The following is a 55,772-nucleotide window of genomic DNA, read 5'->3' on the forward strand; positions in this document are numbered from 1 at the left end:
ACGCGCGCCGGAATGTCCGCGATTACGAGACCCGTCCCGAGCACTCCGAAGCGATGCTCACGCTCATGCCCCGCCGGATTACCCGACCGCTCATCCACCCAACAGCCGCACCTCCCCGCCCCGCTTCGGTAGTGCAGGCAGTGTGATCACACGCCGTCCGCCCACTCGTCCCCCGGCAAGGGGGCCCGCGGCGATGAGAGGTACTCGGGGTCTGCTTCCAGGCCGGCTGGAGGCCAGTCGACGGGGTCTTCGGTCCAGACGAGCGTCCCAGGGAAATCCGGGTGCCTGTCGGTTACTTCCCACTCGTCGTCGCCCGGCAGTATCGCGATCCAAGGAGGCGGTGAGGCCAGCAGGTTCCCGACGAAGTCCAGGGCACTAGTGAAGGAGCACCAGAGGGGATCACGCTCCCAGAAGAAGCCCTGCTCGATGTCCCACCAGCCAATACGGCCTGTCCTGATGTCGACCAGGAGCTGGATCACACTCAACGCCGCGAACGGGACGAGGAAGGGCTTGTCTCCTTCTGCCAGGTTGCAGTCATCCGGTGCCGCGTACTTCAGCCAGGTCGCACGCTTCTCAAGGACGTCCTCAACGCTCAGGAGCGTGAACCCGGGCGGAAGAATCACGGTCAGGCCCGAGCCGTTGTGCCGTAGCAGTGAGCGTTCGACATCATCCGGCAGTCGCCCTCCGAGGGACTCGTACAAGGCATCCAGGTCTGCGCGAGTACACGGAGGCGGCAATGGGTCTTCCTCCGGCGCATGCTGGACTATCCAGCGTTCGATCTTGCCCCACGACTCCTCGACACTCACGCGCCCTCCTCCACCCAGCCGGAGGCCAAGGATCCCAACTCATCAACGGCGAGGACACCCACCGAAGTTCAAAGATGGTTTCTCAGAGTTTGCCTTCCATGAGGACCGTGCGATGCCCCCCGAGCGCGCGTGAGAGACCTTCGAGGAAGCCGGGGCTGAAGTCGGGCCAGTCCCAGAACTCGAAACCGAGATACCCGAAGGCGAAGTAGTCATCCGACCAGGTCCATGCAGTCAGGTCACCAGGGCGCCGACAATGCGGGCAGGCGACTGCCGCGCTGCCTGTGTCGCTCCAGGCGCTGATGGCCTCACTGAAGGGTTCCCACACACCCTCAATCTCCTCCAGCCGGTCAGTGTAGAAATCCGCCCGACCGGCACAATGGGGGCACACCACGAACCTGGGTTCGCCCTGGCCGCAGTTGAATACGGTGCGGCCGGTCTCGACCCTGAGTCCGTCGCTGGGCTCCCAGTCCTCCTGACCGACCGCCTTGGCCCAGGAGGGACCGGGCGGATGCCCCGACGGCGCCCCGAGAACACAATCGGTGAGCTCGGCCCGAACTATCCCCTCCCTGACCAGCCAGTCGAGTCCGCTGTCTGCCAGGGTCCGGGCGTCCGCATGCGTGGCGTCGAGATCGACGACGGTCTGAAAATAGTTTCCCATGGGGCAACAGTAGAAGCAGCCACCGACAGCCCCTCACTCGCGACTTCGACACCTTGGCTTTATTCACGAGTAGTGGGATCAGGCACGAATTCCGTGAGAGCGCGGTGCGTGGGGCCACTCTGGTCCGCAGACTGAAGTCATGCGAGTAGAGAGCGTTGTGGGGAGTCTTGCTGTCCGGTTCGGTGTGACGATCGGGGCGGTTGCTGCGGCACCGTTCTTGCTGGCCGCCGGGGGCTCCAGTGCGCTACCGCCTGCTGCGTCATCTCTGCCGCGAGGACGGGCCAGGGCTTGTGGACAAAGAAGGTTGCTGGGTCAGTCCGTGGTACTTCGTGGTCAACAACACACGTGTCCTGGCGCTCTGTTGGCCGTCGGGCTGGGTCCTGCAGCGAGCGTCATCCCGCTTGAGCGGGCCCGTTATCGGGCGGCGGTGAGGAGGACACGCTTGCGCAAGAGGGAGAGGCCGGCACGTCCGAACATCTGACGCTTGATCATCTTGATGTGGTTGACCCTGCCTTCGACCGGGCCGGAGTTCCAGCGTGTGGTCAGTCCTTGGAGCACGGCTTCCCAGTCCTATTCCAGGCCGTGCGCGAAGGTGCTGAGTCCGGGGAGGTCCTCAACATTGGTGGCGATGATCCAGTCCTTGAGGTGCTGGCCGGAGCGGGTGGTGAGGATCTCGGCGAATGCACGGACATGCCTGTTGAGGGCGGTCAGCTCGGGGCAGCGGGCAAGGAGGGCGGTGAGCTGGCGGCGCTCTTCGATCCCCAGGTGCTCGGGGTGCCGCATCATCCAGCCGGTGACCTGCCGGACACCCGGCGGTGCGGGAGCCACCACGCGAATTCGACGACGGCGTCTCGGCCGCAGGTAGTCACTGATCGGCTGGTAGCCACCCTGGTAGCCGAAGGCCTGAAGCTCGGCGTGCAGATGGACCGCGTTGGTGAAGCCCTGTGCCCAAAGTTGGTCCAAGTGGGCCTTATAGGGGTCGAGTTGGCTGCGGCGAGGCTGGTGTCGCCCGCTCAGTAGTTCTTCAGGAGCTGCGGCGCGGGCTGTGCGGTGGACGGTGTTCCCGCCCATGTGTAGTTCCCGGGCGATCTCACGGATGCCGTGCCCCTGAGCCAAGAGACGGTGGATGGTTGCGTGGCGCTCGCGGATGCGGGCCTCGATCGGAGACATGAACTGCTCGACTTCTGCAGCGCCGGTCTCGTTCACCAGGCCGTCAGCGCTGGTGCCAGCCGCCTTGAGGCAGTGGCTGTGGCGGCGCACGCTGCGTTCGACGGCGGTGCCGAGGTTCTGCCACAGGTGAAAGCGGTCGGCCACCTGGACTGCGTTCGGCGCACCGGCGCGGGCACCTTCAGCGTAGGCGCCGGCTCGGTCACGGCAGGTGACCTCGGAACCGGGATGCTCTCGCAGCCAAGTGGCCAGTGTCGCGGCGTCACGGCCGGGCAGCAGGTCGAGGGGCCGGCGGGTTTCGCAGTCGATGAGACTGTGCCGTAGTGCTGCCCGCGCCTGGTAGCGAAGTCGTCGACTCCGAGGACCCTCGGGACATTCCAGGCTGGATCAGGGACGTTCATGACTGCGCGCAACATCGTCATCCGGCTCACTCGGGTGTTCAGGACGATCGCGAGCCGGCTTCCGGACCGACCAGCGAGGGCGATGGCCACAGCTTCCAGAACCCGCTGGGCGGCAGGCGTTCGGCGGCCATAGCGCACGGTCAACCCTCTGACTTGCTCAGCGAACGTACGGCGAGCGCAACCGGCGTTCTCGCAGTACAACCGCCGGACGGTCAGGTCGATCCGTACCGCCTGGCCACCCACCGGTCCATCGGCAAGGTGCCGTTCGTAGGTGCTGTGTACCCGTCCGGATGCTGTCGTGCAGTCTGGACACACCACGTCGAGCCCCCGGGTTCTCGCCTCGACGTGAACCACCTCGTTCACCCGGAAGACCGATTCCACCAACACGGCGTCGAGATAAGGGAACAGCAGGCCGACCAGCTCATCACACCGCACCACGGTCCCAGACAACGTCATGTCACCAAGGCCGAACCGCTCCGATCGTCCTCACGGAATTCGTGCCTGATCCGGGAGCCGACACCGCTTGTCGCTCAGAGCGGGGAACGCCCGGTTTCGCCGGAGGTCGATGTCTGTGAGTTCTGGCAACACCGGGGGCCTTGCGGTGGGAGCCTGGGGGTGCTCTGCGGGATGAGGGCGCGATGGCGCCCCCGAAGTCCAAGGTCGATCTGTACGCGGCGATCCGCCGCGATGCCCGGGCAGGGATGCCCTACCGGGCCTTGATGCGCGAGCACGGTGTTGGATTCCGCACGGTCAAAACGGCGTTGGAGTCGGTGTGGCCGGAGCCCCGGAAGAGACCGCGGCCCCGGGGGACGCGCTGGATGCCTACAGGCCGTTGATCGACCAGATGCTGAGGGTTGACCTGGACGCCCCGCGCAAGCAGCGGCACACCGTCAAGCGGATCTTCGACCGGCTGCTTGATGAGCATGCGGCGGAGGGGGTGACCTATCCGATGGTCCGGGCCTATGTCGCCGACAGACGCCCGCAGATCAAGGTCGAGGCGGGCCGCGGACCGGTCAACGCGTTCATTCCGCAGACCCAGCGGCCGAGAGCGGAGGCGGGCAGGACGCTGCCACGAGCTGACCCCGGACGCCACAGAGGAGGAGTTACGTCGGCCCAGTCCTCCCCGCGCGCAACGGTCTTCACTCGGGCCCCTCGGTCACGGCATGGACCGCAGGGGCGGGTGCCGTGTCGTTATCCCTGAGGGCTGGAGCAGTGGCGGAGGTTCGGGGCCGGGATCCTCGGTGACGACGACGCCGGCGGCCGCATGGTCGAAACCGGCCGGCCAGCGAGTGTGCTCGCTGGCCACCGCGCCGGTCAGACGTGCCTGGAGCAGGTCGGCCGTGCTCAAGTCGGAGCCGCGCAAGTCGGTCAGGCGCAGGTCGGCGCGGCGGAAGACAGCGCCGCCTGCGTCGGCCTTGCGCAGGTTCGCCTCGCGCAGGTCGGCCTCGGTGAAGTCCGCGTCACGCAGGTCCGTTTCGACCAGCCGGGCGCCCCGCAGGTCCGCCAGAACGCAGCGGGCCCGGCGCAGGGTCGCCGTCTGGAGGTCGGCATGCCGCAGGTTGGCCGATACGAGAGACGCCTGCGTCAGGTTGGCGTGGTACAGGCCCGCCGCCTCCATGCAGGACCGGTCGAGGTTGACCTCGTGCAGCCACAGCCCGTCGCAGTCGGCCCGGCGCAGGTCCGTGACGCTGAGGTTGACCCAGGACTGCTCCCGGGGTTGCAGCAACAACACGCCGAGCCCGGTCAGCGCCACCTGGGCGTCGGCGGCACGTACCTCCAGCGGCGCGACCTCGTTGACAGGCGCGTCCGTCGCTGGGGCTTCCGGTCCGGCGGGCGGCCAGGGCAGGTGTGTGCGCAGGTACGCGGCCTGGATGGAGATGACGGCCTCGCGGTCGCGGGCGGAGTGCTCGGCGATGCGCCACAGCGCGTGGAGTCCGCCGATGCGTGTTTCCAGCTTGTCGCTGCCGAGCTGGTCGACGGCCGTGCTGAACCGGTCGGTGACATAGCCCTCCTGGGTGGCGCGCAAGCCCGCCTGGCTGACTTGCAGTTGCCTCCAGGTGGCGTACGCGCCGAACAGCACGACCGTGCCGCCCACGGCCTGCAGAAGTGTCGTACGGACGTCGTTCACCGCTTTCAGCCGGTCCTGCGCGGCGACGCTCGCCCCGGCAAGATCGTGGTCGACCACCACACCCGGTAGGACGACGAGCACCGCGCCCAGAACGGCCAGCCCTGCTGCCCCGGCCAGCAGGGCCGCGATCGCACGATGCTTGACCAGCCGGTCGCGCCACTGCCTGCGACCGCGGCCCGGCTCCCCCATGTCCATGAGCATGGGAGCCTAGGCGCCGCTCAAAAAACGATCAAGATGCACGACTTCGAGCAGCGGCGCTCAACTGCCAGTGGCCCGACGGGCAATCACCGGACGACGGCAGAGCGTTGCCAGTTCTCATCGACATTTTCGAGCCCTGTGATCGCTAAGTGCTGCCCGAAACCGTCGATAAACGTTGCCCACTCTCGCCTACAGAACCAGTCAGCACCTGGAAGAGGAGTCCAGCGCCCGGCGCACCGTCCGCCGCGCCACCCCGCACTTGCGTTCCAACGCATGCCCCGACATACAGGCTCGGTGGTCCCGGCGGATCGCCGCGTACAACTCGACCTTGGTAGCCGAAATGCACTGCCGGGGCCTCAGCGGCAGAAGCACAACAACCGTCCCACGACAAGGCTTCAACTGCCTTCCAAAACTGGCCGACATCACCCCTCACAGCGCGAAGCCACCTCCCGAGCCCACCAACAGACGCCGTCGCCGCTTACCTACACAGCCACCAGACGGGGAACCCACGGGACGCGGACGGCACCGGATGTCCTGTGGCAGCGAACCTTGAGCGTGTGCCATTGGAGATTGAGCGGCACGGAGTCACTGACTCACGATCAAGGTTCAAGCGGCAGCCATGACGATTCCCGACGCGTGCGCGCGGACGGTCTATCGCACGGGGATCATGGCCGCGTCGTACCGGTGCGGATGCCGTGCGTGCGGGCCTCGCACGTGGCCCGCCGGGCGCAACGGGTGCCAGGGCTGCACGGCGCAGGCACCGTGACAGGATGCTCTGCCCCCGTCAACGAGCCCAGCCAGGAGGAGACACCGGTGTATTGATGGACACCAGGAGCCCAAGGCGCCAACGAGCCAACCGCCTACCTTTCACCCTGGGGCAACGCTGGGACTCCGGCGCCTCTAGCCTGCTACTGCTGATCCTCCTCAGACTGCTCGCTCGACGCGTCCTCATCGTTGAAGCCAAGAATGTCCTCTGGATCGAGATCGAGCTGGAGGGCGTTGAGTACATCTTGGACGTTCACGGCGAGGATGTTGACGGCAAGGTTCTCCACGTTGACAGGGACGGGCACGTCACTGAGCACGTGGGAGACGTCTCCACTGACCAGGCCGGGGTCGTCTTCGTCGGCATGGGCGGTGCCGGTGCTTCCGAGCATCGTTCCGGTGGCGAGGGCGAGGGCGGCAAACGCGGTGCGTGCCCGCATGAAGGTCTCCCTGGTGTCGGCGGCCGATCAGCGTCTCCCCTGCCGTGAACCTAGGCCGGGGAAGACGCAGCTGCACCTGGGGGCGTCTGTTGGGGCGACCGCTGAGCGACATGACCGTCCGTGGACGGCCGCGATTCGCGCGAGAGCGAGCGAGCAGTGAGCTGCGGACCCACCACGGCCCACGCCCGCTGAGTACCTGCTCACGATGGCTTCGTGAGCAGACACTCACGGCGCTTGCGGCCGGATCAGCAGGTGGAGCTGCGGACCTTGGCGAAGGCGTGGTTTTCGACCTTGACGTAGATGGTCTTCTTGTCCTTGCGGTTGTACTTCCTCGAGAAGTCGCTGCCCGGGTTGAGCTCGAAGTCGACCTTGAAGCAGCGTCCCTTCTTCACCTGGAAGACGTCCCAGTCCCGATTGCCGTTGGTCCGCTCCCCGGGGGAGAGCCAGGTCTCCTTCTGGTTGTTGCAGGTCGGCTTCTTAGTGGTGTGACTGCCGGTGCTCCCAGTGCTCTTGCACCAGTTCTGCCGAGCGTAGAAGCCCTTCCCGCTGTCGTTCCAGGTCTGAGAGCACAGGCCCGGACGGCACGAACCGCCCGCGCTCGCAGTGGGCGCCGGGCCCGCCAGGGTGGCGGTGGTCGCGATGGCCACCACAGTGGCCGCGGTCCTGGCATGCTTGAGTACGGGTTTTGTGGACACGGTCACGTTCTTCCCCCTTGTACGGTGGCCGGCCCTCATGGACTGGCAGGCGCGACGTTAAGGCGGTCGCGGGGGCCGTCACCAGACCTTTCGGGCAGGGCCGAAACTCAGTCGGCCGCCAGGCCGAGCTCCCGGTTCGGCCGCAGGCCGCTGCTGCTGTTCTGGTCACGCAGGACCAGGCGCGCCGTGCCCTGTACGAGCGGGTGGATGCGTGCCCGCATTGTCGGCCGGACACGGTACTCGGCGTCCTAGATTGGCTGTGGTGTTTCGGGCAGGGCCGAAAGGTGTGGCGTCCGCCCTGCGGGCGGTTCAGGCTCGTGTGGATCCGTTCGCGAGTCGATGGGGGAAGCATGACGATCAAGAAGTTGGTGGCGCGCGCTACCGCGGTGGCACTCCTGGCTACGGGGGGCCTTGCCGTCGGCACCGGCGCCGCAACAGCAGGCGGCAGCCACGGCGCGCCCGGCGCTGGCGTGGCTCCGATGGGCGACGGCAGCGGCTCGCCTGGTGGCGGTCTCGCCCCGATGGGACCCGGCGGCGCCTCCGGCGGCGGGTTCGCTCCTGCCGATCACGAGTGGGGGGTGGCGCCCGCTGTTTCGCAGGGTGCGGAGAACATGTCTGAGGGCCACGAGTCTCCGCCTGTGGACGACTGGGGCATCGCCCGGACGACAGAGAACGATGGCTCTCCCGGTGGGGGCATCGCCCCGATGGGCCAGAACGACGGCTCTCCTGGCGGAGGCCTCGCAGCGCAGGAGAACGGCGGCTCACCCGGCGCTGGTGTTGCGCCCGCGATGACCGGCCTGGCACCGATGGGCGACAACGCTGGATCGCCCGGCGGGGGGCTGGTTGCGATGGGCGACAACCACGGCGCTCCTGGCGGCGGTGCCGCGCCGATGGGTGACGGCCACGGCTCTCCTGGCGGTTCGGGGGTGGCCCCCAGGATGGACGATGTCGGCATGCTCCTCGACGCGCCTCGGCACCACTCCGACGGCCACGGGGACAGGGCGGTGCCGCTGGGTGACAACTCTGGTGCGCCCGGTGGTGGGTTCGCTCCCGCCGAGCATGACTGGGGCGTGGCACCCATGGAGAACGGCAGCGGTTCCCCGGGGGGCGGCCTCGCGGCGCAAGAGAGCAACGGCGCTCCCGGCGACGGGCTTGCCTCCAAGCAGATCAACAGTGTGGGGGACGCGTAACAAGGCAGGAGACGAGGTCGAAGCCGCTACGGACGCCGACGCGTCATCGACTAGAACGCGCCCGCCTCGCTGCGCCGTAGCACCCTGGATCTATGAGCGCGCCGATAGTCGTCCACCCTCCCGCCGGTTCTGGTGACCGGCGGGTGACGGTGCGCGGGCAGATCCTCGGCCTCGCGCACTCCGATGCCGACGTAATCGAGTTCCTGCGCCGTGCCGGGCTGCCGGACGCGGAGGGGCTGCTCGACGATCCGGCGTGGGTGATGTGGCGGGGCGGGCGGGCGCACCACTACGAGGCGGCGTAGGCACCAGCAACGACGAAGAGGGCCCGCACCCGCACTGAGTTCATGATCGATGCCTGGTCGTGGGTGAACTACAAGCCGGTCATGGCAGATGCCGACCGCCCGGGGAGCCAGGCATTCCCTGAGCTCGCCTCGACGTGGCTGCCGCCTCACGAGCTGCGTCGTCTGGCTGCGTACAAGGTGCTGGCGTCGTACGACGCGCGCGATCAGGAATCGTGCGCGGAGATGACGAGCTTCCAGCCGCTGGTGGTGCAGCCCTCGTTCGGCGGCGGAAAGCGGTGGCCGCGCACATCGGCGCTGTAGCGGTGGTGCTCTCCGCACTCGCACTCATAGATCCCCGACTCGGGGACGATCTCGCCGGGGCGGTAGACCTGCTCTTCGCTGTCGCTCATACGTCCGGTCTAAGGGGCCGCGTACCCTCGCGCGACTCGACCCGCCCTGCGGCGTGGGCACACGGCAGCAGATTCGAACTCCGTTCGAAGACAGGCCGCGACAAGCACGTACGACGTCTCTCCGCGCCCACGTACAACCCTTCGGCCCCACCACCGGTCTCCTGCTCGCCAACCCCACGCGTCACCTGGGACAACTTCCGGTGAACGGCGCGGCGCACCCACGCACCACCTGGCCACGCACCCCGCTTCGGCGCCCAGATCGCCGACTCCCTCCCGCCCCTCCACTCTCGCTACCTCCTCGGCTCACAAGGAACCCCAACACTCATGCGCATCCCCACTACGTCCACGCTCGCCACCTTCCTGATGGCGGGCCTCATCCCCCTCGCCCTGCCCGCCGCGGCAGCGAGCGCCGTGCCCGCGAAGCACGGCGACGACTTCAACGGTGACGGCTACCGCGACTACGCGTATTCGAGCTTCAGCGCCAGAGGGGGCGGCGGCGTCACCGTGGTCTTCGGGACCGCCACCGGGCCCGGCTCCAGACAGCAGCGCATCACCCAGGCGAGCTCCGGCGTGCCCGGCACCGACGAGGCCGACGACATGTTCGGCGAAGTACGGGCCGCCGCGGACTTCGACGGCGACGGAAACGGCGACCTCGCGGTCGCGGCGACTGGCGAGAACGGCTCCCACGGCGCCGACCAGGGCGCCGTCACGATCCTGTGGGGCGCCGCCTCCGGCCTGTCCAAGGGCACGACTCTCCCGAACAAGAACCCGGGCCGCAACAACTACATGGGCAAGGACCTGGCGACCGGCGACTTCAACGGGGACGGCAAGCAGGACCTGGCCGTCATCAACGAATCCATGACCTACGTCTACCGCGGCCCGCTCAAGCGCTCCGGCACCACCGGCACCGTGACCAAGCTCGACAAGACGACATCCTTCTACGCGTCGGCCCTGATCTCCGGCAAGGTCAACGGAGGCAAGAAGGCCGACCTCGCGATCATCGGCGACGTGGTCGGCTCCCAATCCATCGCGTCCGACGCCTGGTTCATCAAGGGGGGCGCGAGCTCGCTCACCCCAGGCAAGAGCCTGCGCCTGGAGTCCCAGTCCGGCAACGGCGGGAGCTCCGAGCGCGGCGGCGACGGTGTCATCGCCGACTTCGACAAGGACGGCTACGGCGACATCGCCATTGGCACCTCCCTCTACTCGAAGCACAAGGGCCGCGTCAGCGTCTGGTACGGCGCCTCCGGCGGCGCGTCCCGGAGCACCCGCCTCACCCAGTCGGCGAGTGGCGTCGCCGGATCGTCGGAGAACTACGACGAGTTCGGCTCATCCGTCTCGGCCGGCGACGTCAACGGCGACGGCTACGCGGATCTCGCGGTCGGCGTGCGGGGCGAGAAGATCGACGGCCAGGACTACGCAGGCGGCGTGCACATCTTCAAGGGGCGGGCGAGCGGCCTGTCCGGTGCCGGTTCACAGTGGTTCGCCCGCAACACCCCTGGCGTGCCCGGTCCGCTGACGGCCGACGACCAGTTCGGTGACCTGGTCCGACTGCGCGACACGAACGGCGACGGAAAAGCCGACCTGCATGTGAGCGCCTTCGACTCTCTGCGGCTGCCCGGCTCAGCCAGCGGTATCACCACGACGGGCGCGACGGAATACGACGCGGCGCCCATCGACAGCTTCTTGTACTAACTCCCCTAGACGAATGGTGCCTGTCTGTCTTTTGAACCCCGTCGTTCGCGCGGTGCGCGGTCGCCCCGGGTGTTGTGATATCAGCGCGTTGGTGATGCTCGCTGCCGCCGTGACGCCCGAGAGCTGGTGCTGGAGATCGGCTAGCGGGCGAGCTGGATCTTGACCTGTACGTTCGCGCAGCGGGTGGCGTTCTCGGCGAGGGCGTCTTCCTCGCTCGGGTCGACGGACAGGCCCCACCGGGTTTTCACGGCCACCCACTGCGCGATGTAGGTGCACCGGTCACCCTCGGCCGGCGGCATCCACTTCGAGGGGTCCTGGTCGCTCTTGCTGCGGTTCGACTTCGCAGACACCGCGATCAACGCCCGCTCGTCACCCAGATCGTTGGCGAGTCCTGCCGCTCGGCCGGGGTCCATTCCTTGGCGCTGTCCCAGGCCTCGGCGAACGGGACGCGGTGGTCGATGTCGAGTCCGGAGGGGCCGTCGATGTACTGGTCGTCGTACTCGGAGTACCAGCGGCCCCCGGTCAGCTTGCACTTCGGGCCTTGCTCGGGCGCGGTGAGCGCTTCGGCGAGCAGGACTTCGTTGCGGGTCGAGCAGCTGTCCTTGTCGCTGTCCACCCAGTGCTTGAAGGCCGTGCGCTCGTAGCCGGTGCGGTCCTCGTCCTTGACGGTGAGCGCCTTCAGCGCAATTTGGAGGGGCTGGGCGACGGTCTCCCCGGTCTCCGGTGCGGTGGGGGCGGCGTGGGCCGCGGCCGGGAGGGTGAGAGTGGCGATGGCGGTGAGTAGGACGGCAGTGCGGGCGATGGCGGGCACGAGGCTCCTCGAAGATCGCGAACTGGTTGTGATCTTCGTAGCGAGTGGGGCCTGCCAACGTGCCGAAGATGGCTGTGGTGTCACCCGCGAGAGCGGTAAGTCAGGTCGTCGGGGGGAGCTTTGCAGCGGCACTTCGCCTACGGGGGCCGAGCTGAGCGCTCGCGCCTAGGCGAGGGCCGCTGCGGCGGTGCTGTCAGCGCCGCCGCCCGCCACCTCGTCAGATGACTGAGGGTGTAGCTACATAAGCGAAAATTTGGAAATGTCGTAAATCCTTGAGTGCGACCCTCAGATCCGACTCAATTCCTCGCGGGAAGCCTTGACCGTAAATGAACGACGCACCTAGGTTCGTGATCACGAACCTCTCCGTGACCAGGAGGGGGAACTGAAATGGGGGAATTCTGTGAATCATGGATCGAAGTTCGGAATCCTGGCCGGTGTACTCACTCTGAGTGCGCTTGCGGCAAGTCCTGCGATCGCCGCAGCAGAAACTGAAAATGCCGACGGAAGCGCAATGTCCGTCGGCACGTCCGGCGACGACGCTCCGGAGGGGTACTTCACCCCCGGCCCCGACACGATCGTGAAGCGGAACGCGGCACCGCAGCCCGCACCTGCGGATTCGGGCATCTCAACCAGGGGCACCACCTACAAGGTGACGGCCGGGGCATCCTCGGAGAGCTGCGGGACCACGAAGATCCAGAAGACGAGCGGGGCAGGAAAGACGACGCTGGTCCTCACAGTGGAAGAGTCCGTCGAGACCGAGGTGTCGACCGAAATAAAGGTGGATGCCGAAGTGGTGTCGGCCGGCGTCGGCTTTTCCACCACACGCAAGTACGGCGTCTCGGATCAGACACGCTATGAAGTCCCCAAGGGAAAGCACGGGACGATTGAGGCATACCCGCTCTACGACAATTATCCCATCAAGATTTACAAGGATGGGAAGAAGGCCGGATCGGGCACTGTGCTGAAGCCGGTGGGTGTGTGCTTCAATCAGTGGTCTGAGTAGCATCGCGCAATATGAGGAGTCCCGCAGTGAGCCGTCCGGTCCGATTGATCCCTGTCGGCATCGCGCTCGTCTTCTCATGCGCGGCGTGCGCGGGTGGGGAGGGCGCGACAAGTGCCCCCTCGTCCGCGGCGCCATCGCCGGACCAGGTCTCCCGTTTGCAGAAGGCGCCTGAGATCAGTGTGAGCGGCGACCCGTTCTCTGCCCTTGACGCCGCGCGCCCCAGCGCCGATCGGAGGGCCGTCGGGGAGCTCCGCAGGGGCGCGGACCGGCTCATCGCCTATACCGAGGGCCACCGGTGCGGCCTCCAGGTGATTCGCTCCGACGGCGAGAAGCACCCGGTGCTCTCTCTCGACACGGCTATGCCCAAGAACGACGATCAGGGCAGCAACCGGTTTGCTGCCGGTCCATACCTGAAGTCCACGGCAACCGGCTCCGGAACCTCCAAGCCGTGGGCCTCGATGTCCTGCGGCAGGAACGCCATGGTCATCGAGTACTCGTCGCAGGACACCGCAACCCCTTCAAAGCCCCGAGGTTCCGTCTCAGCCATCGAAGGGCCAAAAGGAAACAAGACCCTCTATGTGGCCGTCGGGGATGACAAAGCCAGGAAGAAGATCCTCGCTTCCCTTCCCCGACGCCCCTGAGCCGTGAGGCGATGATCTCGCTGTCAACGCTGTCTCCGCCATCAGGTTCGGCGGCGGCGATGCTGCCGATCTGACAAGAGCAGCCAGCTGGAACGTCTCATCGCGCTGGAAGTCAGCGGCAGAGCCCCACGATGATGTCGTCGAAGTCGGGGAATTCCGCGGCGGCTTGCTCGATCACGGTGGTGGCCGACTGGCGCAGGTCCGGCGCGAAGGGCTCCGCAACGGCTGTCATCTGCTGGTTGGGGCGCGGACTCCAGCCCGGCTGACAGGAGGTGGCTGCCTCCAGAGGACCGAAGCCCGCCGGCCAGCAGCCACAGAAAGGCGCCCAGGTCACGAGCCACGACACCGGTCTCCCCTTCGGACCCGAGGAAGACGACGGGTTGGCCGGACGCGGGCAGTCCGGGGCGGACCAGCCAGAAAGCGGCGTATCCGCCCGAGCCGTCCTGGCCGAACGGCAAAAGGTCGACTCCATGTGGTTCACCGTTGCCGGTCCAGGCACGGAACCAGTCGGTGGTCTCCTCGGCGGACAGGAAAGCCGTGAAGGGCTCGAACTCGACCCCGGCACCGGCGGCGTAGTCGAACGGTATGGCCATCGACGCGGCAAGCGCGGCCGGAAACGGTCGATCATCGGTGGCATTCACGCTCACAAGTTAGCGGTGTGGTCAGACCCAGCGGCAGACGGGCAAAGCGTCGGATCCCTCGGTTACGGAGCGCTGTGGGACTACCCGCACCCGCGGTGCTGCCCGCAATCTTCAAGCCGCGCTGGACCAGTGAACGCCGTGACGCACGCTAAGCTTGTTCTTTATCTAGGGGTGCGGGCCAGTACCGAGCGCGGCCGGTCGATATTGGGTTGCTGGGCAGTCCGGCGATCGGGAGACTCCCGCTCATGCCTACGACCGCACGTGATCTGACGCTGGAACACTTCCGATGGGTCGGCGGGCACGCCGATGTGTGGGCGATCTTCCGGGACGCCAAGGCGCTGGCCGCAGTGGTCGCAGGTCTGGTGGAACCGTTCCGGGACGAGAGGGTCACAGCAGTCTGCGGGATCGAGTCGCGGGGATTCCTCCTGGGCGGTGCCGCAGCGGTCGAGCTCGGCTTCGGATTCGTTCCTGTTCGGAAGGGTGAAGGCCTCTTCCCGGGCGACAAAGTGGTGCGCCAGTCGGCTCCCGATTACCGGCGCATTCGACACACGCTGCGCCTCCAACGGTCCGCGCTGGGGCCGGCGGACCGGGTCCTCTTGATCGATGACTGGATCGAGACCGGAAACCAGGCTGCGGCAGTCAGGAGCATGGCCGAGGAATGTGGGGCCACCTGGGTGGGATGCAGCGTCATCGTTGATCAGCTCACCAAGTTGCCGAAGAGCGCACTCGGCACTGTTCGAGGGCTGCTGGATGCGCAGGAACTCCCGCCGTCCGAGACCTGAGTTCAGTCTCGCACTTCGAACAAGTCCGAACTTGAGGAAACCTTGCGCAGTTCAATGGTGATGGATGGTACGTCTGCTGGCTGATGCTGTCCGGTGGAGGCGTTCGCGAACGCCTCAGGATTCCGCAGAGAGTTCTACGCGTGTCTGACCGCCCGTCGGGACGAACTGTTCGAACTGGCTGACGCGGTGCTGTGCGTCGACGGGCCGGTGGTCTCGCCAGTGGATCTGACGCTGGTGCCCGAACATCGGCGTGGGCACGGCGCGTTGTACGGAGCTCTCAACCACGGCCGAATCGACGTCGAGCGGTTGCGTACCGTGCTGGCCGGGCTGCCGTTGCCCCGTTTCGAGGGCGGGCGCCTGGTGCTGGCGGCGACGTGCCACCGTGGTTGCGTTCGGGCGCCCCGTGCTCGGCGGAGCGGCTCTTCTGTCATGTCTACGGGCTGGCGAAGTCCGCGTCGCAGTTCATCCCGGGCTGGCCGTACTCGTTCGTCACCGCGCTGGAGCCCGGCGCCACCTCATGGACTGGAATCCTTGACGTTGTTCGGCTCGGTCCCGAAGACGACCCGACCGCGGTCACCGCCGACCAGCTGCGGGCCGTGGTCGAGCGGCTTGTAGCGGCTGGCCAATGGACGCCCGCAGACCCAGACATCACGATCGTCATGGACGCTGGCTACGACGTCACCCGGCTGGCCTGGGACTTGCGCGATCTGCCCGTTGAACTGGTCGGGCGCATCCGCAGCGACCGGGTGTTGCGTCTGCCCAAGCCGCCCCGCATCTACGATTCCAAGGGCGGCCGACCGCCCAAGCACGGCTCCGAGTTCCGCTTCGCCAAGCCCGATACCTGGCCCGAACCCGCTCTCACCACGGCCACCGACACGGTGAACTACGGCAAGGCCGAAGCCCGGGCGTGGGACCGGGTCCACCCGCGGCTGACCCACCGCTCGGCCTGGCTGGAGCACGACGGCGAACTCCCCATCGTCGAAGGCGCCCTGGTCCGCCTCAAGGTCGAGTACCTGTCGAAAGACCGCGAGGCCCCGCCGGTGTGGTTGTGGTCCTCGAAGACCGGCGCCGCCCCGGCGGACGTGGACTTGTGGTGGCAGGTGTTCTTCAGAAGGTTCGATCTGGAGCACACTTTCCGGTTCGGAAAGCAGACGCTCGGCTGGACCACACCGAAGATCCGTACTCCCGAGGCGGCGGACCGCTGGACCTCGCTGCTGGCCGTCGCGCACACCCAGCTCCGCCTCACCCCAGCCCGGGTCCGCCGGGGGTTCAGGAACATCCGCCCCTACTTGCTCTGCCCCGGCCCGTTTTCCACAACCGACCGGAACCGGGCCCGGACGTCCCCTCGGTTCAAAAAACCGGCATCCCGCCGCCCGCTACGACGTCGGCAAAACCGTCAAACGCCCCGAGACCCTCAAAACCATCGGCAGGCCAGGAAGATCTTGGTAGATAAAGAACAAGCTTAGTTCGGCCTCGGGGAACATCGGTACAGCGGTTGGCGCTGAGATTGATCATGGTCGGTTAGCACGGGTTCATCTGGGCCGAGATTCTCGACCGCTGGCTCTGAGAGAGCGGTATGTGACGCGATGTCACTGTGGATGTCACCGGAACGTGTGCGGCCGCCGCGCAGGCCGATCCGCGCCTGACGCAGAAATCGACGAGACTGCCGGCGGCCGGTACGCCAGGATCTGGGAATGGAGATGTCCAACGTTACGCGTGCGAAGGCGGCTGCGACTGCGGTCGCCGTATCGCTCGGCCTGCCCGTCAGCGACGCAGTCGTGCTCCACAACTCGAACAAGCTGGCCCTGCGGCTGACGCCATGCGACGTTTTTGCCCGGGTCGCCCCTGTGGGACAAGAGGTTGCACAGTTCGAAGTCGAGCTCGCTCGGCGGCTCACCGAGGTCGGAAGCCCGGTGTGTCCCCTGGAGCCCCGGGCGGACCCGGTCGTGTACACCCGCGATGGCTTCGCCGTGACGCTGTGGACCTACTACGAGCCCGTGACACCTCACCTCTCACCAGTCGGCTACGCCAAGGCGCTGGAGCGGCTGCACGCCGGCATGCGCGAGGCCGAGGTGCCCAGCCAACGGTTCACCAGCCGCATCACGGAGGCAGAAGACGTCGTTGCCGACCCGGAACGTTCGCCGGAACTCGCCGACACAGAGCGCGTCTTCCTCAGCAGCAGACTCGCAAGCCTGCGCAAGGCGATCGAGGAGCGCGGCGCCGTGGAGCAACTGCTCCACGGCGAGCCGCATCCAGGCAATGTGCTTAGCACGGCAAACGGCCCGTTGTTCATCGACTTTGAGACGTGCTGCCGTGGACCCGTCGAGTTCGACCTCGCCCATGCTCCCGAGATGGTCTGCGGGCACTATCCGAACCTCGACCAAGGGCTGCTGGACGAGTGCCGCCAGCTCGTCCTCGCGATGGTCGCAGCCTGGCGTTGGGAGCTGGGCGACGAGTTTCCGAACGGGAGGCTCAACAGAGAAGCGTTCCTGCGCGCACTGCACGACGGACCTCCCTGGCCGACACTCGACGCGATGAACAAGCGACTGGGCGCCCAGTAGAAATCACCCAAGGCCACTCGAAGGCGACAAGGAACCGAACGGCGAGGCTCCAAGATCCTTCAGAGGGAGCGGGCGGGCCGCGGCGGTGGCGGACGGCTATGGCCGGGGCTGTAGACCGCACCGGGATCCCCTGGCGCTACCTGCCCCACGACTTCCCGCCCTGGGCCACGGTCTACGGCTACAACGGATCATCGGCCGCAAGCGCCACCTGGGCTGCGACACCCTCGGCCTGCTGCTGACCGTCCTGGTCACCGCCGCCAGCATCTCCGACACCGCGGCCGGCGTGACCCTGCTGTCCCGCATCGCCGCCGCCCAGCCCCGCGTGACCAAGGCGTGGGTCGACGCCGGCTACCGCACCACCGCCATCAACCACGGCGCCCGCCTCGGCATAGACGTCCACCCCGTCCAGCGCGCCCCCGGCACCAAAGGATTCAAAATCATTCCAAGACGGTGGACCATCGAGCGCAGCATCGGCCGGCTCATGCACCACCGCAGACTCGCCCGCGACTACGAGCGACACCCGCACCGCTCCGAGGCAATGATCCACCTCGCGATGATCGACCTCATGTCTCGCAGACTCACCGGCGAAACCACCCTGAACTGGCGAGGGACCTGACGCGGGACCAAACACCAATCAACGGACCAAACGCTCAGTCAGCAGAGCCGCACCCAAAGCCGATTAATGCCAGCAAGCCGGAATCAAAACACCCAGTTATTCCTTCTGGTCGTCCCATGACGTCCGATACCAGCCCCTGAATGACGTCAGCAGCGCCGCGAGCGCGGCGCCGACCCGGGGATCAAGGCCTGGGCCACGGAGCAGTACCGCGTTGGACGACGGTTTGTGCTCCATAGCTATCTGGCCGTCCGCACGCCATCTCACGCGCCGTGGCGCGCGCGGGAGGTCGCCGTTATCCAGCACGGCGGCAACGAGGGCGAAAGGAAGCAGAGGAGACAGCAGCCAGCAGAAGGCCCACCAGAACAGCCGTCCCTTGTAGCCCACGGCGTCCGGCACACCGGCCTGCGACACCGTCCAGCGGACACGCAACCCGCCGCCCCTGAACGCCTTCCGCCGCGTAATGGTGCCGATGATCTGCCCGTAGGCGTCAAGTACCTGATAGGTCACACGGTGCCCCTCGTTGGACTGCGTGACCAGCCGGGCCAGCTTCTGCGCACGTCCATCGTCGGCCCACAGGAGGAAGGATCGGGTCCCCCTCTTGCGGTCGCCGCGGTACGCGGGGATGCCGCCGGGCGGAAGTTCGCGCTCCACGTGCGCCAGGACATGGGGCTGTACTCCCGGACCCGCGATGTGGACGGGATGCAGAGGCGGCACCAGGAGCCCGGTGGCTTGCGCGCTCCTGCGGGGTCGCGGGGTGTCGTACATGGTGAGACTGACGGTCATGCGCCCTGCTTCCCATCGGTGGTACGGCCGGGTGAAATCGGCGGCGTCCGGGCGGCGGCGTGAGCGGTGGTGTCCAGCGCCGCTGGATCCGGCGAGGGGCTCCGCTCAGCAGTCGCGTCGCGCCTGGAATTCCAACAGGACTGTAGTTCATCCTCGGAGGGCGCCTGACGTGGTAGGGCTGCGACCACCTCCCCTGGCGGCATGAGGCCTGCCCCCCTCGGCCGCGGTGACTTTGCCCGTCGTCGGCCTCTTCGAGCGTCCTCGGCCCGCCATGCGCCGGCGATGTCGAGCCGGTCGGCGATCGGATACCGGTTCCATCACCGGCGCCCGCTGGGGACTCCACGGGCTGCTGCGCGGCATGCATCTGCACCAGCGCACGGACCTGTGGGAACGAGTTGGAGTACGTCGGCTGGTTGCGCCGCGCCGACCATGTCCGCAGGTTGGGCGACGACAAGCAGGCGTTGCTGTACCGAGGAACCTGCGGGCTGCGCCGGTGTGACGACCTGACATTCCAGGTCCAGCTGGTCACTGCACGGGTCGGAGACGGATTCTGTCCTGACTGCCGAAGTCCCATCCCTCTCATGACACCGTGGGGGCAGGCCGCTCACCGAAAGGGCCTCGAGCGCGTCGGTGGTCGCTGCCAGCAGGGCGGCCGGTCCCGCCGAAGAGTGCATGGCTTTCAGAGTGCGTGCGCGATGGCGGACGAGGGGTGCCCGCCCGCCCTTGTTCTTGCCTGTCAGGCACCTAGCCACACAGGCACTCGCGCGGCGCGTCCACCGGCCTAGCTTTCGTTGGACGATTTCCGGGCCACGCCCGGGTCCTGGGCGGGCAACTTGGCTCCGGCACCCGCTCGTTGGCCGTCACAGCCTGCCTGCAGGGCCACGCCACGACGAGTGCAGACCCCGGAGAGACGAGCGACGTCAACACCCTCGGCGTGACCGTCGAAGACCTTTCGCCTGCGCCCCCGTGGAGTCAGGCCGCGCCGTTCCGGACGATGTCGCTGTCGTGGGCTTCGACGACACCTGCGTCTCCGCTGCCGCCGACCCTCCGCTCACATCGATCCACCGGCCCCTCGGCGACATGGGCGCGAGGCTGCGCTCCTACTCCTGGCCCGGCTGCGGCAGGACGCTGTTCCGGAGCCGAACGTGCTCTTCGCGCCGCGTCTGGTGGTGCGCGAGTCGGCCTGAGACGTCATCTCCATTGGATCGCCGGTCTGTCGGTCGTGGCGGCGATCGTGTGGCGGCTGGTGCCGGATGTGTTGGAGGAACGTTCCAGCGGGTGGTGCCCGAGGCGCCTTCGCGACCACAGGGCGGTGGTCGGCGTCGACATGGCGATCGGGAGGTGCTGGCTTTGCAACCGCAGACTGGTGCCAGCGGCCAGTTCGGAATCCCCACGTACGGCCAGTTGTGATGTCACTCTTGGTTACGCCCGGGCTCGACGTCTGACCCGACCGGTCACATGCAGATGGACGCGACCGGTTGTCGGGCCACGTCAGTGCCAGGCACAGGCGATCAGCTGTCCGCGGAGTGGGCGTCGGCAAGGGCCTCGCCGAAGAGCCGTCCGGCGAGTTCCACGCAGCGCATCCGGGCAGGAGAGAAGTCGTAAGGCATCTTGGTGATCGCTGCGGCGGCACTCAACTCTGTGCCCTCCTCCCCTTTCAGATCGGCGTCGTAGATCTCGAAGATCTTCTCCTCGGCCGCGTCGAGACCAGCTGCCTCGATGGCCTGATTCAGGGCCACTTGGTGAGCGCATCGCTGTACGGCGAGCTCTTCGACGCGCGGGTCGTCGGGTTCGACACCGTCGTCGAGGGCGGCTTCGGCCGCCTCAAGACGGTCCTCCTCGGCCCGCAGGTCGGGGTGGGTGGCCAGCACGATGAATGTGCCGGCCTGGATGGCGGCGCCCAGCGGCCCGAAGATCCGTTCCGTGAGTAGCAGGGCGTCCAGATCGTAGGGGCGCAACGCGCCCGGGGGCAGGTGGCTGAGCCGGTCCGTGACCAGTTCGGAGAGCAGCCCCAGCGGGCTGCCCACCGCCTGCAGGCGCTGGACAGCCGCGCGCCGACGTTTGATGGCGGCCTCCTGCACCGCCAAGGTTTCCTCAAGCCTGCTCAGGACCGACTCGATATCCGGGGCTTGGTCCAGGGCTTCGTCTCCAGCTTCGTCCCGGGCTTCGCCGAAGGCGGCCCGCATGTCGTCCAGGCTGATACCGGCATCAGCCATCTTGCGGATCCACAGCAGGCGGATCATGTCGTCATAGCCGTAGCGGCGGCGGCCGTCCCCGCCGCGCTCGGGTTCCGGCAGCAGACCGATCTCGTGGTAGTGGCGGATGGCGCGTGGGGTGATCCCGGCGAACGCAGCGGCATCACCGATCTTGACCTGCCTGGGAGGCGTGAGGGAGGGGTACATCGCAGACAGAGCCTTTCGTGCTGTGGTGCCCCGACCCCACCACATGCCGCTACGGCATGTGCAACAACCCCATCCAGGCGCCCACCGGAGCCAGGCCCTAGCTGCCGCCGGGACCGATCAAGAACGACGAACCATCCGGGAACGCAGAGTGACCACCGGCGTCCAGGTAGCTCCCCGCCAAGTGGCCGCCGCTGGGGGATTCCCACTGACCGCCGACGCAGATTGGCCCCATGCGACGGCCCTGAAGCTGGAGCCCGTAATTGGCCAAGGGATCATGCAGGTCCGAAAACTTTGCCGGGGTTGAGAATCCCGGCCGGGTCGAGAGCATGCTTCACCGCGCGATGCATCTGCAGGACGGCTGGGCCGAGTTCACGGGAGAGACCGGGCCGCTTGAGCAGTCCCACACCGTGCTCACCAGTCACCGTGCCACCCAGTTCAAGGGCGTCCGCGATGATGTCGTCGAACGCCGCGCGGGCCCGGACCTGAGCCGCCGCGTCACCGTGTTCCGTCACAAGCAGCGGATGCAGGTTGCCGTCGCCGACGTGCGCGATGTTGGCGATGGTGATCCGGTGCCTCTCCGCGGTCCGGTCGATGCGCGCCAGCATCTCCGCCACCGCCCCGATGGGCACACAGACGTCCTCCGTGAGGACCGGCCCCAGCCGCTCAAGCGCGGGAAACGCCAGCCGGCGGGCCGCGAAGAGCATCTCGGCCTCTTCCTCTGTCTCCGACCGGTCCGCCCAAGTCGAGCCGGCGCCGCGGAAGCAGTCGACCATCCGGCGGGCGCCTTCCTCGGCGGCGCGGCCGTCATCGTCGAAGCGGGCCAGGAGGACCACGTCCGCCTCAGCGGAGAGTCCCATGTTCTTCCAGGCGTCGACCGCGCGCAGACAGTGCCGGTCGACGAGTTCCAGCGCGGCCGGCCGCAGCCCCGCGGCAGCCGTCGCACGCACCGCGTCACCGGCCTGCCCGACGCTGTTGAAGTAGCCGATGGCGGTCACGCCGACCGGAGGCAGGCGTCGCAGCCGGACCGTGATCTCGGTGAGGACACCGAGAGTGCCCTCGGCGCCCACCATGAGGCCCACAAGGTCGTAGCCGGCGACCCCCTTTGACGTACGGCGCCCGAGCCGGACCACCTCGCCCGTGCCGGTCACGACCTCCAGACCGAGGACATAGTCGCGGGTGACGCCGTACTTGAGGCAACACACTCCGCCGGCGTTCGTCGCGACATTTCCTCCTATGGTCGACCAGGGCGAACTGGCGGGATCGGGCGGGTACCACAGGCCGAGCGCCGCTACGTGGGCGCGGAGGTCGTCGTTGACCACACCGGGCTGTACGACGGCGAGGCGCTCCAGCTCGTCGACCTCCAGCACCCGATCCATGCCGTCCAGCGCGAGGATCACGCTTCCTTCGACGGCATTGGCGCCCCCCCGACAATCCCGTACCGGCGCCGCGTGCAACCAACGGGACTCCTTGCTCCAGGCACGCACGCACCACGGTCTGGACCTCGTCGGTGCTCTTGGCGCGTACGACGGCCACCGCTTGGCCAACAGGCGCCCACATCGCCTGGTCGTGGGAGAGGCCGGCGATGATGTCCGGATCAGTCACGACCCGGCCGGCGGGCAGCCGTCGCCTGAGTGCTTCGGCGATACCCACGGCAGGGGGCGTGCTGACGATGTCACGCTCGGCCACCCGTACACCTCCAGAGAAGTCGACTCACGTGGGACGGAAGGAGAGCTGCGGCGTCCAGGCTCACTGGGCGCGGCAGGTCCTGAGGTAGCTGAGGAACGATGCCTGCAGCCCGGTCACGTGCGTCTCGTGCATGAGTGCGCTGGTGACGGATCCGCCGCGTGAGGTGAGGCGGTGAAGGAACGTGGCCGTGTTCTTCGTGAGGTTCTGGTAGACCGCCAGGTCTCCGAGGATCTCCTGCTCGTTGAAGGTCACGTGCAGCTTGGTGTCGGGCAGGGTGTCACCCATTGCTTCCAGCCGAGCGAAGACCTGACTGTCCGCATTGACGATGCCGGGGCTGCCCGCGCCGATGCTCTCGAAGAAGGTGCTCTTGGTGAGCCAGGCGTAGAGACTGAAGAGTCCGCCGTAGGAATAGCCAAAGAGGCCATGACCGCTCGGCGCCGTGCCGTAGTCGCGTTCGATCCGCGGGTGCAGGTCGTCGGTAAGGAAGTTCAGGAACATGTCCCCGCGGCTGTCGCTCAATTCAGCGAGGTAGGCGTCGGCTTGCGCGCGCGTCATCGTGCCCGTATCGACCCCCATCTCCACCGCATCGATGAACTCCTTCGCGATGGGTTCACCGGGGGGCACGAGGTCGCGGTTGCGCAACCGCTCCCAGTGCTCGGCTTCCTCGCCCGCGTACCCCACGCTGACTTGCACGTAGGGCTGAACCGACTGCATGGGGTCCAGTTGCGTGACGATGAGTGGAGCGGTCATGCCCACGGCCCAGTTGCCGTCGAGCACGTACACGACAGGCGCTTGCGCTGTGGCCGGGTCGTAGCGCGGTGGCGTGGTGACCCAGACGCCGTAGTCGTGCCCACCGCTGGAGCGCATCTCGAAGTAGTCGGTGTGGGGGAGGCAGCCCTGCCACATGGTGCTCATCTGAGGTCCTTTATGATCTGGCCGGCCTGGATGACCAGGACGGCGTTGGTGGGGTCGGAGAACAGTTCCGGGTCTTCCAGCGGATTGCCGTTCCACAGAACGAGGTCTGCCTGCGCGCCGGGAGCGATGACACCCACCTGCCCGGACAGGCCGAGGATCTCGGCGTTGGTCCGGGTCGCCGCCACGACCGCTTCCATCGGCGTCTCGAGGGCTGCGCGCAGGCTGAGTTCTTTGCCGCGACGGTCCTGGGCCGGACCGATGAGATCGGAACCCAGCCCGATCCGTACTCCGGCGCGCTTGGCGACTGCGAGTGCATGCGTCATCTGCTCGCGTGCGCCCTGGGCCCGGTCGCGGGTCGACTCGGCGAGACCGGCTCCGGCGGTGTCGTGCAGCAGTTGCTCGACGACGGCGAACGTGGGCACGAGGGCAACCTCGCGAGCGGCCATCAGGGCCGCTGTGGATTCGTCGAGGCTGGTGCCGTGCTCGACACAGCGCACCCCGGCCTCGACCGCATTGCGTATGCCCTCGTTGTTGTGGGCGTGGACTGTCACATAGCTGTTCCGCGCCGCGGCTTCTTGAACTGCGACAGCGATCTCTTCGACGGTGAACTGGGTGTCGGTCAGTCGATCATGTCCGCCTACCACTCCCCCGGTCACGCAGAGCTTCAGGAAAGAGGCTCCGCGACGGAAGGCTTCGCGGACGTTGTGCCGCAGCTCGTCCGCATTGCCCGCCATCATCGACAGGGCGCACAGGCCCGGGATGTGGTGGCTGCTCCACAGCTCGGTGGGTTCCCATTCGGCTCCGTAGTAGCCGTGCCCGCCGATCTGGCACTGAACAGGTCCGCACGACAGGACGCGAGGCCCTCTGACCTTGCCCTTCGCGATGGCGGTGACGACACCGCCGTCGATCCCGCCGGTGTCGCGAACCGTGGTGAAGCCGGCGTCGAGCATCGCGCCGGCCGTGGCGAAGATGTCCGCCGCGATCTCGGCGGCGCTGATCTGAAACGAGAAGTGCGACTGGATCGGGCTCGACAGGCCCAGGTGGACGTGAGCGTCGATCAGGCCGGGCGTCATCGTCAATCCCTCGGCATCGAGACGCTCGCCGTGCGCGCTGGGGGCGCCGAGTCGGGTGATGCGGCCGTTCTCGATCGTGAGGCCGAGGTTGCCGGGGTCGCGCCCCGATCCGTCGATGACCGTCGCGCCGACCACATGATCAGGTCCCATCGTCGATCCTCCGTCGTTGCGCACCTTCTTTTCCAATGGATAAACTGCGGGAGTGATCCTGTCAACCTCGCAACGCAACGGCAGCGCGCGCGAACGACTCCTGGCACGGCTTCTCGACGCCTTCGGTGAGGCCCTTCCCCCGCCGGAGATGTCGCTCCGTGAGATCGCCGCCCGGACCGAGACCAGCCACGCCCTGTTGCGCTACCACTTCGGGTCGCTCCCGGGCGTCTTGGCCGCCATGCTCACGGCCCAGCGATCCCGCGACAACGAGGCACTTCTGGAGGCCGCCCAGCAGGGCACCTTCGACGATTTCGTCGCGGCGATCTGGCGTACTTACACCCGGCCGGAGCAGCTGTCGCGTGTCCGTGGCTTCTTCTACGTCGTCGGACTGGCCGCGTACGCCCCCGAGGACTTCCGTGAGTTCGTGGAGTCGATCGACGACCTGACCGTGATGCTGTCCTCACTCGCGGAACGCGAAGGGCTCGAGGCGAAGGAAGCGCGGGAGGTGGCCACTGTCACCATTGCCGCGATTCGCGGCCTCCTCCTGCAGGAAGTCCTCACTCCCGGAACCCGCTCGGAGGACGCGGTCACCTTGATCTTGCGCATGAGCGAGGGCCGACCCGCTCCACGATCACGTCCGGAACGTTGAGGGGCCTTCGGCCCTCACAGCTGAGCATCGGCGCCCATGCGCGACAACGGTGGGGTACGGCGACGGAAAGCGGCGACAACAGTCGCCGGAACATGGCCTCTTACCTGCGTACGGTGCGGACAACGGCGGAGCGGCGACCCGCCGAGCCGCCGAGCCGCCGAGCCGCCGCAGGAACCGTCTGGTCCGGCAAGAAGAAGGTGAGTTGGAACGTGACTGAGAGCACAGAAGTAGTCGTCGTCGGGGCCGGGGTCATCGGATCCTCCATCGCTCTCGAACTGGCGCGGAGTGGCCTGCGGGTGGTCGTGGTCGACAAGTTCGGCGGCGCAGGCAACGGCTCCACCAGCGCCTCGAGCGCCGTGGTCCGCTTCACGTATCCCACGATCGCGGGCGTCAATGCTGCGTGGGAGTCCCGTCACTGCTGGGAAGCATGGCGCGACCATCTCCAAGCACCCGCCGGTGAACCCCTCGCAGCGTTCAACCGCTGCGGCGTCACGCTGCTGGACGTGGACTTCGCACCCTGCAGCCTGTTCACGCGCCACTTCGACAAGGTCGGTGTCCCGTACGAGAAATGGGATGCACAGGAGCTGTCCGAGCGGTTGCCCGCCGTGGACACCGGCCGATATTCCCCGCCCCGCCCCGTGGATGACGACGAGTTCTTCGCCGACGCGTCCACTCGGCTCGGTGCTCTCCACACACCCGACGGAGGCTTTGTCGACGACCCGCAACTGGCCGCGCGCAACCTTGCTGCGGCCGCTCAGCGGCACGGAGCCGCCTTCCGCTGGAAGACCGAGGTCACCGCGGTGATGCGGCGCGGGGGACGCGTGCGCGGGGTGCGCCTCGATGAGGGAACCGAACTGTCCGCCGGGGTGGTCGTCAACGCGGCCGGCCCATGGTCGGGACAGTTGAACCGGCTCGCCGAGGTGGGCGGCGACTTCACCATCGGTCTGCGGCCGCTTCGCCAGGAGGTGCACCACGTAGCGGCCCCCGCCGGCTACTACGACGCCGGCGGCGACCGTCAGGCACCGGTGCTGGCCGATATGGACCTCGGCACATATATACGGCCCGAGGGCAGGGAGTTCCTGCTCGTCGGCGGCACGGAACCCGAGTGCGACCCGCTGGAATGGCTCGACGATCCGGACGACGGGAGCCCCCTTCCGACCGTGTCGCAGTTCAGGACGCAGGTGACGCGGGCGGCTCGCCGACTGCCCGGCCTGCGCGTTCCCAACAAGCCCCGGGGTGTGGCAGGCGTATACGACGTGACCGACGACTGGACCCCCGTATACGACCGAACCGAACTTGCCGGCTTCTACGTGGCCATCGGCACCAGCGGCAATCAGTTCAAGAACGCCCCGCTGGTGGGCCGCCTCATGACCACCCTGATCCATGGTGTCGAAGGCGGGCACGACCACGACCGCAGTGCGCTCACGCACACCTGCGAACACACCGGCCAGACCATCGACCTCGGTGCGTTCTCACGCCGACGCCGGCCGACCGCATCCACAGGCACAGTCCTCGGCTGACGCCTGGCCGCCGGGGGCCGGTCAGGCGGCAGATGCGCTCGCGCCCATCCGGCAGCGCATCCCGCACATGATCGAGGCCGACGCGGCCAGCCCGGCGTTCCGCGCGGGTCCCGCGCGGGTCGTCAAGGTCGACGCCGAGATCCTGGCCTGACGCCGCGTCTGACTCACCTGGCGCCGAAGGCCGGGTGCGGCCGCCGACATCGCCCGGCAGATCTCACCCTGTGCAGTTCACGGCCCGGCAAAATCGCTCCGGCATTCTGCTGATCGGGTGCGTGTCCCGGCACGAACAACTGGACATTTAGGGCGCCGAGCCTACGGTTTCCTCCAGCGCAGAGCTTCCGGTTCTCTTCGAGGGGTCCGGAACCGTCACGAGGAGAAGAGACGAAATGATGGTTCGCAGAGCAGTGACTGGGTGCGCGTCGGTGGCGCTGGCATCGGTAGCGATGGCGGGCTTCGCGCAGGCGGATGCTCAGCCGGCGCCGGCATCTGGTGCATCGCAAGCGGCGCCGAGGGTCACGCTCACCCCTGCTACGGCCAAGCAGAAGAGTGCGGTCACGGTGAAGGTCGTAGGCGCCCCGAAGACGTGTCGTTCGGTACAGGCCAGGTCCGATGCCTTCGTCAGGACGGTGGCGCTGGCGAAGAAGGGGAACCCGCCGGTGTACTCGGGTCGGGCAGGGGTGAAGGCGAAGGCCGCCCCTGGCTTCCACCAGGTCACGGTGGGGGGTGTCGGCTGCGGCAAGTGGGTGGCGAAGGCCAGGCTCACTATTCTTGCGCCGCCCAAGCCGGCGCCGAAGGTGGTCAAGGGCACCGTCACCTCGAAGATCGGGCTCAACGTGCGCAAGCAGCCGACCTCCGGCTCGGCGGTCACCGGGGCCTACCGCAGTCGGCAGACCATCGACCTGATCTGCAAGAAGGCCGGGCAGCCGGTCGGCGGCAACCGCACCTGGTACCAGGTCAAGACGCCCAAGGGCTGGGTCACCGCCCGCTACGTCAAGGCCCACGGCACGGTGCCCACCTGCAAGTGACCTCGTGGGGCTGAGTCCCAGCACGCCGCACGCCGCGGCGCTCAGCCATCGCGTGGCCGGACGTGTCAGCGCGTCCCGTCGCCCGCTTGCCAGTGGGGTGTAATTCCTCTCGGGGGACGGCTGAGCGGGGAAGGCGCAGGTTCAGGACGGCTTAGTCGAGGGCAACCGCGCCCCATCACCCCTTAACGACCGTGTCAATCCCATGAGTTGACAACGCCCCGCGCCGCCCTGACGGCCGCGACGCCGAGTCCGTACAGCGCCGCCGTACGCATGAACTTCTCCAGCCGTGCGGCATGGGAAGGCAAGGGCAGGTGCCCGTCCGGTGTTCGGATTGACCTCTTCGATCGTCGAGTGATGACAAGCGGACAACGGACAGGTGGCATGTATGACGGAGACAGGTCGAGTCCGCTATCCCACCCGGAGGTCTGTGCTGGGCCTCGGGGCGGCGGGCGTGGGTGTGGCTCTGGCCGGCGGGCAGGCGTTCGCGGCGGCGGGCGCGGTGCCGCAGCGGCAGGCAGAGCTGAGGTGGTCGGAGCCGGGCAAGGTCTGGTTGCGGGGCGTCAGGCTGCACCACAGCACCGTGCTGCAGTCCTTCGCCTTCGACGAGCGCAACCGGCTCATCTACGCGCTCCAGGTGATCCCGTCCGGCAGACGGCTTCCGGGCGAGTCCCGCACGTACTCTCACGATGAGCGCGTACGCAGCGGCGACCTGTGTCTCAACAGGCTCGCCATGGACGGCACGCGGCTGGACCACATGTACCTGAAGGGCTTTGGGCACGGCACCACGGTCGCTGTCGAGCGAGCGCCGTCAGGCGGGACGGCGCTGTGGACGGAGTGGGATGCCAAACCGTCCTCCGGCTACGGGCGCGGAGTGTGCCGGTTCCGCTACACGGCGGGCAAGGTGCTCACCGGCAACAGCGCCGGCCTGGACACCTTCCGGCCCCAGCCCGGCAGCATCAACAACAACGCTGCTCTCGACACGGCCCACGGGCACCTGCTACTGCGCTACCGACGGTCCGGCCTGCCCCGCTACGCGCTGTACGACCTCGACCGGTTCACCGCCCGTGACTTCCGCCCGCTTGCCGACTTCCCGCAGCCCGGTGCGGAAAGCGGCCTTCCCTTCCAGGGCATGGCCCTCCACGGCGCCTACGCCTACCAGCTCCTGGGCAGCGCGTACGGCCCGGGCAATCCACGGGAGGGGGGCGGCAACACCCGGCTGTTCCGCATCGGCATGCCGGACGGCCGGTACGTGAGCGAGAGGCTCGACCGGACGGACCCGGGACTCGGCAGGCGCGAGCCCGAGGGTCTTGCCGTCAGGGCGGGCCGCAACGGCGGGCTGTACATGGGCTTCGCCCACGGACCGGCCGGGGGCCGCAGACTCTCCCTGTACCGCAAGACCCTCTGAGCCTTCCCCCGGCCGGCTTCCACCCCCTGCTACCGATCCCGCGATGTCACTCCCGGCTACTTGGGGCAGGGGTAGACAAGCACACGAAGCTCCTGACGGCCAAGGCGCCGGCTGAAGAATGTGCAACCCCCAAAGGCTGTCGTTGAGTTCAAGGCCGTGCACTCCTACAAAGCGCACACCAAGGGGCGTTTAAACCGTACTGAGAGGGCGTCAAGTCCGTTTCTGGTAGCGGCCTCGTCCGGGTTGGGTGAGGAAGCCTTGACGGGTGAGGCGTCCGAGCCGAGCGCGGGTGACGTTGACCGATGCCTCGTCGGTGGGCATGCCGAGGAGTTCGTGCAACTCACGGGCTCGGAACTCCTGGTCGGGGTGCTGGTTGAACGCGTTCACGATGGCCTGGTAGACGCTGTTCGTCTCGGGCGGTTCGGGGTCGTCGTGAGCCGGTGCGAGTTCGACGATGACTTTCCGGGTGGTGGCCAGGTCCGCGAGCCTCGCCTCGGTCTCGGCCAGTGCAGCGGTCAAGTGCGCGATCTGGTTGCGTAATTCACCAGCTCGAACCGCGGTCCCGTCGTGCTGGCTCTGTAGGTCTGCCAGAAGCTCGGTGATGTTCATGCGGCCAGCTCAAGGGTGTCGCGCCAGGCGGGGGTGGGCGTCGTGAGGCGGCGGGTCATGTTCGCGATGGAGGCCCAGTAGACGCGTGAGGCGGAGGTGTCGGGGCGGTGGTCGTATTCGCGGGCCAGGCGGCGGTGCAACATCAACGTGCCGTTGACCTGCTCCACGATCCACCTTTTCGGCTGCGGGACGAAGCCTTTGCCCTGGACTTCGGGGTTGCGGCGGACGACTTCGACGTCGATGCCGGCCAGGGCGCCGTGGATGAGGACTTCGTCCTTGAAACCCTGGTCCACCAGGGCCTTCTCCAGCCGATTGCCGCACCGCGTCGCTGCCTGGTCGAGCAGGACGGTGCCGGCGGCGTTGTCGTGGGTGGATGCGGCCAGCACCACGACGCCGATGATCAGCCCCAGAACGTCGACAGCCAGTCCCCGCTTGCGGCCCGACACCTTCTTGTTCGCATCCAGTCCCGTCGTGGTCTTCGGGACACCGGCCGCCGCGCGGACGGACTGGGTGTCGATGATCACGAGGGACGGGTCCTCTAATCGCCGGGCTCTCTCCCGTACTTGGCAGCGCAGGAGTTCCTGAATCCGCTGGTCCAGCCCGCCCTCGCGCCACAGCCCGAAGTAGTAGAAGACCGCCGACCAGGCCGGAAAGTCATGGGGCAGATAGCGCCACTGACACCCTGTCCGGTTCTGATAGAAGATCGCGTTCACGACCTCCCGCAGCTCACAGGAACCGGGGTCCCCGCTCGTCGACCGCGCCACCCGGTCCTGCTTCCAGGCCGTAATCATCGGCTCGATCAACGCCCATTGCTCGTCCGCTAAGTCGCTCGGATACGGCTCTCTCTTCACGCCGCGCATCCCAGCATGGACATGCCGACCAGGTGGTCGAGATGAGGGATCAGTCCCACGATCGAGCGATCACGAACCGAGGAAGATCGGACTTAACGACCTCTGACTCAACGAGCCAGACCTCTGGAGGGGGTCAACTTTCAAGCGTCGCTACTGGTCCTCTTTTCAGCCGTCGCCGACAGTCCTCAAGCTTCGGGCACGCATCAGCAACGGCGACTTCCCAGCGTACTGGCGCTATCACCTGGCCCGTGAGCATCACCGCGTCTATCCGAGCCCTGACCAGGACGGATACACGCTCGCGGCTTGATATCTCCGTCACTCAGGAAGAGCTACACCCAGTGTGAACAGCGCCGCTACGTCCTCACGATCCCGGTCCGCCGCCGGCGCAGTCACCGCCCCGCTTCGCAGAGCCTCTTGTGTCGATGGCGGCAACTGCCGCGTGTTTCCCGCTAGTTCACCTGCGTTGGGATCAACGAGCGGGAACCCTATCGCTTCGGTCCAGTAAGTCCGATTGGGTGCGGTTGCAGTTCATAAGGAAATGATCAATAGTGATGCCCGGTCTGGGCCATTTGGGGTGGCTGCAGGCCGGGCATCACCGATGTGGTGTGCCGTGAGGCATCACGGCGCCACCGCTCCACCACCGCTCATCACGAAGAGAGAAGAATTAACGGTGACGAAGTTTTCCGGACGCTTGAAGCAGCGCCTCAGCGCAATCGCGGCCGTAGCCGTGGCTGCCACTCTTGCGGGCAGCGTACCCGCTCATGCCGAAGGAAGTAGGACCTCATACATCAAGAGCTGGAAGGCCGACAACGAGTCCAACCGCTGGCACGACAGCCAGAAGGACCGAAGCAGCACCAAGGTCCAGTTCAAGGGCTGCCACAGCGACAGGGCCAGCGGGTTCTCGGCTCCTCTGACTCTCTACCGGGTTAAGTCGTTGGCGACGGACCCCGGCTACGGCAAGAAGTCCAACACGTGCAACATCAGCAACTGGGGTCAGACGAAGACTGCTGGTGATTTCTACTTCAAGTACCACTCCACCGGATACGTGGTCTCCGTCAAGACGGTGAAAATCTCCTGGTAACGGTCGCAGAGCGCTGAGCCGACCGCCGACCCATCAGCCGAGGCCGCTCCATGGCGAGCGGCCTCGGCCCTGCTCCACGAGGCCCCATGATTCTGGAAGTATCCCGCTGCACCTTCGGGTACCGGCGGGGTGTCCACGTACTGGACAATCTGTCACTCGCCTTCGAGCGAGGCTGCACTGTGCTGCTCGGCCCCAACGGGGCAGGCAAATCGACCCTTCTCGGTATCGCCGCCACGGCGATAAATCCCGTCTCAGGACAGGTCAGCCTGCACGGGCTGATTCCTGACTCCGCCAAGTCCCGTAAGAAGTACCGAAGGCGGGTCGGCTGGCTACCTCAGCAAGTGAGGCCGGTGGCCGGGCTGAAGCTGCGGGAGCAGGTCGCATACGCCGGGTGGCTCAAGGGCATGTCGAGGCGGGCAGCCTGGGATGCCGCCGCGCCCGCGCTCGACCGCGTCGGCCTCGGCGGCCTCGGGGAACGGACCGGACGGCAGCTGTCCGGGGGGCAGCTCAGGAGGCTCGGTATCGCACAGACTCTGGTGCACGGTGCGCGCGTTGTCCTGATGGATGAGCCCACAGCTGGTCTCGACCCACACCAGCGTGGGGTATTCCGCGACCTCATCGGCGAACTCGCACAGACCACAAGCTTCGTCGTATCCACGCACCAGACCGAGGACTTGGCGGAGATCTTCGACGCGGTGGTCATTCTGGACCAGGGCGTGGTGCCCTTCCAGGGGCCGGTCTCCGCGTTCCTCGCCACCGCGCCTGCGAACGCCGCTCCCGGACGGCTCGCCGAAGCGGCGTACGCCGGTTACGTGCGCGGGGAGGTCTGACCATGCCCTGGCGCGCACTGCTGCGCACCTCCGGTGCGGTGTGGGGGCTACTCCCTGCCTGCGCATGGATGTGGTTCTACGCCCGTCAGCCTGACGCTCTCGTCTCTGCCCCGGAGGGATACTGGGAAGCTGCCACGGCGCACATCGCCGTCGTGGGCATCGTCCCGCTCACCCTTTGCGCTGCGACCGGGGCCTGGGAGGCCGTCCGAATCCGGCGTTCAGGGCTGATTGACAGGGGGGCCGCCGCACGCTCGCCTCTCGTCGTAGCGCTGTCCCAGCTCCGCACGGTGTGGGGAGCCGGGCTCCTGTGCGTCATGGTGGCGCTCGCGTGCGTCGCTGAACGGGCCATGGGAGGGCCAGGCGGGCCGGACCTGCGGGTGCTGGCGCTGCTGGGCCTTCTGGTGACCACATACACACTGGCGGGCTACGCCGTGGGGTGGCTGCTGCCATGGATGCTTACGGTACCCGTGGTCGCGGTGGCGGCCTTCCTATGGCTGAGCTACCCCGTGAGCATGGAGCCGCTTTGGCTTCGCCAGCTCAACGGTACGAACCTCAACGAGGGGTGGGCTTACGAGCGGACCCTCGATGCCCGCGCGCTGATCGCCCCAGGGCTGGTGGCCGCTGGGCTTCTCCTGGCAGCGCTGATCGTGATGGTGGCCCGCGCCCACGTCGTCCGGCTCACGGCGATGCTGCCGGTGACCGTGGCCATCGCAGTCGCCGTGCCCATGGTGATGCCCCTGGAGTACGACCCCACCAAGGCCCGGGACACCAGCACGCTCAGTTGTGCCGGGGCGCCTATACGGGTATGTCTCTGGCCAGAGCAGAGCCAGGACACCGAGAAGTTCCGCCCCTGGGTCGAAAACGCCGCCGTCCGCCTCAAGGAGGCGGGGGTCAAGCTGCCGAAGACGTACACGCCCACCTTCTCCGACCCGACGCGGGCGGACGTGGTCATGTCGTTGGTGAGCGGCATATTGCCGGACCCGGTTCCGGTGTGTTCCGAACGGCACACGTGGCCGGGAGAGGAAGCCTACGCTCCGGTGGCAATGTGGCTTGAGCTGACCGCAGGAGGCAACGCCGAAGACGTTGCGGACCGGATCGATGACGGGGGCAAGATGATGTCCCTTGTCCAAGACGTACGAAAGCTTCCCGCAACTGACCAGACTCAGTGGTACAGCAACAACCGCTCTACGCTGACCCGCTGTGACCTCAAGCCCCAGTTGACCACCACGACTTACAAGGGTGGTACCAGGTGATCTGGTGGCTGCGGGTCCGCTGCGCCCCTGCGCTCATCGGCGCTATGGTGGTGGTCGTGGGTGTGGCCGCTCTCGTGCCCAAGTCCGAGGTGCCCGTACCCTCCGTGGCGGGCTCGCTGACGAGCGGGCTGCCTTTCCGCTACCTCGTACCGCTGCTGCCCGTGCTGCTCATTCTGTACGGGCGGGCGCGGGCCGATGACGCCCCGGAATCCGTTGCGGTGCGGCCCGTGCGATGGCTGGACGCCTGCTTCATGACGGCGCCGGTGGCGGTGCTGCTCCTGGCATCGGCGTTCGTGCCCGACGGTGTCGCTGTCGCCCGGAACACTGCCGGATATCTGGGCTGTGCCCTGGTGCTCCGCTGGCTGTCCACCCCGAGGCTGTCCATCGCGCTGATCACCTTCCTGCCGTTCGCCGTGGTGTCGCTCGGCGGCGGGGGTGGGAGCCAATCAGCCTGGTGGGCCTGGCCGCTGCACGAAGGGACAGCGCCGTTCGCCGGAGGGTGCGCCACCGTGTTCTTCGGTGCGGGACTGGTGGCCTCCTTCCGCACCCCGCTGTTGGGCAAGGGGCGCGGAACAGACGAGTAGTGGGACAGGACCGGAATAACTATGGTCCAGGGCAGAGGATGTGATCCTTGCCCCCCCCTCTCGATAACGTCAGGTGACGGTTCCTGATCTTCGTTCAGGCAGTGCGGCCGTGTTCGAGCCGGAGTGGAACGCGGGCGGCGCGCGTGGTCCGGGTGATGGCGGCAAGTCGAGGGTGAGCTATCGCACGCTTGTGAGAGTGATCCGAAAGAGAAGCCCTATTAGCCGGCTGATGCGAAGATCCTGCCCGTCCCGTCGACCCACACTTGTATCCGGTGGCCGACTGATTGGAGGACGAGTTCGCTGCGCCGAGCAGGGCGCCCAGCGGCCCCAGCAGGATGAGCCCTACCGCAGCCCCGCCGGCCGCGTTTGTCTTGGGAGTGATCTGCAAGATCGCCGCCCCGGGCATACGGTGCACCACCATCCAGCCACACAGAATCTACGAGGCCGCTACCAGAAACGGACTTAACGCCCTCTGAGAACTGCCCGGCTCGACGCACGACCTGACCGCCGCCCGCACCCACGGCATTCTCGACGCACTGACCAACGCGGACATCACCTGCTTCGCGGATCGGGGCTATCAGGGCTTCCGCCGCCCTGTACGCGTTCCCTTCCGCGGCAGGCGCCTGCGGCCCAGGCAGCGGCGGGCGAATAACGCTCACGCCAAAACCCGCTGCGTCGGAGAACAGGCGATGGCCCCTCAAGGGATGGCGTCTGCTGCGGAAACTGCGCTGCAGCACGACCCGCATCACCGACCTAAACAGAGCGTTGGCGATCTGTGTGAAACGATCGCCCGCCATCTCGCCGCGCCGGATACCGGCGCCGTACCCGGTCATCGCCGCACTCCGGCCCAAGCGGCCAGCGCGCGTGCGCAGCAGCGGTCGACGGAGGTTGCCGATGCAGCGTCGCGCCACGACGTGTTGAGGGGACAGGGGTGTGCGTGATCCATGTATTGAGCGCACCCGTCGACCCCGACCGGTCTGTCGACCACTGCGCCCCGACCACCATCACGAAGCGGTCACAACACACCCGCGACGCGGTGGTCGGGCCGACCACCGCCTGGATCGCCGAGCCCCTCCTCGAGCCCTGCGTCGACGGAGGGCTACGTGGCACTGACCGCCAAGCCTCGTGATCGAAACAGCAGCGGTGTGATCAACTGCGGGACAGGCGCTGCTTCTCACGCCTGCGGATCACCACGGCCAGTACGAGGAAGCCAAGGAGGGTGGCACCGCCGCCGGCGGCCCAGAGGGCCGGGTAGTGCCGTGAGGTCTCGGTGCCACCCGGCGAGCCCCTGCGGCCGCCGCCAAAGGGCCAGGTCTCCGCAACCGCCCCGCCCATCGCCAGGAGAGCGATGAGGCCGAAGCACGCTGTTGCCGTCCAGGCACAAGACCGGGCCTTGAAGCGCTGCCAGTTCACCGAGGTCAGAGCGGCGAACACCAGCAAGAGCAGGCAGGGGACGGCCAGCCCGAGCGTCACAGCGAGGCTGTAGACACCGCCAGGCCATGAGGCGCCAGCCCAGCGCCAGACGTCCCGGCCCCACAGTTCCTTACCGAAAGCAGGAACGGTGAGGAACGCTATGACCACGACCATCGTGGCCAGGCAGCTGGCGTAGTTTCGTCGGCCCCGAGGTGCGGACGCAGAGTCCGAGACGGGCGCCTGCTTGTCGTGCTGCTCCACCATCACGCCTTCCTGATCGTCGTGGCGGTTGCCGGTCCCTGGTCCCTATCTGGCGCACGATGATCACCGCGAGGGAAGCCCTGGCCGGAGACCCGAGCGGCTGGGACGACCACCACGGTTCATGCGTCCATTCATGCGGGGCCCGACAGTAGCCCCGATGGCCTCGTTCACTTCAAGCGGCAGCGTTTGCCTGTCGGTTCGGACAGCAGGCGCGCTCAGCGAGGTTGCCTCGAACATTTTCCTGTCCTTGGATGTCACATCCCGCCTCTCTCAAGTCCCCTCCCTGAAGTGCAGGAGACGTTTGTCGCCGCGTGGTGACGGGAGGCGTGCCCGTGATCAGGGATGTAGTGCCCCAGGGACTGGATGCTGGGGCGAGGTTCGGGATCGCCGGGGATACGGCGGTCTCGCATGCGGGATGGCCCATCTCGGCTGGCGCGGTCGCGCTGATCTGCGTGCGGCTCTGCGTTGTTCGATGAAGTGATCCCTCCTTCGCTTGCCGCTGCGGCTTCTGAAAGAGGTGGAGCACACCGTTGAGCCCGCCGGCCGCGCCGGCCGTCAACTCACCACACTGGAGCACCCCCACAACACCGCGAGCACAATCGGCATCCCCCCACGAGAGATCAAGACAATGAGTTACTGATTTGCAGGCCTCATGCCGTGCCCATCGGATCATCGGATCGTTGTTCTTATGCGTGGCTGAGTGATCCCCAACGGGCGCCAATCGAACCCCTGTTACCGGCCCAGATGGTGAAGCGGGGAGGCCAGTGCCGTAAGCGTCGGCGGGTGTACCGAGACGACCCTCTGGAAGTACCGCACCGGCTCGCCCTGGCTGGACCTGCCCGAGCGGTACAACTCCGGGGAAGGCAGGTACATCCAGTTACCGAAGGGGGCCATCGACGGCAGGTGAGACCGAGTCTGAGTGCCCGGATTCCCAAGAGCGACACACTTCCCCGCCATACGCCCCTCTGACCTCGAAGAGCATGTGATGAACTCCTGGACCACGTCCACCCACCACGGTCAACCACTTGCCGACTGGTACGCCCGCCGCAGCAGCACACTCCGCGGCGCTGTACGCCACCAGCTTGTGGACCGAGCGCTGATGGAACACCTTCCAGTCGCACCGCCGCAGCGTGTGCTCGATGTCGGTGGCGGTACTGGCGTGCAGGCCCGGATGCTGGCCCATCGTGGCCACCACGTCACCGTTCTCGATCCCGACGAGAACATGCTGGCCAAAGCCCGCACTGCCTGGCTGCCACACGCCGACAACTCGCCGGGCAGTGTCAGCTTCTGCCAGGGCATCGGCGAGCAGGCGCCGCAGCTGGTAGGTGCCGACTGGGACGCGGTGCTGTGCCACGGCGTCCTGATGTACCTGCAGGACCCGGCCCCCCTGCTGCACGTGCTCACGCAGTGCCTGCGGCCAGAGGGTCTCATCTCCCTCCTCGCCTATCAGGCCGATGTCCTGGCCATGCAACGAGGACTCGCACGTGACTGGGACGGCGCACTCAAGGCACTGCACAGCCCGGTGGAGTACAGCAGCATCGGCACGATCAGCTTCGGCGTGGACCGGACCGAGATCCTACGGATTCTCGCTGAAGACCACATCGACCTCGTGCAGTGGTACGGGGTCCGGGTGTTCACCGAACACCTCGACGACGAACCCGTCGGCAACGACTTCGACAGGGTGCTGGAGGCAGAGTGGGAAGTCGGCCGCGTCGACCCCTACCGGCGCGTCGCCCGCCACTTCCACCTCATCGCCCGCTCCAAGGTGGCGCATCACTCCAGCGGCACTTCGTGATGTGATGACGGGGAACCAGCCAGGGCATGAGGGGCGAATTCCGTGGCTCCGCTCGCGGCCAGGTTCTTGTACATGCCCCAGATCTCGGTGAGTAGGCCGGCCATGCCGTCGGGCCCATCGCTGGACCTCGGGGTGTGTCTCGTGGACTGCGTTCAGTTCGCGCCGGTGGTGGGCGTTTCATAACGTGTGGATGGCCTATTCGTAGGCCTTGCAGAGGCTTCCTGCCGTCGTGCCCCAGCCCCGCACAGCCAGACCGTCACTGACCGTGCAAACGATCTCGTCGATGGAGGTGGGATTCTCCCTGGCGACATCCAGATCCCGGCTCAGGTGTCCGACCAGGCCGTAGGCCTGAACAGCGTAGCCGCCGGTGATCACCAGAGGGTACGGAGTGCCGATCGCGAGCGCATCTCTCAGCAGGCGGCGGTGCAGGTCGGTCAGGTTCACGACGCCCATGCCCGCCGTCGCGCCCCGGGCCGCCACCCCGCACCTCAACACACACTGAGCCTTTGCAAACCCAGTTTGAGAGGTCAGAGGGGCTTCAACGCGTGCGCACGCCAATCGGCGGGCTCATCGGCCAAGTTGGCCATCGGCCTCATCCTGCGGGCTCTGTATAGGCTGGTGCGCGTGGATGTGACGGGGTGTCTTGGGTGTGACCTTCTGGCCGGGCGCCGCGAATTGCCCGGGGGTGTCCTGCACGAGACCGCTGCCTGGGTGGTGAACCACGTCGTTGGGCCAATGAATCTCGGCACCTCGATCGTCGGCCCGCGGGAGCATGTCGTGGCCGTCGCAGAGCTCGACGACGCGGCAGCGGCGGAACTTGGTTCCTTGCTGCGTGACACCGCTCGTGTCGTGGAGACGTTGTGCCGGCCTGAGCAGACCTATGTCTGCATGTGGTCGCATGGCCGCGACGCGCGCAAGCACCTGCACATCGCGGTCCAGCCGGTGACCGCAGAGGTGCGGGCCCGCTACGGCGGGCTGCGCTCTGAGCAGCTCCAGGCGCGGATGCTGGCGGACGGTGACGAGCCGGACATCGTGGAGGTCGAGCAGTTCTGCGAGCGGGCTCGCGAGCTGTTCCGAGCGATCACCGACAGCGGCGCCGAAGACCGCAGCTGATCACTGGTACCGCTCCGATGCCTCAATGCGGCGACCGGCTCCTGGGCTAACCTGCGGGTATGAGCACCGGACGGGAAGGCCCAGAGGCCGAGAGGTGGTTGGCGGACACCCGAGCGTCCTACGATGCCGACGCCATCAGCTACGCGGACGAAGTGCGAAACCTCCTGGACGAACTGCCCGCCGAGCGGGAGGTCATGGCGCTGTTCGCCGAGTGGGTGCGGGCGCACGGCGGCGGACCCGTCGCGGACGTGGGGTGCGGGCCCGGGAGGATCACCGCCCACCTGAGGAACCTCGGCGTGGACGCCTTCGGTATCGATCTGTCGCCCCGGATGATCGAGGTGGCGCGGCATGAGCATCCCGGTCTGCGATTCGAGGTGGGGTCGATGAATCAACTCAGCCTTGCAGACGGTGCGTTGGCCGCCCTGATCGCCTGGTACTCGATCATTCACGTCCCTGATGCCGCGATCGGCGCGGTCCTTGCCGGCTTCCGTCGGGTGCTGCGGCCCGGCGGCCTGCTGCTGCTGGGTTTTCACGTCGGCGACGCCTCAGCGCCCAAGCCGCAGGAGAACGGCGAGGGCTGGCCAGAGTCCTACGTCCGTCGTCGCCGGCCGAGTCAAGTGGCTGCCTGGCTCGACGAGGCCGGCTTCACCCTCGAGGCCCACCCCACGCTCACGTCGGCCGCGCGCACGCTCGGCGGAGTGCTGCTGGCGCGCCGCTAGGTGATGGTGGGCCGGGGGCTTGACGTGGTGAAGCCCCTGAAAGACGCGTTAACGACCAAATTCGCTCGTCTCACCGTGAGCCGTATGATACCCCTAGGGGTATTTATGGAGGTGGATGGTGGAGCTGGAGATGGCGGCTGACGAGCTGAAGTCGGTCCTCAATCGGCTGCGGCGGGCTCAGGGCCAGATCGCGGGGATCATCAAGATGATCGAGGAGGGCCGGGACTGCGAGGATGTGATCACGCAGGTCGCGGCTGTCTCCCGTGCGCTGGACCGGGCCGGGTTCGCGATCATCGCGACCGGGCTACAACACTGCATGGCCGAGGGCGGCCAGGCCGCCGGTGACCGCGATGAGATGCGGGCCCGGCTGGAGAAGCTGTTCCTGTCCCTGGCCTGACCCTGGCCTGACGGACGTGGTGGCCGTGGTGGCCGTGGTGTTCATACGATCACGTCGATCAGCATGAGCACGGCCACCGCCAGGAGTACCCCGGCGAAGACGCTTTGCAGACTGTTGCCGGAGACCTTGGCGCTGAGGCGTTTGCCGTCCCAGGCGCCGAGGATCGCCGTTCCGGTGAACGGCCCGATCAGCGCCCAGTCGAGGCCGCCGCTGGTCCCGGTGCGGGCGACCAGCGCGGCGAGTGAGTTGATGGTGATGACGAGCAGGCTGGTGCCCACCGCCCGCCGCATGGTCAGGCCGAGCACGCTCACCAGGGCCGGGACGGCGAGGAAACCTCCGCCGACGCCGAGGAAGCCGGTCACCGCGCCGAGCCCGGCGCCCGCCCCGGCCGCCTTGCCGGGCCGTATCCGCTCCGGCGGCCGGGAGACGGACGGGCGGAACATCCGCACGGCCGCCAGTGCCGCGATCACTGAGAAGGCGACGGTCAGCACAGCGTCCGGCACACGGCTGGCTGCTGTCCCCGCGAGGTAGGCGGGGATGATGCCGGCGGCGGCGAACAGTGATCCGACTTTCCAGGAGACGTGGCCGTCGCGTGCGTGGGCGTACAGGGCGGTGGCGGAGGTGGCGGCCACGATGATCAGGCTGGCGGTGGTGGCCGCGGACGGGCTGAAACCGAGCAGGTAGATCAGGGCCGGCACGGCCAGGACGCTGCCACCGCCGCCCAGCGCTCCGAGGGCGAGGCCGACGACGGCCCCGGCGATGAGGGCGAGAACGAGTGCGGTCACGCTATCTGGCCGTTGTTCCCGCGTTCATCGAGGACCGGGTGTCCAGCGGCGGCCCACGCGTTCATGCCGCCCTTGACGTCGACCGCCTGCGCTCCGCGCTGGGTGAGGAGTTTCGCGGCCTGCTGGGAGCGGTGTCCGCTGCGGCAGATCACCACCAGCGACCGGCCGGAGGCTTCGGCCGGCAGGTCGGCGCCGGCGACGAGCCTCGACAGGGGTACGTGGGCGGCTCCGGGGGCGTGGCCCGCGTTCCACTCGGGCTTCTCGCGGACGTCGAGCAGGACGGCGTCCGGCATGTCGCCGCTGGTGCGGCTGCGAGCCTGGTCCACGCTGACGCGGGGCTGGCTTCGGCGGAAGAGGAACATCGAGTTCTCTCCTCTCCTTCTCGTGCGGTGGGCGGGATGTCTGTCAGCCGGTGGTCAGGGGCAGGCCGGCGTCGGTGGCGGCGTCGAAGCCGTCGTCGACGGCGACGACGTCGCGGCCGGCGGCGTCCAGCAGGGACGCGGCGATCGCGGCCCGCATACCGCCGGCGCAGTGCACCCACACCGTCCCGGGCGGGACCTCCGCGAGGCGGCCATGGAGCTCGTGGATGGGGATGTGCACCGAGCCCTCGATCCACCCGTTCGCCCGCTCGGAGTCACGGCGCACGTCCAGGACCACCACATCACCGCCGCCGTGCGCGGCGAGTCCCGCGAAGGTCGAGCGGGGGAAGGATGTCGGGGCCTGTCCGGCAGGCAGCCAGACGCCGGGGGCGCCGGTGGCGGCGGCAGCCGGGCGGTCGATGCCCACCCGCACCAGTTCGCGCTGGGCGTCGGCGAGCTGTACGGCGGATTCGGCGAGCAGGGTGACCGACTTGGCCCAGGGGATCATCCAGGCGAGGTAGGTGGCGAGCTTGCCGTCGGCCTCGAAGTTGAACGACCCGGCCACGTGTCCTTCGGCGAATGCGACACGGTTGCGCAGGTCGACGACCCACTCACCGGCCGCGAGGCGGGCGGCGATCTCGTCAGCGTCCGCGAGGGCGGGCGGGGTCAGGTCGAGCGGTGCGGGACCAGCGGCGTTGGCCGGGCCCATGTGCGCGTAGTAGGCGGGCACGTCCTCCAGACCGGCCAGCAGGTCCGCGACGAAGATGTCCACGTCGACGGTCAGCGCGGTGTTCGCGCTCTTCTCCTTGCCGATGGTGGTCTCCTCCCCCGCGGACTGGGCCGAGGAGCAGAAGCTGCCGAAGCCGTGGGTGGGCAGCACCGCCGTCTCGTCGGGAAGATCAGAGGCCAGGCGGTGGGCGGAGGCATGCTGGGCACGGGCCAGCTGCTCGGTCAGCCGCGGCTCAACCAGGTCCGGCCGGCCCACCGTGCCGATCAGCAGCGAGCCCCCGGTGAAGACGACCACCGGCCGCCCCGCCTCGTGCAGTGCGTAGGAGGTGTGGTGCGGGGTGTGGCCCGGCGTCGCGATCGCCGTCAGCGTCACCCCGCTGCCGGGGTCGATCTCCACGCTGTCGCCGTCGGCCACGGGAACCCGGGCGAAGGTGACGTTCGCGCCGGACGGCACGAGGTACCGGGCTCCGGTGATCCGGGCGAGTTCGAGTCCGCCGGTGACGTAGTCGTTGTGGATGTGGGTCTCCACCACATGGGAGATCCGCACACCGCGCCGGGCGGCCGCCGCCAGGACCTGGTCGACGTCGCGCGGCGGGTCCACCGCCACTGCGGCGCTCTCACCGCCGGCCAGGTAGCTGCGGTTGCCGAGACTTACCAGCTCGATGGTGTCAACGAAGAACACGCGGATACTCCTTTCGCCTGAAAATTACCCCGGGGGGTATCTATTTCTACCGTAACATCAGTACCCCCGGGGGTATATTCCGGATGAGGAGGTCGCACAGACAGTGACTGCCGTGCGCGAAGCACTGGCCGCACAGGGCTTCGGGATCCTCACGTAGATCGACGTGCAGGCCACCTTGAAGGAGAAGCTGAGCCACGAGATGGAGGACTACCTGGTCCTCGGCGCCTGCAACCCGCTGGCCCACCGGGCGATCGAGGCGGACCGTTCCATCGGCCTGCTGCTGCCCTGCAAGGAGCCGCGGCCGCCATGGCACGGAGCTGTCCTGTGCCTGGCGGTTCAGTTACTGCGGAGTGTCTGGGCGGGCTCAGGGTTCGGTGCTGCTCTATCGGCGTTCCGAGGGAGGAGTGTGGGGCGAGCTTTTCTGGGCGGTGACGACGATGGCGGGGAGGAGAGCGAGGGCGAAGGCGGCTCCGGTGAGGGCGAGGAGGGGGTAGCTGGCTGCGGCGACGACGATCCCGGAGGTCACGCCGCCGGTGGCTCCGGCGATGGCGATGGCGACGTCGACCGCGCCTTGGGTCTTGGCTCGTGTGGCCAGGGGGACGGCGTTGGTGATGATGGTGGTGCCGCTGACGAGGCCGAAGTTCCAGCCGATGCCGAGCAGACCGCAAACTCATCCTCGACCCGCTCGCCGCCGCCGGAATCAGCCCCGAGCAGGTAACCGACGTGGTCTTCAGCCACCACCACCCCGACCACACCCTCAACGCCGCCCTCTTCCCCCACGCGCGCGCCCACGACGTCTGGGCCGCCTACCACAACCACCTCTGGTACGACCGGCCCGCCGACGGTTACCAGCTCTCCCCCTCGATTCGCCTGATCGAAACGCCCGGCCACACCCCCCAGGACATCTCCACCGTCGCGGAAACCGCCGAAGGCACCGTCGTCCTCACCCACGCCTGGTGGAGCGTCCACGGCCCCGCCGAAGATCCCACCTCCGACGACCACGAGGGCCTGCGCGCCTCCCGCCGTAAGATCCTCGCCCTCAAGCCCGCCCTGATCGTCCCCGGCCACGGAGACCCCTTCGTCCCCGACGAAAACACCCCCATCTGAACCACGGCCGGTTCACCCGCGCTGGTTGAGTGCCCTCGTGAGAACGCGGTCGGCTTCCCGGGCCGTGTCCACGTCCGCCTGGGACTCCCCCAGGGCTTCGGTCAGCTCCACGGTGCGCTGTTCAAGCCGCGTGGCGGTCCGTTGATGCTCGTCGACATCGGCGGCCGCGCCGAAACCGGCCTCTCGCGAAGCCTGTCGCCCAGCTCGCTGGAGAGGCTCCTTTCAGCTGCTGGACGCGTCCGGCGAGCCGGCTATTGCGGGCTTGCGCATCGGCGAGGGCGCCTTGGAGGGATGCGCGGGTCACTACGTACGCTCCGGACGCGGGGTCGCGCTGGCCAGGCTCGGTCTCGGCCGCGGGGACCAGGACGATGTCCAAGGCCGACCAGGACGCCTCCACCTGGATGCCGCCGGCCGAGGGTGGCCGGTGCGCGTACGCCACCCACAGGGTCGCGGTGAAAACACGCTGGCAGCTCGCGATCGACCCGAGCGAGGAGGCCGCCCTCGCCGAGAACGCGACCCGCTGCCCGAACGTGCCGATCAAGGTGCAGCTCGCGCGATAGCTGACGTCTGCCCGACCGCCTCCCCCTCGCGTAGCCGGTGGGGAGGCGGCACTGGCCTGAGGTGCCACGTCACGGCAGGTGTGACTGAGCATTCCAGTCGTCACCGCTCGCCAAAGCTTGCGCTCAGTTCGGTGTGTGCGCCGAAAGTGACCACGTGCCCCTCGCTGCTGACGGCTAGGGCAGACCCACCAGGCCCCAGCCACGGCGAGCAGTCTCCATTGCCACGTCGCCCCATTCACGCAGAAGCGCGGTGAAGTCCTCGAAGGAGTCCGGGCGGCCTGCCCAGCCCTCGCACTCGGCGGCGAACGGCCCGCGCAACTCCTCCAGGCGCGGCTCCACTCGCTCCCAGGCATAGGCCTTGCCGGGTGTCGCCTGTGGCGGGCACACCAGGAGGACGCGCGGGCGCCCGCGGTCGGTGGCAGGCGGGAAGAACCCCTCGCTGCCGGTCAGCGCAGGATCATCGGCCGGATCCGCATCCCAGATCAGGCCGTCGAGAAAGGTGTCCATCGCCTCGCGCACGGACGCGTCGACGAGTAGCCGTATGTCGGCCCATGCGTCGCCTACGCGGGCATGCGGGCTGTAGGCGCCGGTGGTGGTGGAGAAGTCGTACTCGGCACACCACGCCGACCCCGGATCCGGGGGCCACAGCCACCCGCCGGTTAGCCCGTACCTGCACTGGTACTCGTCGTCGAGCTCCGGTGGCCAGGTCGTGTCGTCCAGTGCTTTGATCCGGTGCTCGACAGGGATGGCGCTCAACTGTTGCCAGTCCGCCATGAACAGCGTGAGATCCAGACCCATGGCGGCAGCATAGGCAGGCCCACGCGGCAAGCCGAGGCGGGCCGGCATCCCCAGCGTGCGACCGCACTGGTCCGGCGCCAGGTCCAGCACACGAGCTTCGACTCCACGCCATGAGCACAACCTCTCCACGCAGCGGCAGAGGCAGAGCTCGGCAGAGTTGCGGAAGTTGGATCTTTGCGGGGACTACGGCCTGGCTGATCTGCGAAGGCTCAGGTCAGGGGACCGGACGTCTTGGCGTTGACCGTCCGTCCCCTATTAGGTCTTGTTTCGCGCCCGCCGGCGCCGGCGGGCGGTCGGCGGACGAGGCGAGGTCACGCAGGGACGTCGAGCGGGGGATGCTCGAGCACGCGGGGCTCGTACTCGACCAGCTGGATGCGGCCGTCGAAGGTGCGGTGCTCGATCATCTCGAGGGCAACGTCCGGATAGCCGTCATAGATGCGTTCCTCACCCGTGGCCCCGGTGATCACCGGGAACATCACGACCCGGAAGCGGTCGACGAGTCCGGCTCGTAGCAGGGACCGGCACAGGCTAAGGCTGCCGATCGTGCTGAGGAGCCCCGAACCACTCGACTTCATGGCCCGGACCGCCTCGACGGCATCGTCACGGACGAGCGTGGAGTTGGCCCACTTCAGTGGCTCTTCGAGTGAGGAGGAGAACACCATCTTGGACGCTCGCGTGAGCTCGTCGACGGACGCCTCTTCTTCGGGCCTGAACTCGTCTTGGCCATTCGGGACCTCGCCGGCGGCGAAGCCCGACATCAGGCGGTAGGTGTTTGCTCCCATCAGGTAGGTGGCCTCGGGCTGCTCGCCGAGCCACGCGAGGTACTCCGGGCCCTCGAGGCCCCAGAAGCCGGGCCATCCCTCTCCCGATGCATGGCCGTCGAGGGAGGTGATGAAGTCGACGAGAAGCTCCGACATGGCGGTTCCCTTCCTGAGGTGTCACGAGCTTGGACCGGCCGCGAACCACAAACTCATCGGCCGCGCCGTGGAGTGGGGACAGCGGTTTGAGTCTGCCAAAGCCCCAGCTCAGCCCGACCCGCGAACGGAGCAGGGCAACCGTCACGCTCAGCTGGGCCGATTACAACGCTCAAGGGCCAACTGCACTGCTCAGTCACAGCTGCGTGTCACCAGCGACACATGGGGCGACTGACTAGCCTTGTTCGAATTATGTTCGATACATTGGTGACAGATCTAGCCATCTGGCTTGAATCTCTCACGTGTGATCGGAGGTGGCCTGGTGGACGCCTCGGGGTTCTCCCACCTTCACGTCGCCTCCGGCTACTCGGCCCGCTACGGCGCCGCCCTCCCCCGCCTTCTGGTGCAGCGGGCAGCCGAGCGCGGCCTGACCACGCTGGCCCTGACCGACCGTGACACCGTCGCCGGAACGGTCCGCTTCGCCAAGGCCTGCGTGGCCGCTGGGATCCGCCCCCTCTTCGGCGTGGACGTCGCGGTCGCGCCCTCAGACGAGCCCGCGCCAGGAGCTGGGCGGCGCCGTACGCCAGCCCGGGGCGGCGCGCATGTCGCCGAGCCACGGTGGCGGGTGACGCTGCTGGCGCAGTCCGCGGCGGGGTGGGCGCACCTGTGCCGGATCGTGTCTGCCGCGCACGCGGCACCGATCGATGGGGTGCCGGTGGTGGCGTGGCAAGTGCTTGAGGAGCATCTGGGCGACGGCCTGGTGGTGCTGCTGGGCCCGACCTCTGAACCCGTTCAGGCGCTGATGTCCGGGCGGGCGGATATGGCGGAAGAACTGCTCGCGCCGTGGCACAGAACTGCGAAGGCAGGGCTGCGCCTGGAGGCCGTCTACTTGGGCCGCACCGGTACGGGCGCGGGTTCATTGCGGCTGGCCGGGCGGACGGTACAGCTGGGAGACCGGCTCGGTATTCCAGTCGTCCTCTCCAACGCCGTGCGGTACGCGGACCCGGGACAGCACCGGGTGGCCGATGTGCTGGATGCGGCGCGACTGCTGCGCCCGATCGACCGGCGCCAGCTGGATAGCGGGGAGCTGTGGCTGAAGGGGCCGGCCGAGATGGCGGCGGTGGCGGCCCGGGTCGCCGAGGCGGCCGGCGGCGGGCCCGAGCGCGCGGCCGAGCTTCTTGCACAGACCGAGGAGACCGCCGCCTCCTGCGTCCTGGACGCGGTAGGTGACCTGGGGCTGGGACGGGCGCAGCGCCGCGTCCTCACCGATGGCACCGGGAAACGCCCCTCTCCCGACCTGACGCTCACGATGGTCTTCCACGCTCAAGTCGTGACGCTCGCCGGACGTCTCGCTGGCCGGGAGTAGGAACGTCGCGCTCTCGCCACCGGCCACATCACCTGGCTCGTCGAGCAGATCACCGTCCGCAACATCCTTCTCGGCTACGTCCCCAAGGACCGCAAGGACCCCCTGACTCAATGGGTTGAGCAGCATTTCTCCATCCACAAGTTCGTCGCCTTCCACAGAAGCCCGAGGATCTACGACGCGTTCTTCCCTTGCGAAACGATCCCGCCACCGCGCCAGCCCGATGAAGCCGACGCGGAAACACGGTGGAGCCCGTTCCACCCCTACTACCGCTGCTGAGCCTGAGTACAGCCGGGTCGTGAGGTGGCCCAGATGGGGGGTCACACGGTGAGGGCGCCGCCGACGAAGGTACGTTCTGGCGGTGACGCCACGAGTTCGACCATGGTGCCGGCGCGGAGGTCATCGCCGACGACGCGCGTGATCGCGTCGGTGAGCGCGGTGCCGAGGCGCGCGGTGATCTGGGCGGCGTCGGGGCGGTCGAAGACGCCAGCGCGGACGCCCAAGATCACCGAGGCAGTTGTGTCCACGGCCTTGCCACCCTGCGCGAAACGGCCCGCCGGGACTCCGGTCAGGCGGACGCTTACGAGGTCGCGGGCCCATTCGCCATAGACGTCGACGATAGCGTCGGTCAGTGCGGCGACGAGCATGGGTTCGTTCCCGGTCAGCCTGTTTTCTGGAAGGTGGACGGTCAGATGCGGCATAGTGGACCTCGTTCCCTTTGAATCCAAAGCCTTTGTTTTTAAAGGTATCTGGAAGAGGTCCCTGATGTCCACGGAATCGGACGGTCCAGCCGTCAATGACGCCGTCCGCACCCTGCTGTTGCTCATGCCACGGCTCGTGGGCCGCGCCAAGCGCCTGCCCATACCTCCGGCGCTCCAGGGTCTGGACCTGGCACCGCGACACCTCGCACTGCTGGCCCACCTGGAGTACGACGGCCCCTCCAGCATTAACGAGCTAGCCGCTCGGCTGGAGGTGGCCCCGACGACTGTCAGCCTCATGGTCAGCGAGCTGTCACGGCCGGGCGTCCTGCAGCGCAGTGCCGATCCCGCCGACCGCCGCCGCCGCATCATCGCCATCGCCCCCGCCTACGCCGCGCCGATCGGCGAATGGCTTTCTGGCAGCGCCTCTGCCTGGGAATGCGTCATGCGCGGTCTCGACCCCGCGGAACGCGCCACAGTCATCACCGCTCTGCACGCCTACGAGGCCGCCTTGGAGCAGGCGGGCGACCAGCATCGGAACGCGCAGCTGCGTTAGCGGGCTTGGCGGAGTCGGCATAGCGCGGCCTGCTGACACAGCCGCTCTCGCTTCTCACCAACATTTTCCCGCCTCGAGATCGCTTGATACTCCATGTCCGCAACGGACTGACCACGCGAGTCCGCGACTACATGGACGGTTCAGGAGTCGCTAGCGCCAGGGCGTGACGGCCCGACCAGTACAGCGGCAGCCCGACCTGAGACCGGACAGCACTTGTCCTTTGACAGTGAAGATAGTCGTCTTCAGCGCGCTGATCTGGGCCGACTGGGTTGGGGTGTCAACGTGAAGGAGGAGGGGCGAGGAGTGCTGGCGTCACGCCCCTGCGTTGACCGTCGCCACGTCCCCGCCCGTCGTCTGCCGGTACTTGTCCGTGATCGCCGCGACCGGATCCCTGCCCTCCCTTTTGCGCATACTCCGGTCCATCTCCCGGTTCGCGCGCAGCACGTCCCCCGTAGGCCCGATCCGCGCAGCCTCGTACCGGGCGAGCGCAGCGGCCGTATCGCCCCCGGCCGCCAGTTCCTTCGCGAGCACCCGGGCGTCCACGACCGCCTGGGAGGCACCGTTGGCGCCCGTCGGATACACGGGGTGCGCGGCGTCGCCGAGCAGCGTCACACGCCCCCGGCCCCAACCCGGCAGCGGATCCCGGTCCACCATGGGGTATTCGAAGATGGCCGGGGTGCTGGTGACCAGCTCGTGGATGTCCACGCCGAGCGGGGCGAAGTCCCAGCCCGCGAGGTGACGCAGTACGTCGTCGGCGCTGCCCTCGCGGTTCCACCCCACGTTCTCGACCAGCGGCCCCGGCGCCGCCTCGGGCGCCAGACACACCCAGTTGACCAGCGGGCGCCGCGCCGAGACCGGGTACACGACCAGTTGGACGTTGTGCTCGTCGTTCGCGATGATCGCGGACCGGCCCGTCAGAAACGGAGCCGACTCCGTGACGCCGCGCCACATCCGCACCCCCGACCAGCGCATCGGGCCCTGATCCGGGTGCAGCGCCGCCCGCACCGCCGACCGGGCCCCGTCCGCGCCGACCAGTGCCCGGGCCTCGATTGTCGCGGGCAGCCCGGTCGCCCGGTCGGTTGCCCTGACCCGTACCGCGTCCAGCTCGTCGGCGAAGGACTCAAGGCGCGTTCCCGTGCGGACCGCGTCCGGGCCGAGCTGCTCCCGTACCGCGTCGAGCAGCAGGAGTTGCAGCTCGCCGCGGTGGATCGCGTATTGCGGCCATTGGTAGCCGGCCGCCATGCCGGCCTCCTCGGCGAACCGGCGCTCGCCGTGTCCGTCGGCGTAGACCTGTTCGGCGGTGGCGACACCGGTCGCGGCGAGCACGTCCTCGAGGCCGAGTCCGGTCAATTCGCGCACCGCGTGCGGCTGGAGGCTGATGCCCACTCCGAGGGGGGTGATCTGCCGGACCCGCTCGATGACGGTCACCCTGATGCCTTCCGCGTGCAGGGCGAGGGCGGCGGTCAGCCCACCGATCCCGGCTCCGGCGATCAGTACGCCGGTCTCTTCCGCACTGCTGAGTTCGTTGGTGTTGGTTCCCATGGATTCACTGTCGATCAGCGGGAGTTCAGAAGTCCAAGTAGTTCTTCTTCGTCCAAGTAGTATTGCCAGTTATGGAGTTGCGTCAGCTCGAGTACCTGGTGGCGGTGGTCGAGGAGGCCAGCTTCACCAGGGCTGCGGCCCGCCTGCATGTCACCCAGCCCGGTGTGAGTTCCCAGATACGCCAGTTGGAGCGCGAGCTGGGCCAGCGGCTCCTTGACCGCTCGGGCCGGACGGTCCGCCCCACCGAGGTGGGTGCCACCGTGCTGGAGTACGCGCGGTCCGCCCTCTCCTCCGTGGCGGGCGCCCGGCTCGCGGTGGACGAGTACGCCGGGCTGCTGCGCGGCCATGTCGCAGTCGGCACGGTCACCTTGGCGTCCACGCTCGATCTGCCCGGGCTCCTCGCCTCCTTCCACCGCCGCCACCCGGCCGTGGAGATCAGCCTCCGGGAGTCCAGCTCGGACGAGCTGGCCGAGGCCCTGACCGCAAGCCGGCTTGACGCGGCCGTGCTCGCCCCGGCGTATACCTCCCCGCCCGGCGTCGAGCTCCAAGCCATCGCCGACGAACCGCTGGTGGCCGCCGTGAGCCGGGACGACCCGCTCGCAGTGGCCGGGCGGGACCGGCTCGCGCTCTCGGAGCTGGCCGACCGCGCGCTGATCACCTTCACCCACTCCACTGGCACCCGGGGAGACATCGACGCCGCCTGCGTCGCCGCCGGGTTCCGGCCGCGCATCGCCTTCGAAGCGAGCGACCCCGGCGTGCTGGCGCGGCTCGCGGCGCACGGCATGGGCGTGGCCATCCTGCCCGCGCCGATCGCCCGTGACCACCCGGAAGAGCTGCATGTACTGTTCACCGATCCCGTCATACGCGGTCGGCTCGCCCTGGCGTGGCGGTCGGCGGGTACCGAGAGCCCAGCGGCGACGGCCTTCCTGGCTCATGCCCGTGCCGCCTTGAGGACTCCCGTATGAGTACCGCCCGGCGACTACCCTGACGAAGGGTCACCACCTAACGGCTTCATCGCCACGGCGCCCCTCCTACCGGAGCGCCACCCAAGCCGCACTACACATCTCCAAGATCGCTTAGCTCCGCATCAGGCACCGTTCGCCCTGGCGAGGCGGGAGTGATGATCTTGGTGCTGGCTTCGCAGCCTGGTCAAACGCCCCAGCGGGGAACGTCAGATCCTCGTGCTAACGGGCGATGCGGTACAGCACGTTCGGACGCAGTGGCCCTTCGGGCTCGGTGGGGTCGTCGAAGTCGTCGGCCGGGTCCCGGGTCATGCCGATCCGGCGCATCACCGCCTGCGAACGAAGGTTGGTGGCTGTTGTGACAGCGAGGATCTCAGGAAGCTCAAGAGTGTCGAAGCCGTGAGCCAGGACTGTCAGCGCAGCCTCGGTAGCGTAGCCCTGGCCCCAGGCGGAGCGGGCGAGCCGCCAGCCGATCTCCACGCCTGTGAACGGCATGAAGTCGTCCACTTCGTCCAAGCCTGCGAAGCCGATGAACTCGCCCGTGGCCTGCACTTCAACCGCCCACCACCCGTAGCCTCGCCGGTCGAACTCGGCCTGGAACTGCGCCACGGAGGCATCGCTCTGTTCGCGGGTAAGCAGGTCGCCCAAGTGCTCTCGAACCTCGGGATCGGCATTCATCGCCGCCCACGGTTCGAGGTCGGAGTCACGCCATCGGCGCAGGACGAGGCGATCGGTACGCAGTTCAGCCATGCTGCCCAGCCAACGCGAGCTATCGCCCCGAGGCATGGTGGACGAAGCGACCACCGAAACGGCCGTACCCGGAAGCGCATGCTCGAACCTGGCCGTCGCACAGTCCAGCAGCGGACGCCGCCGACGCCCGCGTACGCCCTCCACACACGACGTACGGGACAACGTCCCCGCTCACGACGGTCTGATCAGCCCGTGACCGCTCCCCGAGCGGACAGCCGCCCTCAGCCCCCTCGGCTCACCCGCCTGCCCATCCAGGTCCGGCACCGCCTCGGCGAGGGCACCGAGTCCTTCATCCGCCGTCTCGCCCGCGCCAACCACCTGCCCTACAAATACCTGCTCAGGGTCCTTTGCCGACACGGCAGTTACGGGACCCCAGACCTCGACCTGCTGGCTCAGGTCACCGGACGGCCCGTCACCAACCTGCGACGGGCACTCCCCGATGCCCCGGGACGCGTTGACTCCGACCCGGCTCGGACCTGCGTCTTCTCCACGGCGCTCGACCGCCGGGTCACAGATGCCCCGACCAGGCTCAACCTCGTCATGCTCCTGTTTGACGCCTACCAGGACGGCACACACCGGCATCAGCTCAGCGCCCGCTACAAACTCGACCGGCGCATCGTCCGCGTCGCACTCCAGTACCAGCAACCGCGCGGCCCATGCGCCACACCCACAACCTCATCACGCTCCTGGCCGCGATCGACCCCGCCGAGCTGCACGACATGCTCACCTCAATGACGCCGACATCGCCCCCGTGATCACGGCCCGGGCTGTTGGGCAAACGGCGTCAGCCGGAGAACGGAATTTCCCCGTTCAGATGGTCCGCGATGCGCGCGATGGCCCCCGCGTTCTCCTCGAACAAATGCGCCTGCATGCCGACTGCCTGGGCGACCTCGACGTTGACCGCGACGTCATCGACGAACAGACAGTCCTCCGGGCGCACTCCCAGCCGGGCACAGGTCACCTCGAAGGCGCGCGGGTCGGGCTTGCAAACGCCGATCTCGTGGGAGTAGACGATCTGCTCGACCAGTTCGTCAAAGTGGTACGCGGCTACCTCCCGCTCCCGGGCACCGACGAAGCTGTTGCTCAGGATGCCCAGCCTGCAGCGCGACCGCAGACCCCGCACATACGTGATCAGCTCATTGTTCGGCGTTCCCAAATACTCGGCCCACAGATCCGCCATGAAGGCTTCCACGTCAACAGCGTCGAGACGGAGACGATCAGCCACCTGATCTTGCACCTCAGGCTCGCTGACCGCCCCGATACTGCCCGCCTGCCAGACCTCTCCCAGCCGCTCGTGCACAGCACCCGTCGACAGCCCGAGCCTCTGTTCCCAGCGTCCAACCCGCCCCGTCTCGGGAGTAAGCTCCAGCACTCCACCGATATCGAGAATGACGCAGCGCGAGTCCAACGGATTCCCCCTCGTTCATTGCGTGGTTGAGCAACCGGCGCGCACGCAGTTCGTTCATGTGATCCATGCGCACTGTCGGCCTTCACCCCAGGGCAAGGTCAAGGAACAAGCAGCCCCCGTGACAGTCCTGTTGAAATCCGCCCCCGTTCCCGCTGAACCTGCAGGGCGCTGCCTCACACCCCCTCCCGCGAAACGCAAAGCGGATCTGCTCAGATCACCTCCCGACAGACCGACGCACTCTGCGTCCCCCAGGCAACAGCCCTGCCCGACGCACGGCCCGCTACATATCAGGAATTCGCGAACTCACCGGAGATCCAGCCCACTTCCAGGTCGGCGACGACGCCGTAGTGGTCGCTCGCCCATACGCCGTCGGACGGCTCGTCGAAAGCGAGGCGAGTCCCGCGCACACGGGCGAAGGCGAGCGGGTGGGCGTGCGGCGAGCCGACGAAGACGTAGTCGAGGCGGCGGCGGTGGTCGGGCTGGCGGACCAGGGCCTCGATGTCCTCGGTCGCCAGCGGGTTGTCGGCGGACCAGGTGTCTCCGGGTCCGGAGCCCGCGACCTCCCAAGCGTCGTGAAAGTGTGTGCTGCGCCCGGAAAGGGACTGCCGGCCGGTCAGATAGCGGATGCTGGATGCGTCGGAGTCCGCGTTGAAGTCCCCGGCCATGACCGTGGGCAGGGCCGTCCGGTGCCGGGCCTCCAGATCGGTCAGGGCCAGCACCTGGCGCTCCCGTTCGGCCTCCGCGTCGAGCCGAAACGAGGTCGTGGGCGCGAGGAACAGTACGTCCCCCGGCCCGGCCTGCGAGCCCACCGGCTCCACCGGCACGTGAGCCGCCAGCGTGAGCCACGGGACGTCGGGGGCGTTCGGCCCGCGCTGGTCGAGGACCTCGACGACGCGGTGCGGCTGCCGCGTCGCGATCGCGGTTCCGCCGTAGCGGTCCACGTGAGGCGGCGCCGTCGCGGACGTCTGCGACTGGTGCGTGCCGTGCAGCCCGGTTCCGTCGATCAGGCCGGGCAGTTGCTCCGGCAGGACCTCCTGCAGGGCGACGAGATCGGGCTCCAGCCGCCGCAGTTCGGCGTTGATCAGTGCCGTCCGCGAGGCGGCGTCCCCCCGGGTGTTCCATACGTTCAGGGTCACGACGCGCAGTTGCGTCACCATCGGGCTCCTCTTCCGGGTTGTGGCAGGGCTCAGTGCTGCCGGATCGCGACGACGTCGCACTCCAGCGTCACTTTCGGGCTGAGGGTGAACGCGGTGAAGGCGTTCCAGTTCACGCCCCAGTCGTTGCGGTTGAGCGTGAGGCTCGCCTTGAAGCCGGCGTAGAAGTCGCCCTTCAGCCCGTTCCCGCCGTCGGTCAGCTCGACGTCCACGGTGACGGACCTGGTCAGGCCGCGGAGGGTGAGATCGCCGGAGAGCCGGTAGTTGTTCTTGTCGACCTGGTTGAGGCCGGTCGAGGTGAAGGTGAGGGTGGGATGGTTGTCCGCGTCGAGGAACTTGTCCCGCAGCATGCCGTCGCGCTGCCGGTTGCCGGTCTGGATGCTCGTGGCCTGGATCGTGAGCCGCGCGCGGGACTTGGCGGGGTCGTCGCCGTCGAGGTACGCACCGCCCTCGAATTCCTCGAACTGGCCGCGCACCCTGGTGGACATCGTGTGCCGTGCGACGAAACCGATCCGGGTGTGGCGGGGATCGAGGGCGTAGTGGCCGGTCAGCTCGCTGAGGTTGGTGATCGTCGACATGCTGGGTCGCTCCTGGAGGGAAGAGGCGGTGGACCGGTCGGCTGTGCGCCGCCGGGTCGGACCGGAAGGACAGGGCGGGCGGACGCGCGGGGCAGGCGGCCGCCGACCGCGGGGTGCCGCGTGATGACGTTCTGCCGGTTGAAGGCGTTGGCGCTTCAGCACTACGACGAGACAGGCACGTGGAATGTCAGATGGGGGCGTGACCTCAGGCGAGATCCAGTCCGGCGGCCCACACGCCACGGTGGGCAACGTCGAGAGGTGACTCGGCGTTGCTCACGCGACGTTCTACCGGAACCCGAGCCCCTGGCTCCCCACCCTCGTCGCCGGCAGGTCGTACGCCGGTGGTGGGGGTTCGGGCAGGCTACTGCCCGCCCGTGCCGGTGAAGGCGGCGGCGTTCTCGGACGCCCACAGCGCGTATCCCAGTGCCGG

At 67.8% G+C, this 55,772-nt stretch carries 52 protein-coding genes and 10 pseudogenes (1 of these 62 running past the window's edge); 30 read left to right on the top strand and 32 right to left on the bottom strand.

Features of this window, described 5'->3' with window-relative positions:
* Positions 1-146: 146 nt before the first annotated feature.
* The 6 genes and pseudogenes from ABD378_RS02690 to ABD378_RS02720 all read right to left on the bottom strand — a co-directional run bounded on the left by ABD378_RS02690 (position 147) and on the right by ABD378_RS02720 (position 7,261).
* A complete protein-coding gene (locus ABD378_RS02690) occupies positions 147-806 on the bottom strand; it encodes an SMI1/KNR4 family protein (protein WP_344518667.1) in 660 nt (219 codons plus the stop codon).
* 82 nt (positions 807-888) lie between these two features.
* Entirely contained in the window at positions 889-1,464 is a 576-nt protein-coding gene (locus ABD378_RS02695) for a hypothetical protein (protein ID WP_344518668.1), read from the bottom strand.
* 414 nt (positions 1,465-1,878) lie between these two features.
* A pseudogene (locus tag ABD378_RS44100) lies at positions 1,879-3,488 on the bottom strand (ISL3 family transposase).
* Between the two features lie 700 nt (positions 3,489-4,188).
* Positions 4,189-5,349, bottom strand: a complete 1,161-nt coding sequence (locus ABD378_RS02710; RefSeq protein WP_344518670.1) for a pentapeptide repeat-containing protein — start codon at positions 5,347-5,349, stop codon at positions 4,189-4,191.
* 917 nt (positions 5,350-6,266) lie between these two features.
* Positions 6,267-6,560, bottom strand: coding sequence for a hypothetical protein (locus tag ABD378_RS02715; protein ID WP_344518671.1), 294 nt, complete (start codon positions 6,558-6,560; stop codon positions 6,267-6,269).
* 245 nt (positions 6,561-6,805) lie between these two features.
* Positions 6,806-7,261 carry a hypothetical protein gene (locus ABD378_RS02720; RefSeq protein ID WP_344518672.1) on the bottom strand — a complete coding sequence of 152 codons (456 nt, stop codon included), beginning with the start codon at positions 7,259-7,261 and terminating at the stop codon, positions 6,806-6,808.
* Positions 7,262-7,446: 185 nt separating this feature from the next.
* On the opposite strand from ABD378_RS02720, the gene ABD378_RS02725 reads away from it, so the two are divergent.
* Positions 7,447-8,445, top strand: coding sequence for a TrbL/VirB6 family protein (locus ABD378_RS02725; RefSeq protein WP_425583809.1), 999 nt, complete (start codon positions 7,447-7,449; stop codon positions 8,443-8,445).
* Between the two features lie 92 nt (positions 8,446-8,537).
* Positions 8,538-8,747 (top strand): hypothetical protein, encoded by a 210-nt coding sequence (locus ABD378_RS02730; protein ID WP_344518674.1) that lies wholly within the window; start codon positions 8,538-8,540, stop codon positions 8,745-8,747.
* A gap of 203 nt (positions 8,748-8,950) precedes the next feature.
* Here ABD378_RS02730 and ABD378_RS02735 read toward each other — a convergent pair whose 3' ends face one another.
* Positions 8,951-9,136, bottom strand: coding sequence for a hypothetical protein (locus ABD378_RS02735; RefSeq protein ID WP_344518675.1), 186 nt, complete (start codon positions 9,134-9,136; stop codon positions 8,951-8,953).
* Between the two features lie 324 nt (positions 9,137-9,460).
* Between ABD378_RS02735 and ABD378_RS02740 the strand changes: the two genes are divergently transcribed.
* Positions 9,461-10,828: an FG-GAP and VCBS repeat-containing protein gene (locus ABD378_RS02740; RefSeq protein WP_344518676.1), complete on the top strand. Its 1,368-nt coding sequence runs from the start codon at positions 9,461-9,463 to the stop codon at positions 10,826-10,828.
* Between the two features lie 140 nt (positions 10,829-10,968).
* Here ABD378_RS02740 and ABD378_RS02745 read toward each other — a convergent pair whose 3' ends face one another.
* Together ABD378_RS02745 and ABD378_RS02750 are read right to left on the bottom strand one after the other, a co-directional pair.
* On the bottom strand, positions 10,969-11,187 hold the full coding sequence (locus ABD378_RS02745) for a hypothetical protein (protein ID WP_344518677.1): 219 nt from the start codon (positions 11,185-11,187) through the stop codon (positions 10,969-10,971).
* The gene (locus ABD378_RS02750; protein WP_344518678.1) at positions 11,184-11,639 is read right to left on the bottom strand and encodes a hypothetical protein; all 456 of its coding nucleotides are present in this window, start codon (positions 11,637-11,639) and stop codon (positions 11,184-11,186) included. The genes ABD378_RS02745 and ABD378_RS02750 overlap by 4 nt, the downstream gene beginning before the upstream one ends.
* A 511-nt stretch (positions 11,640-12,150) precedes the next feature.
* Here ABD378_RS02750 and ABD378_RS02755 point away from each other — a divergent pair.
* A complete protein-coding gene (locus ABD378_RS02755; protein WP_344518679.1) occupies positions 12,151-12,642 on the top strand; it encodes a hypothetical protein in 492 nt (163 codons plus the stop codon).
* Between the two features lie 155 nt (positions 12,643-12,797).
* The gene (locus ABD378_RS02760) at positions 12,798-13,283 is read left to right on the top strand and encodes a hypothetical protein (RefSeq protein WP_344518680.1); all 486 of its coding nucleotides are present in this window, start codon (positions 12,798-12,800) and stop codon (positions 13,281-13,283) included.
* Between the two features lie 112 nt (positions 13,284-13,395).
* On the opposite strand, the pseudogene ABD378_RS02765 reads toward ABD378_RS02760, so the two are convergent.
* Positions 13,396-13,876: pseudogene (locus ABD378_RS02765) on the bottom strand (SMI1/KNR4 family protein).
* Positions 13,877-14,169: 293 nt separating this feature from the next.
* Between ABD378_RS02765 and ABD378_RS02770 the strand changes: the two are divergent.
* The 4 genes and pseudogenes from ABD378_RS02770 to ABD378_RS02785 all read left to right on the top strand — a co-directional run.
* Complete coding sequence (locus ABD378_RS02770) at positions 14,170-14,706, top strand: phosphoribosyltransferase (protein WP_344518681.1); 537 nt, start codon at positions 14,170-14,172, stop codon at positions 14,704-14,706.
* A 93-nt stretch (positions 14,707-14,799) separates the two neighbouring features.
* Positions 14,800-16,155 (top strand): annotated as a pseudogene (locus tag ABD378_RS02775) (NF041680 family putative transposase).
* A gap of 245 nt (positions 16,156-16,400) precedes the next feature.
* Entirely contained in the window at positions 16,401-17,267 is an 867-nt protein-coding gene (locus ABD378_RS02780) for a phosphotransferase (protein ID WP_344518682.1), read from the top strand.
* 110 nt (positions 17,268-17,377) lie between these two features.
* Positions 17,378-17,883: pseudogene (locus ABD378_RS02785) on the top strand (transposase); the annotation flags it as partial.
* Between the two features lie 96 nt (positions 17,884-17,979).
* On the opposite strand, the gene ABD378_RS02790 reads toward ABD378_RS02785, so the two are convergent.
* A complete protein-coding gene (locus tag ABD378_RS02790; RefSeq protein WP_344518683.1) occupies positions 17,980-18,666 on the bottom strand; it encodes a hypothetical protein in 687 nt (228 codons plus the stop codon).
* 672 nt (positions 18,667-19,338) lie between these two features.
* Between ABD378_RS02790 and ABD378_RS44105 the strand changes: the two genes are divergently transcribed.
* Positions 19,339-20,076 (top strand): substrate-binding domain-containing protein, encoded by a 738-nt coding sequence (locus ABD378_RS44105; protein WP_386542733.1) that lies wholly within the window; start codon positions 19,339-19,341, stop codon positions 20,074-20,076.
* A 101-nt stretch (positions 20,077-20,177) separates the two neighbouring features.
* Here the strand turns inward: ABD378_RS44105 and ABD378_RS02805 are convergent, their stop codons facing one another.
* The 4 genes and pseudogenes from ABD378_RS02805 to ABD378_RS02820 form a co-directional block, all read right to left on the bottom strand.
* Complete coding sequence (locus tag ABD378_RS02805; RefSeq protein WP_344518684.1) at positions 20,178-21,068, bottom strand: MerR family transcriptional regulator; 891 nt, start codon at positions 21,066-21,068, stop codon at positions 20,178-20,180.
* Between the two features lie 272 nt (positions 21,069-21,340).
* Positions 21,341-22,712 (bottom strand): annotated as a pseudogene (locus ABD378_RS02810) (FAD-binding oxidoreductase).
* A 102-nt stretch (positions 22,713-22,814) separates the two neighbouring features.
* Entirely contained in the window at positions 22,815-23,669 is an 855-nt protein-coding gene (locus ABD378_RS02815) for an alpha/beta hydrolase (protein WP_344518685.1), read from the bottom strand.
* A complete protein-coding gene (locus tag ABD378_RS02820; protein WP_344518686.1) occupies positions 23,666-24,877 on the bottom strand; it encodes a metal-dependent hydrolase family protein in 1,212 nt (403 codons plus the stop codon). The genes ABD378_RS02815 and ABD378_RS02820 overlap by 4 nt, the downstream gene beginning before the upstream one ends.
* Positions 24,878-24,944: 67 nt before the next feature.
* Here ABD378_RS02820 and ABD378_RS02825 point away from each other — a divergent pair, with 67 nt between their 5' ends.
* The 5 genes from ABD378_RS02825 (at position 24,945) to ABD378_RS02845 (ending at position 29,491) form a co-directional block, all read left to right on the top strand.
* A complete protein-coding gene (locus ABD378_RS02825; protein WP_344518687.1) occupies positions 24,945-25,541 on the top strand; it encodes a TetR/AcrR family transcriptional regulator in 597 nt (198 codons plus the stop codon).
* A gap of 209 nt (positions 25,542-25,750) precedes the next feature.
* Complete coding sequence (locus ABD378_RS02830) at positions 25,751-27,061, top strand: NAD(P)/FAD-dependent oxidoreductase (protein WP_344518688.1); 1,311 nt, start codon at positions 25,751-25,753, stop codon at positions 27,059-27,061.
* Positions 27,006-27,212 carry a hypothetical protein gene (locus tag ABD378_RS02835; protein ID WP_344518689.1) on the top strand — a complete coding sequence of 69 codons (207 nt, stop codon included), beginning with the start codon at positions 27,006-27,008 and terminating at the stop codon, positions 27,210-27,212. Before ABD378_RS02830 ends, ABD378_RS02835 begins: the two co-directional genes overlap by 56 nt.
* Positions 27,213-27,687: 475 nt before the next feature.
* Positions 27,688-28,086 (top strand): SH3 domain-containing protein, encoded by a 399-nt coding sequence (locus ABD378_RS02840; protein ID WP_344518690.1) that lies wholly within the window; start codon positions 27,688-27,690, stop codon positions 28,084-28,086.
* A gap of 385 nt (positions 28,087-28,471) precedes the next feature.
* The gene (locus tag ABD378_RS02845; RefSeq protein WP_344518692.1) at positions 28,472-29,491 is read left to right on the top strand and encodes a phage baseplate protein; all 1,020 of its coding nucleotides are present in this window, start codon (positions 28,472-28,474) and stop codon (positions 29,489-29,491) included.
* Between the two features lie 210 nt (positions 29,492-29,701).
* Here the strand turns inward: ABD378_RS02845 and ABD378_RS02850 are convergent, their stop codons facing one another.
* Positions 29,702-30,100, bottom strand: coding sequence for a hypothetical protein (locus ABD378_RS02850; RefSeq protein ID WP_344518693.1), 399 nt, complete (start codon positions 30,098-30,100; stop codon positions 29,702-29,704).
* Complete coding sequence (locus ABD378_RS02855) at positions 30,097-30,960, bottom strand: IS5 family transposase (protein WP_344518694.1); 864 nt, start codon at positions 30,958-30,960, stop codon at positions 30,097-30,099. Before ABD378_RS02855 ends, ABD378_RS02850 begins: the two co-directional genes overlap by 4 nt.
* Positions 30,961-31,621: 661 nt before the next feature.
* Between ABD378_RS02855 and ABD378_RS02860 the strand changes: the two genes are divergently transcribed.
* The 5 genes and pseudogenes from ABD378_RS02860 to ABD378_RS02880 form a co-directional block, all read left to right on the top strand.
* Positions 31,622-32,032, top strand: a complete 411-nt coding sequence (locus ABD378_RS02860) for a hypothetical protein (protein WP_344518695.1) — start codon at positions 31,622-31,624, stop codon at positions 32,030-32,032.
* Positions 32,033-32,118: 86 nt separating this feature from the next.
* A complete protein-coding gene (locus ABD378_RS02865; RefSeq protein WP_344518696.1) occupies positions 32,119-32,862 on the top strand; it encodes an ATP-binding cassette domain-containing protein in 744 nt (247 codons plus the stop codon).
* 2 nt (positions 32,863-32,864) lie between these two features.
* Positions 32,865-34,115, top strand: a complete 1,251-nt coding sequence (locus ABD378_RS02870; protein ID WP_344518698.1) for a DUF7224 domain-containing protein — start codon at positions 32,865-32,867, stop codon at positions 34,113-34,115.
* Between the two features lie 56 nt (positions 34,116-34,171).
* A complete protein-coding gene (locus ABD378_RS02875) occupies positions 34,172-34,699 on the top strand; it encodes a hypothetical protein (RefSeq protein WP_344518699.1) in 528 nt (175 codons plus the stop codon).
* A 479-nt stretch (positions 34,700-35,178) separates the two neighbouring features.
* Positions 35,179-35,467: pseudogene (locus tag ABD378_RS02880) on the top strand (transposase family protein); the annotation flags it as partial.
* 381 nt (positions 35,468-35,848) lie between these two features.
* Here ABD378_RS02880 and ABD378_RS02885 read toward each other — a convergent pair.
* Complete coding sequence (locus ABD378_RS02885; RefSeq protein ID WP_344518700.1) at positions 35,849-36,376, bottom strand: hypothetical protein; 528 nt, start codon at positions 36,374-36,376, stop codon at positions 35,849-35,851.
* Between the two features lie 1,081 nt (positions 36,377-37,457).
* On the opposite strand from ABD378_RS02885, the gene ABD378_RS02890 reads away from it, so the two are divergent.
* Positions 37,458-38,168 carry a class I SAM-dependent methyltransferase gene (locus ABD378_RS02890; protein ID WP_344518701.1) on the top strand — a complete coding sequence of 237 codons (711 nt, stop codon included), beginning with the start codon at positions 37,458-37,460 and terminating at the stop codon, positions 38,166-38,168.
* A 225-nt stretch (positions 38,169-38,393) separates the two neighbouring features.
* Here ABD378_RS02890 and ABD378_RS02895 read toward each other — a convergent pair.
* Positions 38,394-38,612, bottom strand: a pseudogene (locus tag ABD378_RS02895) (nucleotidyl transferase AbiEii/AbiGii toxin family protein); the annotation flags it as partial.
* 180 nt (positions 38,613-38,792) lie between these two features.
* Here ABD378_RS02895 and ABD378_RS02900 point away from each other — a divergent pair.
* From ABD378_RS02900 to ABD378_RS02910, 3 genes are all read left to right on the top strand, one after another.
* Positions 38,793-39,281: an HIT family protein gene (locus ABD378_RS02900; RefSeq protein WP_344518702.1), complete on the top strand. Its 489-nt coding sequence runs from the start codon at positions 38,793-38,795 to the stop codon at positions 39,279-39,281.
* Between the two features lie 59 nt (positions 39,282-39,340).
* Positions 39,341-40,000 (top strand): class I SAM-dependent methyltransferase, encoded by a 660-nt coding sequence (locus ABD378_RS02905; protein ID WP_344518703.1) that lies wholly within the window; start codon positions 39,341-39,343, stop codon positions 39,998-40,000.
* Positions 40,001-40,118: 118 nt separating this feature from the next.
* Positions 40,119-40,397, top strand: coding sequence for a metal-sensitive transcriptional regulator (locus ABD378_RS02910; protein WP_344518796.1), 279 nt, complete (start codon positions 40,119-40,121; stop codon positions 40,395-40,397).
* A 41-nt stretch (positions 40,398-40,438) separates the two neighbouring features.
* On the opposite strand, the gene ABD378_RS02915 is transcribed toward ABD378_RS02910, so the two are convergent.
* From ABD378_RS02915 to ABD378_RS02925, 3 genes are read right to left on the bottom strand one after another with little or no spacing between them, the layout of a single operon-like run.
* On the bottom strand, positions 40,439-41,182 hold the full coding sequence (locus tag ABD378_RS02915) for a sulfite exporter TauE/SafE family protein (protein WP_344518704.1): 744 nt from the start codon (positions 41,180-41,182) through the stop codon (positions 40,439-40,441).
* Positions 41,179-41,544 carry a rhodanese-like domain-containing protein gene (locus tag ABD378_RS02920; protein WP_344518705.1) on the bottom strand — a complete coding sequence of 122 codons (366 nt, stop codon included), beginning with the start codon at positions 41,542-41,544 and terminating at the stop codon, positions 41,179-41,181. The genes ABD378_RS02915 and ABD378_RS02920 overlap by 4 nt, the downstream gene beginning before the upstream one ends.
* Positions 41,545-41,587: 43 nt before the next feature.
* Positions 41,588-42,952 (bottom strand): MBL fold metallo-hydrolase, encoded by a 1,365-nt coding sequence (locus ABD378_RS02925; protein WP_344518706.1) that lies wholly within the window; start codon positions 42,950-42,952, stop codon positions 41,588-41,590.
* Between the two features lie 76 nt (positions 42,953-43,028).
* Between ABD378_RS02925 and ABD378_RS02930 the strand changes: the two are divergent.
* Positions 43,029-43,241, top strand: a pseudogene (locus ABD378_RS02930) (DUF302 domain-containing protein); the annotation flags it as partial.
* 93 nt (positions 43,242-43,334) lie between these two features.
* Here ABD378_RS02930 and ABD378_RS02935 read toward each other — a convergent pair.
* A pseudogene (locus tag ABD378_RS02935) lies at positions 43,335-43,613 on the bottom strand (hypothetical protein); the annotation flags it as partial.
* Positions 43,614-43,651: 38 nt separating this feature from the next.
* Here ABD378_RS02935 and ABD378_RS02940 point away from each other — a divergent pair.
* Positions 43,652-44,059 carry an MBL fold metallo-hydrolase gene (locus ABD378_RS02940; protein ID WP_344518797.1) on the top strand — a complete coding sequence of 136 codons (408 nt, stop codon included), beginning with the start codon at positions 43,652-43,654 and terminating at the stop codon, positions 44,057-44,059.
* Positions 44,060-44,427: 368 nt separating this feature from the next.
* Positions 44,428-44,619 (top strand): hypothetical protein, encoded by a 192-nt coding sequence (locus ABD378_RS02945; protein ID WP_344518707.1) that lies wholly within the window; start codon positions 44,428-44,430, stop codon positions 44,617-44,619.
* Between the two features lie 174 nt (positions 44,620-44,793).
* Here the strand turns inward: ABD378_RS02945 and ABD378_RS02950 are convergent, their stop codons facing one another.
* On the bottom strand, positions 44,794-45,417 hold the full coding sequence (locus tag ABD378_RS02950) for a hypothetical protein (RefSeq protein ID WP_344518708.1): 624 nt from the start codon (positions 45,415-45,417) through the stop codon (positions 44,794-44,796).
* A gap of 311 nt (positions 45,418-45,728) precedes the next feature.
* A complete protein-coding gene (locus ABD378_RS02955; RefSeq protein ID WP_344518709.1) occupies positions 45,729-46,334 on the bottom strand; it encodes a dihydrofolate reductase family protein in 606 nt (201 codons plus the stop codon).
* A 319-nt stretch (positions 46,335-46,653) separates the two neighbouring features.
* On the opposite strand from ABD378_RS02955, the pseudogene ABD378_RS02960 reads away from it, so the two are divergent.
* Positions 46,654-47,577 (top strand): annotated as a pseudogene (locus ABD378_RS02960) (PHP domain-containing protein); the annotation flags it as partial.
* Between the two features lie 437 nt (positions 47,578-48,014).
* Here the strand turns inward: ABD378_RS02960 and ABD378_RS02965 are convergent.
* Positions 48,015-48,395: a tautomerase family protein gene (locus tag ABD378_RS02965; RefSeq protein ID WP_344518710.1), complete on the bottom strand. Its 381-nt coding sequence runs from the start codon at positions 48,393-48,395 to the stop codon at positions 48,015-48,017.
* 64 nt (positions 48,396-48,459) lie between these two features.
* Here ABD378_RS02965 and ABD378_RS02970 point away from each other — a divergent pair, with 64 nt between their 5' ends.
* Entirely contained in the window at positions 48,460-48,948 is a 489-nt protein-coding gene (locus ABD378_RS02970; protein WP_344518711.1) for a MarR family winged helix-turn-helix transcriptional regulator, read from the top strand.
* 312 nt (positions 48,949-49,260) lie between these two features.
* On the opposite strand, the gene ABD378_RS02975 is transcribed toward ABD378_RS02970, so the two are convergent.
* Positions 49,261-50,490, bottom strand: a complete 1,230-nt coding sequence (locus ABD378_RS02975) for an FAD-dependent monooxygenase (protein WP_344518712.1) — start codon at positions 50,488-50,490, stop codon at positions 49,261-49,263.
* A 71-nt stretch (positions 50,491-50,561) separates the two neighbouring features.
* Between ABD378_RS02975 and ABD378_RS02980 the strand changes: the two genes are divergently transcribed.
* On the top strand, positions 50,562-51,455 hold the full coding sequence (locus ABD378_RS02980; protein WP_344518713.1) for a LysR substrate-binding domain-containing protein: 894 nt from the start codon (positions 50,562-50,564) through the stop codon (positions 51,453-51,455).
* A 219-nt stretch (positions 51,456-51,674) separates the two neighbouring features.
* On the opposite strand, the gene ABD378_RS02985 is transcribed toward ABD378_RS02980, so the two are convergent.
* The 5 genes from ABD378_RS02985 to ABD378_RS03005 all read right to left on the bottom strand — a co-directional run.
* Complete coding sequence (locus ABD378_RS02985) at positions 51,675-52,202, bottom strand: GNAT family N-acetyltransferase (protein ID WP_344518714.1); 528 nt, start codon at positions 52,200-52,202, stop codon at positions 51,675-51,677.
* 784 nt (positions 52,203-52,986) lie between these two features.
* Positions 52,987-53,610, bottom strand: coding sequence for an HAD family hydrolase (locus tag ABD378_RS02990; protein ID WP_344518715.1), 624 nt, complete (start codon positions 53,608-53,610; stop codon positions 52,987-52,989).
* Between the two features lie 287 nt (positions 53,611-53,897).
* Positions 53,898-54,767, bottom strand: a complete 870-nt coding sequence (locus ABD378_RS02995) for an endonuclease/exonuclease/phosphatase family protein (RefSeq protein WP_344518717.1) — start codon at positions 54,765-54,767, stop codon at positions 53,898-53,900.
* 29 nt (positions 54,768-54,796) lie between these two features.
* Positions 54,797-55,342, bottom strand: a complete 546-nt coding sequence (locus ABD378_RS03000; RefSeq protein WP_344518718.1) for a YceI family protein — start codon at positions 55,340-55,342, stop codon at positions 54,797-54,799.
* A 361-nt stretch (positions 55,343-55,703) separates the two neighbouring features.
* Positions 55,704-55,772, bottom strand: partial view of an SDR family oxidoreductase gene (locus ABD378_RS03005; protein WP_344518719.1) — the 3' end only. It continues 792 nt past the right edge of the window; 69 of the gene's 861 nt are visible here — the last part of the coding sequence; its start codon lies off the right edge, out of view — the gene reads right to left on this strand; the stop codon is at positions 55,704-55,706.

The sequence above is a fragment of the Streptomyces rectiviolaceus genome (genome assembly GCF_039533825.1).
GTDB lineage: Bacteria > Actinomycetota > Actinomycetes > Streptomycetales > Streptomycetaceae > Streptomyces > Streptomyces rectiviolaceus.

What these genes read in the sequence shown, in the direction of transcription:
- ABD378_RS02755 (WP_344518679.1), top strand. Translation starts at nt 12,151, where the DNA reads ATGTCCGTCGGCACGTCCGGCGACGACGCTCCGGAGGGGTACTTCACC.
- ABD378_RS02780 (WP_344518682.1), top strand. Translation starts at nt 16,401, where the DNA reads ATGGAGATGTCCAACGTTACGCGTGCGAAGGCGGCTGCGACTGCGGTC.
- ABD378_RS02740 (WP_344518676.1), top strand. Translation starts at nt 9,461, where the DNA reads ATGCGCATCCCCACTACGTCCACGCTCGCCACCTTCCTGATGGCGGGC.
- ABD378_RS02845 (WP_344518692.1), top strand. Translation starts at nt 28,472, where the DNA reads ATGACGGAGACAGGTCGAGTCCGCTATCCCACCCGGAGGTCTGTGCTG.
- ABD378_RS02975 (WP_344518712.1), bottom strand. Translation starts at nt 50,490, where the DNA reads ATGGGAACCAACACCAACGAACTCAGCAGTGCGGAAGAGACCGGCGTA.
- ABD378_RS02805 (WP_344518684.1), bottom strand. Translation starts at nt 21,068, where the DNA reads ATGTACCCCTCCCTCACGCCTCCCAGGCAGGTCAAGATCGGTGATGCC.
- ABD378_RS02965 (WP_344518710.1), bottom strand. Translation starts at nt 48,395, where the DNA reads ATGCCGCATCTGACCGTCCACCTTCCAGAAAACAGGCTGACCGGGAAC.
- ABD378_RS02865 (WP_344518696.1), top strand. Translation starts at nt 32,119, where the DNA reads ATGATTCTGGAAGTATCCCGCTGCACCTTCGGGTACCGGCGGGGTGTC.
- ABD378_RS02770 (WP_344518681.1), top strand. Translation starts at nt 14,170, where the DNA reads ATGCCTACGACCGCACGTGATCTGACGCTGGAACACTTCCGATGGGTC.
- ABD378_RS02985 (WP_344518714.1), bottom strand. Translation starts at nt 52,202, where the DNA reads ATGGCTGAACTGCGTACCGATCGCCTCGTCCTGCGCCGATGGCGTGAC.
- ABD378_RS02790 (WP_344518683.1), bottom strand. Translation starts at nt 18,666, where the DNA reads ATGACCGTCAGTCTCACCATGTACGACACCCCGCGACCCCGCAGGAGC.
- ABD378_RS02695 (WP_344518668.1), bottom strand. Translation starts at nt 1,464, where the DNA reads ATGGGAAACTATTTTCAGACCGTCGTCGATCTCGACGCCACGCATGCG.
- ABD378_RS02950 (WP_344518708.1), bottom strand. Translation starts at nt 45,417, where the DNA reads ATGGGTCTGGATCTCACGCTGTTCATGGCGGACTGGCAACAGTTGAGC.
- ABD378_RS02945 (WP_344518707.1), top strand. Translation starts at nt 44,428, where the DNA reads ATGTCCAAGGCCGACCAGGACGCCTCCACCTGGATGCCGCCGGCCGAG.
- ABD378_RS02920 (WP_344518705.1), bottom strand. Translation starts at nt 41,544, where the DNA reads ATGTTCCTCTTCCGCCGAAGCCAGCCCCGCGTCAGCGTGGACCAGGCT.
- ABD378_RS03000 (WP_344518718.1), bottom strand. Translation starts at nt 55,342, where the DNA reads ATGTCGACGATCACCAACCTCAGCGAGCTGACCGGCCACTACGCCCTC.
- ABD378_RS02980 (WP_344518713.1), top strand. Translation starts at nt 50,562, where the DNA reads ATGGAGTTGCGTCAGCTCGAGTACCTGGTGGCGGTGGTCGAGGAGGCC.
- ABD378_RS02710 (WP_344518670.1), bottom strand. Translation starts at nt 5,349, where the DNA reads ATGGGGGAGCCGGGCCGCGGTCGCAGGCAGTGGCGCGACCGGCTGGTC.
- ABD378_RS02850 (WP_344518693.1), bottom strand. Translation starts at nt 30,100, where the DNA reads ATGAACATCACCGAGCTTCTGGCAGACCTACAGAGCCAGCACGACGGG.
- ABD378_RS44105 (WP_386542733.1), top strand. Translation starts at nt 19,339, where the DNA reads ATGGCTTTCAGAGTGCGTGCGCGATGGCGGACGAGGGGTGCCCGCCCG.
- ABD378_RS02715 (WP_344518671.1), bottom strand. Translation starts at nt 6,560, where the DNA reads ATGCGGGCACGCACCGCGTTTGCCGCCCTCGCCCTCGCCACCGGAACG.
- ABD378_RS02885 (WP_344518700.1), bottom strand. Translation starts at nt 36,376, where the DNA reads ATGGTGGAGCAGCACGACAAGCAGGCGCCCGTCTCGGACTCTGCGTCC.
- ABD378_RS02955 (WP_344518709.1), bottom strand. Translation starts at nt 46,334, where the DNA reads ATGTCGGAGCTTCTCGTCGACTTCATCACCTCCCTCGACGGCCATGCA.
- ABD378_RS02730 (WP_344518674.1), top strand. Translation starts at nt 8,538, where the DNA reads ATGAGCGCGCCGATAGTCGTCCACCCTCCCGCCGGTTCTGGTGACCGG.
- ABD378_RS02855 (WP_344518694.1), bottom strand. Translation starts at nt 30,960, where the DNA reads ATGCGCGGCGTGAAGAGAGAGCCGTATCCGAGCGACTTAGCGGACGAG.
- ABD378_RS02905 (WP_344518703.1), top strand. Translation starts at nt 39,341, where the DNA reads ATGAGCACCGGACGGGAAGGCCCAGAGGCCGAGAGGTGGTTGGCGGAC.
- ABD378_RS02815 (WP_344518685.1), bottom strand. Translation starts at nt 23,669, where the DNA reads ATGAGCACCATGTGGCAGGGCTGCCTCCCCCACACCGACTACTTCGAG.
- ABD378_RS02735 (WP_344518675.1), bottom strand. Translation starts at nt 9,136, where the DNA reads ATGAGCGACAGCGAAGAGCAGGTCTACCGCCCCGGCGAGATCGTCCCC.
- ABD378_RS02970 (WP_344518711.1), top strand. Translation starts at nt 48,460, where the DNA reads ATGTCCACGGAATCGGACGGTCCAGCCGTCAATGACGCCGTCCGCACC.
- ABD378_RS02995 (WP_344518717.1), bottom strand. Translation starts at nt 54,767, where the DNA reads ATGGTGACGCAACTGCGCGTCGTGACCCTGAACGTATGGAACACCCGG.
- ABD378_RS02870 (WP_344518698.1), top strand. Translation starts at nt 32,865, where the DNA reads ATGCCCTGGCGCGCACTGCTGCGCACCTCCGGTGCGGTGTGGGGGCTA.